The 56315-nt window shown below is 57.4% G+C and carries 58 protein-coding genes (2 of these 58 only partly in view); 34 read left to right on the top strand and 24 right to left on the bottom strand.

Going from position 1 to position 56315, the window contains the following annotated elements; all coding sequences use genetic code 11:
• Nucleotides 1-607 carry the start of a gamma-glutamyltransferase gene (gene ggt / locus OGX93_RS20715; RefSeq protein ID WP_286448931.1) on the bottom strand. Its footprint begins 1139 nt before the window's first position, so only the first 607 of its 1746 coding nucleotides appear in the window; its start codon is at nt 605-607; its stop codon lies beyond the left edge, outside the window.
• 120 nt (nt 608-727) lie between these two features.
• On the opposite strand from ggt, the gene OGX93_RS20720 reads away from it, so the two are divergent.
• Complete coding sequence (locus OGX93_RS20720; RefSeq protein WP_012135554.1) at nt 728-1108, top strand: DUF2756 family protein; 381 nt, start codon at nt 728-730, stop codon at nt 1106-1108.
• Here the strand turns inward: OGX93_RS20720 and ugpQ are convergent.
• The 10 genes from ugpQ to livK form a co-directional block, all read right to left on the bottom strand.
• Nucleotides 1089-1838, bottom strand: coding sequence for a glycerophosphodiester phosphodiesterase (gene ugpQ / locus OGX93_RS20725; RefSeq protein WP_115608745.1), 750 nt, complete (start codon nt 1836-1838; stop codon nt 1089-1091). The genes OGX93_RS20720 and ugpQ overlap by 20 nt on opposite strands.
• Nucleotides 1835-2905 carry a sn-glycerol-3-phosphate import ATP-binding protein UgpC gene (locus OGX93_RS20730; protein WP_012135556.1) on the bottom strand — a complete coding sequence of 357 codons (1071 nt, stop codon included), beginning with the start codon at nt 2903-2905 and terminating at the stop codon, nt 1835-1837. Before OGX93_RS20730 ends, ugpQ begins: the two co-directional genes overlap by 4 nt.
• 8 nt (nt 2906-2913) lie before the next feature.
• Nucleotides 2914-3759: a sn-glycerol-3-phosphate ABC transporter permease UgpE gene (gene ugpE, locus OGX93_RS20735; RefSeq protein WP_047460601.1), complete on the bottom strand. Its 846-nt coding sequence runs from the start codon at nt 3757-3759 to the stop codon at nt 2914-2916.
• Complete coding sequence (gene ugpA, locus OGX93_RS20740) at nt 3756-4643, bottom strand: sn-glycerol-3-phosphate ABC transporter permease UgpA (RefSeq protein WP_024131024.1); 888 nt, start codon at nt 4641-4643, stop codon at nt 3756-3758. The genes ugpE and ugpA overlap by 4 nt, the downstream gene beginning before the upstream one ends.
• A gap of 100 nt (nt 4644-4743) precedes the next feature.
• The gene (gene ugpB / locus OGX93_RS20745) at nt 4744-6060 is read right to left on the bottom strand and encodes a sn-glycerol-3-phosphate ABC transporter substrate-binding protein UgpB (protein WP_024131025.1); all 1317 of its coding nucleotides are present in this window, start codon (nt 6058-6060) and stop codon (nt 4744-4746) included.
• A gap of 260 nt (nt 6061-6320) precedes the next feature.
• Nucleotides 6321-7034, bottom strand: coding sequence for a high-affinity branched-chain amino acid ABC transporter ATP-binding protein LivF (gene livF, locus OGX93_RS20750; protein WP_047463875.1), 714 nt, complete (start codon nt 7032-7034; stop codon nt 6321-6323).
• 17 nt (nt 7035-7051) lie between these two features.
• Nucleotides 7052-7819 carry a high-affinity branched-chain amino acid ABC transporter ATP-binding protein LivG gene (livG, locus tag OGX93_RS20755; protein WP_047460588.1) on the bottom strand — a complete coding sequence of 256 codons (768 nt, stop codon included), beginning with the start codon at nt 7817-7819 and terminating at the stop codon, nt 7052-7054.
• Nucleotides 7816-9093 carry a branched chain amino acid ABC transporter permease LivM gene (livM, locus tag OGX93_RS20760; RefSeq protein WP_012135563.1) on the bottom strand — a complete coding sequence of 426 codons (1278 nt, stop codon included), beginning with the start codon at nt 9091-9093 and terminating at the stop codon, nt 7816-7818. The genes livG and livM overlap by 4 nt, the downstream gene beginning before the upstream one ends.
• Nucleotides 9090-10016, bottom strand: coding sequence for a high-affinity branched-chain amino acid ABC transporter permease LivH (gene livH / locus OGX93_RS20765; RefSeq protein WP_012135564.1), 927 nt, complete (start codon nt 10014-10016; stop codon nt 9090-9092). The genes livM and livH overlap by 4 nt, the downstream gene beginning before the upstream one ends.
• Before the next feature lie 61 nt (nt 10017-10077).
• Complete coding sequence (livK, locus tag OGX93_RS20770; protein ID WP_286448930.1) at nt 10078-11187, bottom strand: high-affinity branched-chain amino acid ABC transporter substrate-binding protein LivK; 1110 nt, start codon at nt 11185-11187, stop codon at nt 10078-10080.
• Between the two features lie 545 nt (nt 11188-11732).
• Between livK and panM the strand changes: the two genes are divergently transcribed.
• Nucleotides 11733-12116, top strand: coding sequence for an aspartate 1-decarboxylase autocleavage activator PanM (panM, locus tag OGX93_RS20775; RefSeq protein ID WP_024131029.1), 384 nt, complete (start codon nt 11733-11735; stop codon nt 12114-12116).
• Nucleotides 12117-12216: 100 nt separating this feature from the next.
• On the opposite strand, the gene livJ is transcribed toward panM, so the two are convergent.
• From livJ to ftsY, 6 genes are all read right to left on the bottom strand, one after another.
• Entirely contained in the window at nt 12217-13320 is a 1104-nt protein-coding gene (livJ, locus tag OGX93_RS20780) for a branched chain amino acid ABC transporter substrate-binding protein LivJ (RefSeq protein WP_024131030.1), read from the bottom strand.
• 206 nt (nt 13321-13526) lie between these two features.
• Nucleotides 13527-14792 carry a 4-aminobutyrate--2-oxoglutarate transaminase gene (locus tag OGX93_RS20785; protein WP_286448929.1) on the bottom strand — a complete coding sequence of 422 codons (1266 nt, stop codon included), beginning with the start codon at nt 14790-14792 and terminating at the stop codon, nt 13527-13529.
• Nucleotides 14793-15016: 224 nt separating this feature from the next.
• The gene (gene rpoH, locus OGX93_RS20790) at nt 15017-15871 is read right to left on the bottom strand and encodes an RNA polymerase sigma factor RpoH (RefSeq protein WP_012135571.1); all 855 of its coding nucleotides are present in this window, start codon (nt 15869-15871) and stop codon (nt 15017-15019) included.
• Between the two features lie 258 nt (nt 15872-16129).
• On the bottom strand, nt 16130-17188 hold the full coding sequence (ftsX, locus tag OGX93_RS20795; RefSeq protein WP_024131031.1) for a permease-like cell division protein FtsX: 1059 nt from the start codon (nt 17186-17188) through the stop codon (nt 16130-16132).
• A complete protein-coding gene (gene ftsE, locus OGX93_RS20800; RefSeq protein WP_012135575.1) occupies nt 17181-17849 on the bottom strand; it encodes a cell division ATP-binding protein FtsE in 669 nt (222 codons plus the stop codon). The genes ftsX and ftsE overlap by 8 nt, the downstream gene beginning before the upstream one ends.
• Nucleotides 17850-17851: 2 nt before the next feature.
• A complete protein-coding gene (ftsY, locus tag OGX93_RS20805) occupies nt 17852-19354 on the bottom strand; it encodes a signal recognition particle-docking protein FtsY (RefSeq protein ID WP_104868087.1) in 1503 nt (500 codons plus the stop codon).
• A gap of 136 nt (nt 19355-19490) precedes the next feature.
• Here ftsY and rsmD point away from each other — a divergent pair, with 136 nt between their 5' ends.
• Nucleotides 19491-20087 (top strand): 16S rRNA (guanine(966)-N(2))-methyltransferase, encoded by a 597-nt coding sequence (rsmD, locus tag OGX93_RS20810; RefSeq protein WP_012135578.1) that lies wholly within the window; start codon nt 19491-19493, stop codon nt 20085-20087.
• Complete coding sequence (locus OGX93_RS20815) at nt 20077-20346, top strand: DUF1145 family protein (protein ID WP_012135579.1); 270 nt, start codon at nt 20077-20079, stop codon at nt 20344-20346. Before rsmD ends, OGX93_RS20815 begins: the two co-directional genes overlap by 11 nt.
• An 88-nt stretch (nt 20347-20434) precedes the next feature.
• On the opposite strand, the gene OGX93_RS20820 is transcribed toward OGX93_RS20815, so the two are convergent.
• Nucleotides 20435-20794 carry a DUF2500 domain-containing protein gene (locus tag OGX93_RS20820; RefSeq protein WP_104868086.1) on the bottom strand — a complete coding sequence of 120 codons (360 nt, stop codon included), beginning with the start codon at nt 20792-20794 and terminating at the stop codon, nt 20435-20437.
• A 141-nt stretch (nt 20795-20935) separates the two neighbouring features.
• Between OGX93_RS20820 and OGX93_RS20825 the strand changes: the two genes are divergently transcribed.
• Nucleotides 20936-21562, top strand: coding sequence for a lysoplasmalogenase (locus OGX93_RS20825; RefSeq protein ID WP_012135582.1), 627 nt, complete (start codon nt 20936-20938; stop codon nt 21560-21562).
• Between the two features lie 76 nt (nt 21563-21638).
• Nucleotides 21639-23837: a Zn(II)/Cd(II)/Pb(II) translocating P-type ATPase ZntA gene (gene zntA / locus OGX93_RS20830; RefSeq protein WP_047460553.1), complete on the top strand. Its 2199-nt coding sequence runs from the start codon at nt 21639-21641 to the stop codon at nt 23835-23837.
• Between the two features lie 90 nt (nt 23838-23927).
• Here the strand turns inward: zntA and OGX93_RS20835 are convergent, their stop codons facing one another.
• Nucleotides 23928-24911, bottom strand: coding sequence for a TRAP transporter substrate-binding protein (locus OGX93_RS20835; RefSeq protein ID WP_012135584.1), 984 nt, complete (start codon nt 24909-24911; stop codon nt 23928-23930).
• Nucleotides 24912-25087: 176 nt separating this feature from the next.
• Nucleotides 25088-25333, bottom strand: coding sequence for a sulfurtransferase TusA (gene tusA, locus OGX93_RS20840; protein ID WP_012135585.1), 246 nt, complete (start codon nt 25331-25333; stop codon nt 25088-25090).
• A gap of 170 nt (nt 25334-25503) precedes the next feature.
• Here tusA and OGX93_RS20845 point away from each other — a divergent pair, with 170 nt between their 5' ends.
• Nucleotides 25504-26169 (top strand): 7-cyano-7-deazaguanine/7-aminomethyl-7-deazaguanine transporter, encoded by a 666-nt coding sequence (locus OGX93_RS20845; RefSeq protein WP_012135586.1) that lies wholly within the window; start codon nt 25504-25506, stop codon nt 26167-26169.
• A gap of 72 nt (nt 26170-26241) precedes the next feature.
• Nucleotides 26242-26799: a DcrB family lipoprotein gene (locus OGX93_RS20850; RefSeq protein WP_024131033.1), complete on the top strand. Its 558-nt coding sequence runs from the start codon at nt 26242-26244 to the stop codon at nt 26797-26799.
• Between the two features lie 3 nt (nt 26800-26802).
• On the opposite strand, the gene OGX93_RS20855 is transcribed toward OGX93_RS20850, so the two are convergent.
• Entirely contained in the window at nt 26803-28020 is a 1218-nt protein-coding gene (locus tag OGX93_RS20855; protein WP_286448927.1) for an MFS transporter, read from the bottom strand.
• Nucleotides 28021-28151: 131 nt separating this feature from the next.
• Between OGX93_RS20855 and OGX93_RS20860 the strand changes: the two genes are divergently transcribed.
• From OGX93_RS20860 to nikR, 26 genes are all read left to right on the top strand, one after another.
• Nucleotides 28152-29201 carry an AI-2E family transporter gene (locus OGX93_RS20860; RefSeq protein WP_047460519.1) on the top strand — a complete coding sequence of 350 codons (1050 nt, stop codon included), beginning with the start codon at nt 28152-28154 and terminating at the stop codon, nt 29199-29201.
• Between the two features lie 324 nt (nt 29202-29525).
• A complete protein-coding gene (locus OGX93_RS20865) occupies nt 29526-29903 on the top strand; it encodes a hypothetical protein (protein ID WP_214143605.1) in 378 nt (125 codons plus the stop codon).
• 151 nt (nt 29904-30054) lie between these two features.
• Nucleotides 30055-31116 carry a class I SAM-dependent methyltransferase gene (locus tag OGX93_RS20870; protein WP_012135593.1) on the top strand — a complete coding sequence of 354 codons (1062 nt, stop codon included), beginning with the start codon at nt 30055-30057 and terminating at the stop codon, nt 31114-31116.
• 57 nt (nt 31117-31173) lie between these two features.
• Complete coding sequence (locus tag OGX93_RS20875) at nt 31174-31896, top strand: beta-ketoacyl synthase chain length factor (protein WP_104868081.1); 723 nt, start codon at nt 31174-31176, stop codon at nt 31894-31896.
• Nucleotides 31897-31937: 41 nt separating this feature from the next.
• Complete coding sequence (locus OGX93_RS20880; RefSeq protein ID WP_228096617.1) at nt 31938-32708, top strand: lysophospholipid acyltransferase family protein; 771 nt, start codon at nt 31938-31940, stop codon at nt 32706-32708.
• Complete coding sequence (locus OGX93_RS20885; RefSeq protein ID WP_024131035.1) at nt 32689-32946, top strand: phosphopantetheine-binding protein; 258 nt, start codon at nt 32689-32691, stop codon at nt 32944-32946. The genes OGX93_RS20880 and OGX93_RS20885 overlap by 20 nt, the downstream gene beginning before the upstream one ends.
• Nucleotides 32947-32958: 12 nt before the next feature.
• Nucleotides 32959-33210 (top strand): acyl carrier protein, encoded by a 252-nt coding sequence (locus OGX93_RS20890; protein ID WP_012135597.1) that lies wholly within the window; start codon nt 32959-32961, stop codon nt 33208-33210.
• A 6-nt stretch (nt 33211-33216) separates the two neighbouring features.
• Nucleotides 33217-33798 (top strand): COG4648 family protein, encoded by a 582-nt coding sequence (locus OGX93_RS20895; RefSeq protein WP_286448925.1) that lies wholly within the window; start codon nt 33217-33219, stop codon nt 33796-33798.
• Entirely contained in the window at nt 33795-35156 is a 1362-nt protein-coding gene (locus OGX93_RS20900; protein WP_286448924.1) for a class I adenylate-forming enzyme family protein, read from the top strand. The genes OGX93_RS20895 and OGX93_RS20900 overlap by 4 nt, the downstream gene beginning before the upstream one ends.
• The gene (locus tag OGX93_RS20905) at nt 35143-35496 is read left to right on the top strand and encodes an ApeI family dehydratase (protein ID WP_049011356.1); all 354 of its coding nucleotides are present in this window, start codon (nt 35143-35145) and stop codon (nt 35494-35496) included. The genes OGX93_RS20900 and OGX93_RS20905 overlap by 14 nt, the downstream gene beginning before the upstream one ends.
• Nucleotides 35487-37178: a glycosyltransferase family 2 protein gene (locus OGX93_RS20910; RefSeq protein ID WP_286448923.1), complete on the top strand. Its 1692-nt coding sequence runs from the start codon at nt 35487-35489 to the stop codon at nt 37176-37178. Before OGX93_RS20905 ends, OGX93_RS20910 begins: the two co-directional genes overlap by 10 nt.
• Nucleotides 37179-37181: 3 nt before the next feature.
• Entirely contained in the window at nt 37182-37604 is a 423-nt protein-coding gene (locus OGX93_RS20915; protein WP_012135602.1) for an acyl-CoA thioesterase, read from the top strand.
• Nucleotides 37601-38206: a LolA family protein gene (locus OGX93_RS20920; RefSeq protein WP_047460500.1), complete on the top strand. Its 606-nt coding sequence runs from the start codon at nt 37601-37603 to the stop codon at nt 38204-38206. Before OGX93_RS20915 ends, OGX93_RS20920 begins: the two co-directional genes overlap by 4 nt.
• Nucleotides 38175-40499, top strand: coding sequence for an MMPL family transporter (locus tag OGX93_RS20925; protein ID WP_130028251.1), 2325 nt, complete (start codon nt 38175-38177; stop codon nt 40497-40499). The genes OGX93_RS20920 and OGX93_RS20925 overlap by 32 nt, the downstream gene beginning before the upstream one ends.
• A 122-nt stretch (nt 40500-40621) precedes the next feature.
• Nucleotides 40622-41173: a DUF3261 domain-containing protein gene (locus OGX93_RS20930; protein ID WP_096753934.1), complete on the top strand. Its 552-nt coding sequence runs from the start codon at nt 40622-40624 to the stop codon at nt 41171-41173.
• A 1-nt stretch (nt 41174) separates the two neighbouring features.
• Nucleotides 41175-42344 carry a beta-ketoacyl-[acyl-carrier-protein] synthase family protein gene (locus OGX93_RS20935; protein WP_286448921.1) on the top strand — a complete coding sequence of 390 codons (1170 nt, stop codon included), beginning with the start codon at nt 41175-41177 and terminating at the stop codon, nt 42342-42344.
• Nucleotides 42341-42817, top strand: a complete 477-nt coding sequence (locus OGX93_RS20940; protein ID WP_286448919.1) for a hotdog family protein — start codon at nt 42341-42343, stop codon at nt 42815-42817. Before OGX93_RS20935 ends, OGX93_RS20940 begins: the two co-directional genes overlap by 4 nt.
• The gene (locus OGX93_RS20945) at nt 42814-43545 is read left to right on the top strand and encodes a 3-ketoacyl-ACP reductase FabG2 (RefSeq protein WP_115626013.1); all 732 of its coding nucleotides are present in this window, start codon (nt 42814-42816) and stop codon (nt 43543-43545) included. The genes OGX93_RS20940 and OGX93_RS20945 overlap by 4 nt, the downstream gene beginning before the upstream one ends.
• Complete coding sequence (locus tag OGX93_RS20950) at nt 43542-44771, top strand: beta-ketoacyl-ACP synthase (protein ID WP_115626014.1); 1230 nt, start codon at nt 43542-43544, stop codon at nt 44769-44771. Before OGX93_RS20945 ends, OGX93_RS20950 begins: the two co-directional genes overlap by 4 nt.
• 1 nt (nt 44772) lies before the next feature.
• Complete coding sequence (gene acpT / locus OGX93_RS20955; protein ID WP_047460480.1) at nt 44773-45360, top strand: 4'-phosphopantetheinyl transferase AcpT; 588 nt, start codon at nt 44773-44775, stop codon at nt 45358-45360.
• 657 nt (nt 45361-46017) lie between these two features.
• A complete protein-coding gene (gene nikA, locus OGX93_RS20960) occupies nt 46018-47592 on the top strand; it encodes a nickel ABC transporter substrate-binding protein (protein WP_286448955.1) in 1575 nt (524 codons plus the stop codon).
• On the top strand, nt 47592-48536 hold the full coding sequence (gene nikB, locus OGX93_RS20965; protein ID WP_286448917.1) for a nickel ABC transporter permease subunit NikB: 945 nt from the start codon (nt 47592-47594) through the stop codon (nt 48534-48536). Before nikA ends, nikB begins: the two co-directional genes overlap by 1 nt.
• Nucleotides 48533-49366, top strand: a complete 834-nt coding sequence (gene nikC, locus OGX93_RS20970; RefSeq protein WP_012135613.1) for a nickel ABC transporter permease subunit NikC — start codon at nt 48533-48535, stop codon at nt 49364-49366. Before nikB ends, nikC begins: the two co-directional genes overlap by 4 nt.
• Nucleotides 49366-50130 carry a nickel import ATP-binding protein NikD gene (gene nikD / locus OGX93_RS20975; RefSeq protein WP_104868071.1) on the top strand — a complete coding sequence of 255 codons (765 nt, stop codon included), beginning with the start codon at nt 49366-49368 and terminating at the stop codon, nt 50128-50130. Before nikC ends, nikD begins: the two co-directional genes overlap by 1 nt.
• Entirely contained in the window at nt 50127-50933 is an 807-nt protein-coding gene (gene nikE / locus OGX93_RS20980) for a nickel import ATP-binding protein NikE (protein ID WP_104868070.1), read from the top strand. Before nikD ends, nikE begins: the two co-directional genes overlap by 4 nt.
• A gap of 5 nt (nt 50934-50938) precedes the next feature.
• On the top strand, nt 50939-51340 hold the full coding sequence (gene nikR, locus OGX93_RS20985; protein ID WP_012135616.1) for a nickel-responsive transcriptional regulator NikR: 402 nt from the start codon (nt 50939-50941) through the stop codon (nt 51338-51340).
• Nucleotides 51341-51444: 104 nt separating this feature from the next.
• Here the strand turns inward: nikR and OGX93_RS20990 are convergent, their stop codons facing one another.
• The 3 genes in view from OGX93_RS20990 to OGX93_RS21000 are tightly spaced (each overlapping or abutting the next) and all read right to left on the bottom strand, a layout consistent with a single transcriptional unit that may run on beyond the window.
• Entirely contained in the window at nt 51445-52569 is a 1125-nt protein-coding gene (locus OGX93_RS20990) for an ABC transporter permease (protein WP_012135619.1), read from the bottom strand.
• Nucleotides 52569-55316 carry a ribosome-associated ATPase/putative transporter RbbA gene (rbbA, locus tag OGX93_RS20995; protein WP_286448916.1) on the bottom strand — a complete coding sequence of 916 codons (2748 nt, stop codon included), beginning with the start codon at nt 55314-55316 and terminating at the stop codon, nt 52569-52571. Before rbbA ends, OGX93_RS20990 begins: the two co-directional genes overlap by 1 nt.
• On the bottom strand, nt 55313-56315 hold the 3' portion of the coding sequence (locus OGX93_RS21000) for an HlyD family secretion protein (RefSeq protein ID WP_012135621.1). Its footprint extends 65 nt past the window's final position; 1003 of the gene's 1068 nt are visible here — the last part of the coding sequence; its start codon lies off the right edge, out of view; it ends in the stop codon at nt 55313-55315. Before OGX93_RS21000 ends, rbbA begins: the two co-directional genes overlap by 4 nt.

The following is a 56315-nucleotide window of genomic DNA, read 5'->3' on the forward strand; positions in this document are numbered from 1 at the left end:
AATTCGGCAGCACCTCACTACCGTAGGTTTTCAGGTCATCCGCCAGCGCATCGTTGACGACGAATCCCTCATCCGCAAGTTTCATCGCCGGGCGTATCACTTTGTTGAGCGGCAGGGTGCCGTATTTCTCCAGCGCCAGCGAGAATCCGGCCACGGTGCCCGGCGTACCGGTCGCCAGGTGCGACGTCAGCGATTTTTTACTGTCAGGATTGCCCTGATCGTCCAGGAACATATCGCGGGTGGCATTGGCTGGCGCCATTTCGCGGAAGTCGATCGCCGTGGTATTCCCGTCTTTGGTGCGCAGCAGCATAAAACCCCCGCCGCCGAGGTTCCCCGCCTGCGGATGCGTCACCGCCAGCGCATAGCCAACGGCAACCGCCGCATCGACGGCATTTCCCCCTTGCTTAAGGATATCGACGCCAACCTGGGTCGCCATCGCATCCACGGATGCCACCATCCCCTGCTTCGCACGAACAGGGTGGAAAACATCCTCTTCAACGCCGTATGACACCGGAGGTGGCGCAGGCGGCGCGGCAACAACACTAAAACAACTTCCTGAGAGCAGAGCAGCAATGGCTACCCGGCGCAAAAACGTCGGTTTCATCATCGTTATTCTCCAGAGATACGGGGTCAGCCCCCCACTAAGCCTGGTGCATAACTCTGAAATAATCATCGTTGCGGCGGGAAAGGAGTAAACTTAATAGATCCCCCCAGAGGAGGAAAGACGATGAAACGACTCTTAATTTTAGCGGCGCTACTGCCGTTTTCCGGCTTTGCGCAGCCCATCAACACCATGAATAACCCGAATCAGCCGGGGTATCAGATCCCGAGTCAACAGCGGATGCAAACCCAAATGCAGACGCAGCAGACCCAGCAGAAAGGAATGCTTAACCAGCAGTTAAAAACGCAGACCCAGCTTCAGCAACAGCATCTGCAAACGCAGATGAACAATAACGCGCAGCGGGTCCAGCAGGGCCAGGTGCGTGAGCAGGTTTTACCAAACAACAATGGCGGGATGTTAAGCGGTGGAACCCGCCAGAGCAGCGGTCAGCAACATCTGCTGCCCCAGCGACAGAGTGGCGATATGCTCAATAACTCGCCGCAGTAAAATCCGGCCCAATCACATCAATGGCATCGGTACAGATGCAGTCCACGCCCCAGCGCAGCAGTTCCGCCGCGCGCTGGGGTTTGTTGACGGTGTAAACCAGAATGCGCAGTCCCGCCGCCTTGAGCACTTTTACCCGCGCTTCATCAAGCAATTTATGGTTGAGATGAACAGAGACGCAGCCCAGCCGGGTCGTCAGCGCATGCCAGTCGTCACGCCAGTCATCCAGCAGTAAACCGCGCGGTAGCTCTGGCGCCGCCTGTTGCGCCGCTTCCAGCGCATCAATTTCAAACGATGAAAGCAAAGGCGCGGTCATTCCAGACCACAGCTCCCGCGCCGCCAGCGCCACCACTCTCCCCGTCAATGGCCCGGTGCCGGTCGTCGGTTTAATTTCAATATTCGCCATCATGCCGTGCTCGCGGCAGCGTTCCGCTACCTGAGACAACAGCGGCAACGGCTCGCCTTTAAACTTGCCGCTAAACCAGCTCCCGGCATCAACGCGCAGCAGATCCTGCCAGTTGACTTCCCCCGCCACGCCCCAGCCGTTACTGGTGCGCTCCAGGTTGTCGTCATGCAGCAGAAAGATCTCGCCGTCTTTCGACAGCTTCACGTCAAACTCAATCATCGTGTGTCCGCACCGCGCCCCCACGTCAATCGCCGCCAGCGTGTTTTCCGGTGCGAGTTTTCCGCCGCCGCGATGCGCGACGATGTGGGGATAAGGCCAGTTACTCATACTCGTTGTCCTGTTTCGCCATCGAAAAGATGCAGATGATTTTCCGGCAAATGCAGCCATAGCGTGCCGCCTGCCGTCGGACGTTGCTGATGCGCCAGCCGCACGACCATTTTTTGATCGCCCCAGCGTCCGTGCGCCAGGTTATCCGCCCCCAGCATCTCCAGCGTGTCCATCACCAGCGGTACGCCGCCTTCTGCCTGCGAGCTTAGCGCAATATGCTCAGGACGGATACCCAGCGTCATTTTCCGCCCGGCATAGCGGCGATAGTTCCAGTTAACGGGCAGCGCCATCCCGCTCTCCAGCTCAAAATGGGTGCCTGCGGCGCTGATGCGCCCCTCCAGCAGATTCATCGCCGGGCTGCCGATAAAGCTCGCCACAAAGCGGCTGGCGGGCTTCTCATACACCTCTACCGGCGTACCGATTTGCTCCGCTACGCCTTTGTTCATCACCATCACCCGCTGGGCGAGCGTCATCGCTTCGACCTGATCGTGCGTCACGTACAGCGAGGTGGTTTTCAGGCGGCGATGCAGATGTTGTAACTCAAGGCGCATCTGGACGCGCAATTTAGCGTCAAGGTTGGACAGCGGCTCGTCAAACAGGAAGACGGCCGGATCGCGCACAATCGCACGTCCCATTGCCACACGCTGGCGCTGGCCGCCGGAAAGCTCGCGTGGACGGCGTTTGAGCAAACCGTCCAGCTCCAGAATCCGCGCCGCCTCTTTCACCCGTTCGGCAATATGCCCTTTGCCCATGCCGCGAATCTTCAGTCCCCACGCCATGTTCTCCTCTACGCTCATGTGTGGGTAGAGCGCGTAGTTCTGGAACACCATCGCAATGCCCCTGTCTTTCGGCTCCATCTCCGTAACGCGCTGGCGGTCAATCCAGATATCGCCGCTCGTTACCCGCTCAAGCCCGGCCACCATACGCAGCAGCGTCGATTTACCGCAGCCGGACGGCCCAACCATCACAATAAACTCGCCATCCGCCACATCCAGCGTTAACGGCTGTATGACCTGGGTTTTGCCGTCCCAGCTTTTGGTTACTGCCTGTAATTTCAAACCAGCCATAAAATTTCCTACTTCTCACTGTCCACCAGGCCGCGTACAAACGCGCGCTGCATGGCTAAAACGATAACGACGGGGGGAATCAGGGTCAGCAGCATCGCCGCCATCACCTGATTCCACTGAGTGGTGCCTTCCCCGGTGGCGATCATGCCTTTAATCCCCGCAACGGCGGTGCCGAGATCAACGTCGGTAATAATCAGCAACGGCCACAGGTACTGGTTCCAGCCGTAGATGAAGGTGATGACGAACAGCGCCGCGAGATTGGTTTTCGACAGCGGCAGCACAATGTCGCGGAAAAAGCGCATCGGTGAAGCACCGTCGATGCGCGCCGCTTCAATCAGCTCGTCCGGCAGCGTCATAAAGAACTGGCGAAACAGAAAGGTGGCGGTCGCTGAGGCCATCAGCGGCAGGGTCAGACCCGCGTAGCTGTCGAGCATTTTCAGATTGGCGATCACTTCCACCGTCGGGAAAATACGCACCTCAACCGGCAGCATCAGGGTGATAAAGATCATCCAGAAAAACAGATTACGCAGCGGAAAACGAAACCAGACAATGGCAAACGCCGACAGCATAGAAACGGTAATTTTCCCCACCGTAATGCCAAAAGCCATGATGAAACTGTTAAGCATCATCAGCCAGAACGGCGCGCTGTTCACGCCCACGCCGTTAACCCAGATCGTTGCCATGTTTTCCAGCAGATGCGTTCCGGGAATGAGCGTCATCGGCGTATCGAACACCGCGCTGTTGTCCAGCGTCGCCGCCACAAAGGCGACATACAAGGGAAACAGGATCACCACAATCCCCAGAATCAACATAGTGTGGCTGAATATCGTCAGCCCGCGACGGTTCTCAATCATTGGTAACGCACCTTACTTTCCACATAGCGGAACTGGATAACCGTCAGAATGATGACGAGGAACATCAGCACCACCGACTGTGCGGCAGAGGCGGAGAGATCCAGTCCGGCAAAGCCTTCGCGGTAAATCTTATAAATCAGCGTGGTCGTCGCCTGTACCGGTCCGCCTGCGGTAGCGGCGTCGATCACCGGGAAGGTGTCGAAGAAGGCATACACCAGATTGACCACCAGCAGGAAGAAACTCACCGGCGCAATCAGCGGTAGCGAAAGTTTAAAGAAGCGCCGAACCGGACCCGCCCCATCAATCGCTGCCGCTTCCGTCAGCGAGCGGGGAATGGATTGCAACGCGGCAAAAAAGAACAGGAAGTTGTAACTAATCTGCTTCCAGACTGAAGCGAACACCACCAGAAACATGGCCTGGCCGCTGTGTTGCGCATGGTTCCAGTCATAGCCGAACCCGGCAAGAAAATGGGTGATTAGCCCGCGCCCAGGGTTGAACAGGAAGATCCACAGTACGGCGGCCACCGCTGGCGCAACGGCGTAAGGCAGCAGCATCAGCGTTTGATACAGGCGGCTTGCGCGTACCACGTAATCCACCAGCGCGGCGAAAAACAGTGAGACCAACAGGCCGCTTACCGTCACCAGCGCACTGAATTTCATCGTCGTCCAGAAGGAGTCGAGGTAGTAGCTGTCATGGAATAAGGCGACAAAGTTATCCAGACCGACAAACTGGCTGGACAGCCCAAACGGATCGACGCTTTGCAGCGAATACCACAGCGCTTCGCCCGCAGGCCAGATAAAGAAAATGACGGTGATCGCCAGTTGCGGCGCAACCAGCAAATACGGCAGCCAACGCGAGCGAAACACCGGACGGGATGATGACATGAAGATTTGATTCCTGAACAGTGCCGGGTGGCGGCTTCGCCTTACCCGGCCTACGGTCTTGTAGGCCCGGTAAGCGCAGCGCCTCCGGGCATATCATGCGTTACGATTTCGTTGACTGCTCAAAGCGACGCAGCAGCTGATTACCACGCTCAACGGCGGCATCCAGCGCCTGCTGCGGGGATTTCTTCCCGGTCCACACGCTTTCCAGCTCCTCATCCACAATGGTGCGGATCTGCGGCATGTTGCCCAGACGCAGACCTTTGGTGAACGGCAACGGCGGCTTGTTCAGCATCTGGCGCGTGGCAATATCCGCGCCGGGGTTCTTATCATAGAATCCCTGCTCGCGGGTCAGGTCGTAAGCCGCTTTGGTGATCGGCAGATAGCCGGTTTTCTGATGCCATTCAGCGGCATTTTCCGGCTTCGCCAGGAAGTCGAGGAATTTCGCCACGCCGGTGTAGGTCTCTTTGTCTTTACCCTGCATCACCCACAGGCTCGCCCCGCCGATAATGGCGTTTTGCGGCGCATCTTTGGCATCCGCGTCATAAGGCATCATGCCTACGCCGTAATTAAATTTGGCATAGTGGCGGATATCCGCCAGAGAACCGGAAGAGGCGGTGGTGATGGCGCAATCGCCGTTGTAGAACTTCTCAGTGGATTCGTCTTTACGCCCGAAGTAGCTGAAATCACCCTTCTTGTTCAGTTCTTCCAGCAGCGCGATATGTTTCACCTGCTCCGGCTTGTTAAATTCCAGCACCGCGTCAGTACCGTCAAAGCCGTTATTTTGGGTGGCGACCGGCAGACCATGCCAGGCGCTGAAGTTTTCAATCTGAATCCAGCCCTGCCAGCCGCTGGCGTAGCCGCACTTCATTCCCGCCGCCTTCAGCTTCGCGGTGTACTCCGCCAGATCCTGCCAGGTTTTCGGCGGCTGCTCTGGATCTAAACCGGCTTTTTTGAAAGCGTCTTTGTTGTAGTACAGCACCGGCGTGGAGCTGTTAAACGGCTGGGACAACAGATGTCCGCTTTTGGAATCGGTGTAGTAACCGGACACCGTCGGTACAAACTGCGACTCATCGAAACTGATGCCCGCGTCGCTGAACACTTCATAGACCGGTTTAATCGCTTTCGACGCCATCATAGTCGCAGTGCCGACTTCATAAACCTGCAACAGCGCCGGAGCGTTACCGGTACGAAACGCGGCGATACCCGCGCTCAGGCTCTGTTCATAGTTGCCCTTATACACCGGCACAATCTTGTAATCAGGATTGGCCGCATTGAAACGTTGCGCCAGAGAATCAACCTCTTTCCCCAGCTCGCCTTCCATAGAATGCCAGAATGGAATGGTGGTAACGGCCATGGCGTTTCCCACGAATGCCAGGCTTAACGCCAGTCCTAACGCTGTATGTCGTAACGATGTCATTCGCTTATCTCTCTTGTTGTGCCGGATGCGCGATATCACGCGTTTTATGCTCGCGAGGTAACATGACATGCGCGAATGACAGAAAAATAACTTTTTAGTTACAAATAAATGACAGCCAAACGTCAGCAGGATGATAAGAAGATGATGGAATGGTGAAGATAATATGGAAGAAACAAAAAGCCGGGTGGCGGCTTCGCCTTACCCGGCCTACAGGATCGAGTAGGCCCGGTAAGCGTAGCGCCACCGGGCACACAGACGGTTTAACCTCCGAGGTATGCGCTGCGCACCGCTTCGTTGGCCAGCAACGCATCGCCGGTATCTTCCAGCACCACATGACCGTTTTCCAGCACATAGCCGCGATCCGCCAGCTTCAGCGCCTGATTCGCGTTCTGCTCGACGAGGAAGATGGTCATTCCCTGCTCGCGCAGCTGTTCGATGGTATCGAAAATCTGCTGGATAATGATCGGCGCCAGACCCAGGGACGGCTCATCCAACAGCAGCAAACGCGGCTGGCTCATCAATGCACGACCAATCGCCAGCATCTGCTGTTCACCGCCGGACATGGTGCCCGCACGCTGGATACGACGCTCATGCAAACGCGGGAACAGCGCGTAAACCCACTTAATGCGCTCCTGAAACTGGTCGCGCTCGGCGAAAAAACCGCCCATCGCCAGGTTCTCTTCTACCGTCATACGGGAAAAGACGCGACGCCCTTCCGGGACAATCGCCACCGCTTCACGCATGATTTTCGCCGTCTGCCAGTCGGTAATGTCTTTACCATCAAACACAATCCGACCACTGGTGGCGCGCGGATCGCCGCATAACGTGCCGAGCAGCGTGGTTTTACCCGCGCCGTTGGCGCCAATCAGGGTGACGATTTCTCCCTGACGAATATGCAGACTCACCTCGTGCAGCGCCTGGATTTTGCCGTAGTGGGCACTGACTTTGTCAAAGGACAACATGACTTTTTCCATCTTATGCGTCACCACCATTATGCTTCACCTAAATAGGCGCGGATCACGTCCGGGTTGTTGCGAACTTCTTCCGGCGTCCCGTTCGCCAGCGGCGTTCCCTGGTTCACCACGTAAATGCGATCGGAAATCCCCATCACCAGCTTCATATCATGCTCAATCAGCAGAATGGTGGTGTTGTGATGATTACGCAGCTCCGCAATTAATTCGTCCAGCTCTTTGGTCTCTTTCGGGTTCAGGCCCGCCGCCGGTTCATCCAGCATCAGGATCTCCGGCTGCGTCACCATGCAGCGGGCGATCTCCAGACGACGCTGGTCGCCGTAGGCCAGGTTGCTGGCCTGGCGGTTGGCGTGCTCCAGCAGGCCGATACGCTCCAGCCAGGTGGCGGCGCGATCGAGCGCTTCACTCTGCGCCCGACGGAACGCCGGAGTCTTCAACAGGCCCGAAAAGACGCCGGTTTTCAACTGCTGATGTTGCGCCACCAGCAGGTTTTCAATCACCGTCATCTCACGGAACAGGCGGACGTGCTGGAAGGTACGCACCACGCCCATACGGGCAATCTGCTGACCCGGCAGCCCTTCCAGATGCTGATCGCGCAGCATAATGGTGCCGCCGGTCGGTTTATAGAAACCGGTCAGGCAGTTAAAGACCGTGGTTTTCCCGGCGCCGTTTGGCCCGATCAATGAGACGATTTCGCGTGGATGCAACTCCAGTTCAACGTTGTTTACCGCCAGCAGACCGCCAAAGCGCATCATCAGGCCGTTAACGGATAATAATGGCTGACTCATGCCTGCTCTCCTTTCGCTTCCCCGTTTTTCAGTTTCAACTGCGGACGGGTCATCGGCAGCAAGCCCTGCGGACGCCAGATCATCATCAGTACCATCAAACCACCGAGCATCAACATGCTGTATTCGTTGAAGTCACGCATCAGCTCGCGCGATACCACCAGCAGAATAGCGGCGAGAATAACCGCAAACTGCGAACCCATGCCGCCAAGCACCACAATCGCCAGTACAAAAGCGGATTCGGCAAAGGTGAACGACTCCGGGCTGACAAAGCCCTGGCGCGCGGCGAACAGCGTTCCGGCGAACCCCGCAAACGCGGCGCTGATGGTAAACGCCGTCAGCTTGATGCGCGTCGGGCTTAAGCCTAATGAACGGCAGGCAATTTCATCTTCACGCAGCGCTTCCCATGCCCGCCCCAGCGGCATACGCAGCAGACGGTTGATCACAAACAGCGAGAAGACGACCAGCAGCAACGCCACCAGGTAAAGCCAAATCACGCGGTCGGATGGATCGTATTTCACGCCGAAGAAGTTGCTGAAGGTATCCCAACCGCCTTCACGGGCGGTACGGCTGAACTCCAGACCAAAGAATGTCGGTTTCGGGATCTGGCTGATACCGTTCGGCCCGCCGGTCACTTCAGTGTTATTGAGCAGCAGGATGCGCACAATCTCGCCAAAGCCTAAGGTCACAATCGCCAGGTAGTCGCCGCGCAGGCGCAATACCGGGAAGCCGAGCAGGAATCCCGCCGCCGCTGCAACCAGCCCCGCCAGCGGCAGGCAGGTCCAGAACCCCAGACCGTAATAGTGGTTCAGCAACGCGAAGGTATACGCGCCAATGGCGTAGAAACCGCCGTAGCCCAGCACCAGCAGACCAGACAACCCCACCACCACGTTCAGCCCAAGACCGAGGATGATATAAATCATGGTCAGCGTGGCGATATCAACGGTGCCGCGCGACACCATAAACGGCCACACAACGGCGATGACCAGCAGCGCAATCAGGAACAGCTTCTGCTTCACGGTTGAGCCATCAATCGCTGGCAGAACAAATTTAGGCCCGGAAATGCCCTTCAGGCTTTTCTGGAAAATCGGTCGCAGCAACTGGAAGAAAAAGACCACGGCAGTACCGATAAACACCCACTGCCAGCGAATATCCGCAGCAGTCCCCACCACCAGTTTGGTGCCATCGAGTTCCAGTTGAACGCCCATAAAGACGCCCGCCAGTACGAAGAACATGGCGGCAGAGAGCAGCGCCATCGCAAAATGCATCGGTTTCATACTTTCTCTACCTCCGGGCGGCCCAGGATACCGGTCGGCATGACCAGCAGCACCAGAATCAGCAGCGCAAACGACACCACATCTTTATATTCGGTACTCAGGTACGCAGAGGAGAGCGCTTCGGCGACGCCCAGAATCAGGCCGCCAATCATCGCGCCAGGAATGCTGCCGATGCCGCCAAGCACCGCGGCGGTGAAGGCCTTCATCCCGGCCATAAAGCCAATATACGGGTTGATAACGCCATAGAACTGACCGAGCAGCACGCCCGCCACCGCCGCCATCGCCGCGCCAATCACAAAGGTCAGCGCAATCACGCGGTCGGTATTAATGCCCAGCAGACTCGCCATTTTCAGGTCTTCCGCACAGGCGCGGCAGGCGCGTCCCATACGGGAGTAACGGATGAACAGCGTCAGCGCCAGCATCGCCAGGAAAGTGACAATCCAGATGACCAACTGCATGGTGGTAATGCTGGCGGCGAAGTTCTCACTGCTGCCGATAATCCACTGGCCGTTAAACAAACTGGGGAGCGCCACGTCACGCGAACCTTCGGTAAGACTGACGTAGTTTTGCAGGAAAATAGACATCCCGATCGCGGAGATGAGCGCAATCAGTCGCTTGGAACTGCGCACTGGCCGATAGGCCACCCGTTCAATACTCCAGCCATAGGCGCTGGCGATAATGATAGCCCCGACGAACCCGGCGGCGACCAGCAGCCAGCTGGTATCAATGCCCATCATCATCAGCGCGGCGATGATCATGAAAGAGACATAGCTGCCGATCATATAGACCTCGCCGTGGGCGAAGTTGATCATGCCGATAATGCCGTAAACCATCGTATAGCCGATAGCGATCAGCGCATAGGTGCTTCCCAGCGTGACGCCGTTAAACATCTGCTGCAAGAAATAGAGAAACTGCTCGGACATAAGGTAACCTTTCTCAACCCGCCCGTTTTGCGCGGGCGGAGGGATAACTTGTCTTCAGGCGTTATTTGGCAACGGTCGATGAGCCGTCGGCATGCCACTGGAAGACACCAAACTCAAATCCCTTCAGATCGCCTTTTTCATCCCAGTTCAGCGGCCCAATCACGGTATCAGCCCCGTGTGCTTTCAGAGCTTTCACCAGATCGAGCGGCGCTTTGCTGCCGGTACGATCCATTGCGGTTGCCAGCGACTGCACCGCAGCGTAGGTGATCCACACGTAAGGGCCGGTAGGATCTTTTTTGTCGGCTTTAAGGGCATCGACAATGCCTTTGTTCGCTGGGTCCTGGTCATAGCGTTTTGGCATCGTCACCAGCATGCCTTCTGCCGCCGCGCCAGCAATGTTGGACAGTGAGGCATTGCCCACGCCCTCTGGCCCCATAAACTGGGTTTTCAGGCCGATAGCTCGCGCCTGGCGCAGCATCTGGCCCATTTCCGGGTAGTAACCGCCGTAATAAACGAAGTCGATATTCTCTTTTTGCAGGCGGGCAATCAGCGCGGAAAAGTCTTTCTCGCCAGCGGTAATCCCGTCAAAGAACACGATATTGGCGTTGCCCGCTTTCAGGCTGTCCTGTACGGAACGCGCCAGACCTTCGCCGTACTGCTGCTTATCATGAATAATGGCGATACGCTGCGGCTTCACTTTCTCAAGAATGTATTTCGCCGCCGTTGGCCCCTGGGAGGAGTCCAGGCCCGCCGTACGCATGATGTGTTCGTAGCCGCGCTGCGTCAGTTCCGGGTTTGTGGCGCCCGGGGAGATCATCAGGATGCCTTCATCTTCATAGATATCAGACGCGGGCTGTGTGGAAGAGGAGCACAGGTGGCCGATAACGTACTGAATGCCGTCGTTGACGATTTTGTTCGCCACCGCGACAGCCTGTTTCGGGTCACAGGCGTCGTCATACTCAACGCCCACCAGCTTATCGCCTTTGATGCCGCCTTTGGCGTTGATGTCTTTAATGGCCTGACGCGCGCCGTTAAATTCCATATCGCCCCACTGCGCTACCGGGCCGGACATCGCCCCGACAACGGCGACTTTAATATCGTCCGCCATTGCCGTATGCGACATCGCCAGTGCAACCACTCCTGCGATGATCGTTTTCGCATTCCGTTTCATTTACTGAATCCCCATTCGTGACGTTATTACACTTCATCCTTCAGGCTGCCCCGGTGTTGGCTACGTGCGTTCACCCCAGTCACTAACTTATGTAAGCACCTGGGGATTCACGCTCTTGCCGCCTTGATGCACCTTGAATGATTTTGTGTATATATTTTGTATTTATGTGGTTAAAAAGCAGACTGTGCTTTTTTTGAACTATGCTATTTTTACCTGTTGCATTAATGGTTTAGCACAGATTTTTATGCAAAATCAGAGCAAATACTCTATTTTTCAGTCGATTAAGAAAAGATAATATTCTGATTTCAGCTATAGATAAACAAAAAAAAGCGCACTTGTCAGCATAAAATAACGGTACAAAGAGCGGAATAAAACACTGCCTCCCAGGGGATTATCCTGCCTGTTTTTCATTCTCTGATGTTTCAAACTGTACTTATCGTTGCCAAAAAACTAATCGCCTGGTAAATGAAATAAAAAAGAGAAAGTGTCGGAACACATTATTTCGGTACACTGGTTCTCTCTTTGGTGATTTGGACATGCTGTCGATGAAGCTGACCATCGTTCGTTTAGAAAACTTTAGCGCCCAGGATCTCATCGATCTGGGTAAAATCTGGCCGGAATACTCCGCCTCGTCTTTAAGCGTAGATGATACTCACCGGATCTACGCAGCGCGTTTCAACGAGCGTCTGTTGGGCGCTGTGCGGGTAACGCTAAGCGGTACGCAAGGCGCGCTGGATTCATTGCGGGTTCGCGAGATCACGCGTCGTCGCGGCGTGGGGCAGTATCTGGTGGAAGAGGTGATCCGCAATAATCCGGGCGTTTCAGCCTGGTGGATGGCAGATGTCGGCGTCGAAGAGCGAGGCGTAATGGCGGCGTTTATGCAGGCATTAGGGTTTACGGCGCAGGCGGACGGCTGGGAAAAACGGTAATAAAAAAGCCGGATGGCGCTGACGCTTATCCGGCCTACGTGTTTTGCAACTCTCACGCAATTTTCCAGGGGGTAAGGCGAAGCCGCCACCCGGCACTCAATTACCTGGCGTCGGTTGCCGTACCGTCGGCATGCCAGGTAAAGACGCCGAACTCAAAGCCTTTCAGATCGCCCTTCTCATCCCAGGACAACGGCCCCATAACGGTTTCCACGGTATTCGCTTTCAGGTATTTGGCGATTTCAGCCGGATCGTCGGACTGATTCAGACCTGCCTGCAATGACTGCAACGCCGCGTAGGTGGTCCACACAAACGCGCCGCTTGGGTCCTGTTTCTTCGCTTTGATCGCGTCTACGATCGGTTTGTTCGCCGGAACCTGATCGTAGTTCTTCGGCTTGGTGACCAGCATCCCCTCGGCAGACTCACCGGCAATGTTAGACAGCGACACGTTCGCTACCCCTTCCGGCCCCATAAACTTCGTTTTCAGGCCAGCAGCGCGAGCCTGGCGCAGGATCTGCCCCATCTCAGGGTGATAGCCGCCATAGTACACAAAGTCGATGTTCTCTTTCTTCAGGCGCGCCACCAGGGTGGAGAAATCTTTCTCGCCGGCGGTAATCCCGTCGAAGAACACCACGTTGGCGTTGCCTTTTTTCAGGCCATCCTGCACCGCGCGCGCCAGGCCTTCACCGTACTGCTGCTTATCGTGAATAATGGCGATGCGCTGCGGCTTCACGCTTTCCAGAATATATTTCGCCGCCGTCGGCCCCTGATCGGAGTCCAGACCGGTGGTGCGCAGGATCAGCTGATAACCGCGCGCGGTCAGTTCCGGTGCGGTCGCAGCCGGAGTAATCATCAGAATGCCTTCGTCTTCATAGATATCGGACGCAGGCTGCGTGGATGAGGAGCACAGGTGGCCGATAACATATTTAATGCCGTCATTGACCACTTTGTTGGCTACGGCTACCGCTTGTTTCGGGTCGCAGGCATCATCATATTTCACGGCAACCAGCTTATCGCCCTTGATGCCGCCTTTCGCGTTGATATCGGCAATCGCCTGCTCCGCGCCGGTAAATTCCTGATCGCCGTACTGCGCTACCGGGCCGGACATCGCGCCGACCACGGCCACTTTGATATCCTTAGCAAACGCCATATTGCTCAAAGACAGGGCGATACATCCTGCCAATAACGCTTTACCCTTCATATTCATCCTGAGAATCCCCATTATTGTGGTTATTACGTATGTTGTGATGTTGTTGTTCAGCACTTTATTTCAATTAATGGTAAGCCACCCGTGCTTTAGCAGCATACTCTGCTAAAACATACCCGATTTTTATGATTTTGGAATAGCTAATTTGACAGTCAGATAACAAGTTGATGACAAAACGGGGCGCCGCCGCAACGGGCGGCGTCGGTTTATCGTGTCAGCGAACGCGTAATGATCTCCAGCGCTTTACGGAACTGCGCATCGGGGATCGTCAGCGGATAGAGGAAGCGGATCACGTTGCCATAAACACCGCAACTGAGCAGCAGCAGACCCTCCTGCAATGCGCGATCCTGCACCTGCCGGGTAAATTCCGGGGACGGCTGGCCGGTTTGCGGATCGGTAAACTCTACCGCCACCATCGAGCCCTGCGCGCGGATCTCGGCAATGGACGTGCAGGCGGCTTTCGCTTTGTTCAACACCTCAACCAGATGCTGACCAAGCTGCGTGGCGCGAGTGCAGAGATCGTCTTCTTCAATCACATCAAGCACCGCATGCGCGGCGGCCACCGCCAGCGGGTTTCCGGCGTAGGTGCCGCCAAGACCGCCCGGCGCAGGCGCATCCATCACCTCGGCGCGACCGGATACCGCCGACAGCGGCATACCGCCGGCCAGACTTTTGGCCATCGTGATGAGATCCGGCTGAACGCCGTGGTGCTCCATCGCAAACAGTTTGCCTGTACGGGCAAAACCGGTCTGCACTTCATCGGCGATCAGCAAGATGCCGTGGGTATCGCATAACGTACGCAGCGCCTGCATGAAATCCGTTGGCGCGACGTTAAAGCCCCCTTCCCCCTGCACCGGTTCCAGGATAATGGCCGCCACCTGGTCCGGCGCAATATCGGCTTTAAAAATCCGTTCGAGACTGTTCAGCGCATCCGCCGTGGTAACGCCATGCAAAGGATTCGGATATTGCGCGTGATAGACCGATCCCGGGAACGGCCCAAAGCCAGTTTTGTAGGGCGCGACCTTACCGGTGAGCGCCATCGTCATAAAGGTTCGCCCGTGAAACGCGCCGCCAAAGGTAATCAGCCCCGGTCGTCGGGTACAGGCGCGCGCAATTTTCACCGCGTTTTCGACCGCCTCCGCGCCGGTGGAGAAGAAAGCCGTTTTCGCCGGGCCGTTGACCGGCACGCGCTCGTTAATACGCTCGGCAAGCGTAACGTAGCTTGCATAAGGCACGATTTGATACGCGGTATGGGTAAATGACTGGAGCTGTTTTTCAATTGCCGCGATGACTTTTGGATGACGGTGCCCGGTGTTCAACACGGCAATTCCGGCGGCGAAATCAATCACCTCATTGCCTTCAATATCCCACAGCGTGGCGTTTTCCGCTCTGTCGGCATAGAAACCGCACATCACCCCAATGCCGCGCGGCGTCGCCTGCAACCGTCTTTCATTCAGTTCGTTATTTTTCACCTTCTCCCCCTAAGATGCGCACAACCCATCGGTAAGTGTTTGCCAGGGGGGAAGAATTCGCCAGAGCGGGGGAGAAAAAAAGCGTTATCCCCGTAGCCCGATAAGCGAAGCGCCATCGGGCATTTATGTTTGCCTGTTTGCCGGATGGCGGCGGTGCCTTATCCGGCCTGTAAAACAAAAAACCCCGGATTCTCATCCAGGGTTTTTCGGGCTCTTCGCGGAAATTACGCTTCGATAGCGGCGCGCAGTTTCTTCATCGCGTTCTTTTCAAGCTGACGTACACGTTCAGCAGAAACGCCATAGCGGTCGGCCAGCTCCTGTAGCGTGGACTTATTGTCTTCGTCCAGCCAACGGGCGCGAATGATGTCCTGGCTACGCTCGTCCAGACCTTCCATTGCGTGGGTCAGTTTGTTTGCCGCCTGATCTTCCCAGTTATCCTCTTCAATGCCGTCGGCAAAGTTAGAGGTTTTATCCTGCAAATACAGCACTGGCGCCATCGGCTGGCTGTCAGACTCGTCGTCCGAAGACATGTCAAACGTCATGTCCTGCGCCGCCATACGGGATTCCATCTCGCGGACGTCTTTGCTGGTTACGCCCAGTTCGCGCGCCACCATTTCCACTTCATCCTGATTAAACCAGCCCAGACGCTGCTTGGTTTTACGCAGGTTAAAGAACAACTTACGCTGTGCTTTGGTGGTTGCGACTTTAACGATACGCCAGTTACGCAATACGTATTCGTGGATCTCCGCTTTGATCCAGTGCACGGCGAAAGAAACCAGGCGCACACCCACTTCCGGGTTAAAACGGCGCACGGCTTTCATCAGGCCGATGTTACCTTCCTGAATCAGATCCGCCTGCGGCAGGCCATAGCCCGCATAGTTACGAGCAACATGAACAACAAAGCGCAGGTGAGACAGAATCAGCGTCTTAGCTGCTTCCAGATCGCCCTGGTAATGCAGCTTTTCAGCCAGTGCCCGTTCTTCGTCAGCCGATAACATCGGCCACGCGTTTGCAGCCCGGATGTAAGATTCCAGGTTACCAACAGGGGCTAAAGCTAAATTTTGCATTTCTTTGGTCATTCAAATCCTCTCAATTTATATCGTCTGGCACTGCAAATGAGCAACAAACGTGCCAGCGTTTATGAGCAACGAGAATAGCACTCACTCTTTTATCAGACAGTGATTTTATCCACAAGTTCAATGCAACGTTGTGAATAAATTACGCACAAAATGTGACACCGCTATGAAAAAACACTGTGGGCAGGGGGATGAGATGTTTTGATGCTCTTTCCCTGCGAACGGGAACTCATTGCAGGGAAAGAGTATACCACGCTTTTATTAATCGGGAGTAAAGTGACGTAAATGTTGCACAGTGGCAAGCCACGCCGCAACCCAGCCGATCATCGAGCACACCAGCAGCAACAACAGGCACTCATCGAACGATAAGCCATTGATATCAAACTTCGTGCCGAAAACCTGCGCCACTTCCGTCACCGCTGACGACAAGCGCATCACCAAAATTTCTGACAAAATCAGTGAAAGAAATGCCCCTGAAAAACCGAGCAGCGCGCCGCCGTACAGGAACGGTCGCAGGATAAATCCATCCGTCGCGCCAATCAGTTTCTGCACGTTGATGGTGTCACGGCGGGCGAAAATGCTCAGGCGCACGCTGTTGCCGATGACGAGGAACACCGCCGCCACCATCAGCACGCCGATCATCGCGGAAACGCGCCCTACCAGCCCGGTCAGCGCCGCCAGACGGGCAAACCAGCTGTCATCCATACGCACTTCATCAATGCCGTTAATCTGCGAGATGCGATCGCGTAGCGTGTTCAGCGACTCCGTTCCCTGGAAATCCAGTTTCGGGATCACCACAGCCACTGCCGGAAGCGGATTCTCTTCCAGCATGTCCAGCGCGCCGCCAAAGCCGGACCAGTTGCGGAACTCGCCCAATGCATCGTCGCGGGAGAGATAGTTAACCTTCTCCACCCCCTGCTCGGCCTGGAGCTGTGCGACCACCCCGGCGGCCGCGTCGTCATCCAGCGTCTTTTGCAGATAAACGGTGATCTGCGGAGACGGATAGTACTGAGTCGCCGCCTGGTTGACGTTCTTATAGACCATGTAGCAGACGCTTGGCAGCGTCAGAGAGATGGCAATCACCATCACCGTCAGAAACGTCGCCAGCGGCTTGCTTTTCAGATCCTGTAACGCACCCTGGAACGCATAGCGCACCTGCTCGTTAAAGACGTTGGTTTTACGCGAGTTCGGCTTTGGCGAGGGTTTTGCGCGTCTCGGCGCATTGCGGCCGCCGTCGCCGGACGAACCACCAGATTTACGAAAACGGTCCAGTCTGCCGCCAAACTGCCTGATTTGGTTGATAGCGTCACGCTTATTCACTGACCAGGCCTCCATGCAAATGACCTTCGCTCAGGGTGAGCATACGGTACGAACGACGGGAGATAAGCCCGATGTCGTGCGTCGCCATCAATACCGTCACCCCAACGCGGTTAAACTCTTCAAACAGACGTAAAATCCCTTCCGATAAGGCATCATCCAGGTTCCCGGTCGGTTCATCCGCCAGCAGCACCGCAGGCTTGTTCACCACCGCACGGGCAATCCCCACGCGCTGCTGCTCACCGCCAGAGAGTTGAATGGGAAAATTCCTCGCTTTGTCCAGCAGCCCGACTTTATCCAGCGCCGCCGACACACGACGACGGATGTCGTCCCCGCTGGCGCCAGCGATAATCAACGGGATCGCCACGTTGTCATAGACCGTACGATCCATCAGCAGGTGGTGATCCTGGAAAATCATTCCGATCTGACGACGCAGAAACGGCACTTCACGGTTTTTCAGGCGCGTAATGTCATGCCCGCTGAAGAAGATTTTCCCGGCGCTCGGCCGTTCAATCCCACAGATAAGCTTCAGCAGGGTACTTTTCCCCGCGCCTGAGTGGCCGGTCAGAAACGCCATCTCGCCTGGCTGCATGTGGAATGTGACTCCTTGCAGCGCTTGTCTCCCACCGAGATAGGCCTTGCTGACATGTTCAAAGCGAATCATTGTTAATCCTCTCGGGCAAAAAGTGCCTCTATAAAATCGTCCGCCTTAAACGGACGTAAATCCTCGATACGTTCGCCCACACCAATATAGCGGATAGGAATGCCAAACTGATCGGCAACCGAGAAGATAACCCCACCCTTCGCCGTGCCATCCAGCTTGGTCAGGGTGATACCGGTCAGGCCAACCGCTTCATGGAACAGTTTGGCCTGGCTTATCGCATTCTGCCCGGTGCTGGCGTCGATGGTCAGCATCACTTCATGCGGCGCATCTTCGTCGAGTTTCTTCATCACGCGAACGATTTTTTTCAGTTCTTCCATCAGGTGCGCTTTGTTCTGCAAGCGACCCGCGGTATCGGCAATCAGCACATCCACATTACGCGCTTTCGCCGCCTGGATGGCGTCAAAGATAACGGAAGCGGAATCCGCGCCGGTATGCTGGGCGATAACCGGAATGTTGTTACGCTGGCCCCAGACCTGCAACTGCTCTACCGCCGCCGCACGGAAGGTATCCCCCGCCGCCAGCATCACGGATTTGCCCTGCTGCTCGAACTGACGCGCCAGCTTACCGATCGTGGTGGTTTTCCCCACGCCGTTAACGCCAACCATCAGAATAACAAATGGCGTTTTGCCTTCAATATTAAGCGGTTCGTCAACTTTTGCGAGGATATCGCCCATCTCGTCTTTCAGCAGGCCATACAGCGCTTCGGCGTCATGCAGCTGTTTGCGGCTGGCGCCCTCTGTCAGGTTAGCGATGATCTTGCGAGTGGTTTCCACGCCCACATCGGCAATCAGTAACTGCTCTTCCAGTTCTTCAAACAGATCATCGTCGATTTTCTTACCACGGAACAGACTGATAAATCCTGAACCGAGATTTTCTTTTGTTTTCAGAAGACTACGTTTCAGGCGCGCAAAGAAACCCTCTTTTGTCGGCTTCTCTTGCTCCTGAATCACCTCCTCAACCGGCGTCTCTTCTTCCGCCGCCGGCACGACAACCACCGCGTCTTCCGCCGCTTCCACCACCAGCGCCTGCGCTTCCCGTTCTTCGTCGGTCAGTTGCGGTTCGTTTTGCGCCTCTTCTTCTACCGCCTCCACGATCTCTACCGTTTCCGCTTCGGCCTGCCACTCTTCAGGCGACGTCTCTTCGACGTTCACCTCTTCCGGCAGCGGCAGTTCTTCATGTTCCACCACCGCCTGCGGCTCAACGATGTCTTCTTCAACCACGGGGTCAACAACAGGCTCTACGACAGGCTCTGGCTCAACCGGCTGCGGTTTTTCGCTTTCCTGAACCTGTTCGGTGACGTTCACCACGGCTTCGGCGAAAGCGTCGGTTTCCGCCTTGCCGTGGGCGTGCGTTTCCGCGTCGGCCTCTGCCGCCGTCTCAACCGGCGTTTCTGGCGCTAACAGTTCTTCAACACGCTGTTGTTCTTCGGTTTTTTGTTCCTGTTCCTGCTCTTTTTCACCAAAGCCCAGCCAGGAAAAGAAGCCACGTTTTTTCTGTTTTGCCATCTGCGACTGTACTCCTCGCGGTTAATATCTGGCGCTATATACATGGAAGCTAAAAAAATGATGAAATAGTCTACCACTTAACTTAATTCACATCACCGCCTGGAATGACACGTCAGCAGCGGATTGAGCAATAGAAATGAAAAAACCGAATCACTCTGGCAGCGGTCAAATCCGCATTATTGGCGGACAATGGCGGGGCCGTAAACTTCCGGTTCCCGACAGCCCAGGGCTGCGCCCGACAACCGACCGGGTTCGCGAGACGCTGTTTAACTGGCTGGCGCCGGTCATGGTAGACGCCCACTGTCTGGATTGTTTCGCCGGAAGCGGCGCGCTGGGGCTGGAAGCGCTTTCCCGCTATGCGGCGGGCGCGACGTTGCTGGAGATGGATCGCGCCGTGTCACAGCAGTTACAAAAGAATCTTGCTACGCTAAAGGCAGGCAACGCCCGCGTGGTCAACGCCAATACGCTGGCCTTTCTGGCGCAGACCGGTACGCCGCACAACGTGGTGTTTGTCGATCCCCCGTTTCGCAAAGGGCTGCTGGAAGAGACGTTAAGCCTGCTGGAAACGCACGGCTGGCTGGCTGATGACGCGTATATTTACGTCGAAAGCGAAGTCGAAAACGGTCTGCCGCCCGTCCCGGCAAACTGGTCGTTGTATCGTGAAAAAGTGGCCGGACAGGTCGCATACCGCCTGTATCAACGGGAAGCACAAGGAGAAAGCGATGCTGATTAATCTGGGTCGATTACTGATGCTGTGCGTCTGGGCATTTTTACTACTGAATATTTTCCAACCCTTTCCACGCCCGCTGAATATTTTCGTCAACGTCGCGCTGGTCTTTATGGTGCTGATGCACGGTATGCAGCTGGCGCTGTTAAAAAGCACCATGCCTAAAGACGGCCCGCAGATGACCACCGGCGAGAAAATCCGTATTTTCCTGTTCGGCGTGTTTGAGCTGCTGGTGTGGCAGAAGAAATTTAACGTTAAAAAATAACCTTTTGCCGGATGGCGGCTGCGCCTTATCCGACCTACAACCCCCTCAGACCGTAGGCCCGATAAGCAACACGCCATCGGGCGAAATCTTATGGCTGGGCGACAAAATCGACAAACCGCGAACCTTTGTAACTCAGCGTACCTTTATCCCCGACCGTTAACGCATGGTACTGTTGGGCATCAAGCCGAAACGTCTGCTCAAGCCCGCCGCGTTGCGGTTTAAAGCTAACCTCATAGCGCATACTGGTGCCCGCTGGCGTCACCTGCTGCTGACGCGAGCGCCGCTCGTTGATCGGCTTTTCGCGCTTATTGCTCACCACTACCTGCTTTTGCTGCAATGGCGCGGCATCGTTATCGGCTTTTTCTCGCCGCTGCGAAACAAAGCGAAACGACGCGGCGATAACAATCAAGCCAATGATAACAATGAAAAAAAGTGGTGGTTTACTCATCATTTTAACCCATCAGAAAATGCGGAAATAAGCATACCCTGCCCGTTATGGTGTTGTCATCTGCCTGCGCCGACCTCTACACTGGACAACAGGGCCGTGAGCATACCGCTCGCGAAAAAATAACGAATTCAAGGAACTAAGATGCTTTGGTCGTTTATCGCTGTCTGTCTTTCCGCATGGCTATTTGTGGACGCATCCTATCGTGGGCCAGCGTGGCAGCGCTGGGTCTTTAAACCTCTCACCCTGATTCTCCTTCTTTTACTCGCCTGGCAAGCGCCGATGTTCGACGCGATCAGCTACCTTGTGCTGGCGGGCCTGTGCGCCTCGTTGCTGGGCGATGCGTTGACGCTGTTGCCGCGCCAACGTCTGCTGTACGCCATTGGCGCATTCTTCCTGTCGCACCTGCTGTACACCCTCTATTTCGCCAGCCAGATGACGCTGTCGTTCTTCTGGCCATTGCCGTTAGTGCTGCTGGTGTTGGGCGGGTTGCTGATTGCGGTGATCTGGACGCGTCTGGAAGAGCTGCGCTGGCCGATATGCACCTTTATCGCCATGACGCTCATGATGGTCTGGCTGGCCGGTGAACTGTGGTTCTTCCGCCCGACCGCCCCGGCGCTCTCTGCTTTTATGGGCGCATCGTTGTTATTCCTCGGCAACATCGTCTGGCTGGGCAGCCATTACCGCTGCCGCTTCCGCGCGGATAACGCTATTTCCGCCGCCTGCTACTTTGCCGGGCACTTCCTGATTGTCCGCTCACTTTATCTTTAATAACGCTTGACTCTGGAGTCGACTCCAGAGTGTATCCTCCGGTTAATGAGAAAATTATCATCAACCGGAGGATGCCATGTTGACACCCGATACTGATGGCAAAAAAGTCCCACAATTTTCATCCTTCAAACTGGCGCCAGCCCCCCGGAAGGTAGATGACTGCTGCTGTGAGGGCGCCTGCGCAACGGAAGCTCTCGTTCCCGACACCATCGAAGGGACGCGTTACACCTGGAAAGTCGCCGGTATGGACTGCGCCGCCTGCGCCCGTAAAGTCGAAAACGCCGTGCGCCAGGTCGGGGGCGTCAATCAGGTACAGGTGCTGTTCGCCACCGAGAAACTGGTGGTGGATGCGAATGCCGATATCCGCCAACACGTTGAACGCGCCGTACAAAAGGCGGGTTATACCCTGCGTGATGAACAGGCCACAGCAGAGGCGCGCGAATCCCGGCTGCAAGAAAACCTGCCGCTGATCACGCTCATCATTATGATGGCGATTAGCTGGGGGCTGGAGCAATTCAACCATCCGTTCGGCCAACTGGCGTTTATCGCCACCACACTGGTCGGCCTGTATCCCATTGCCCGTCAGGCGCTGCGCCTGATGAAAACCGGTAGCTGGTTCGCTATCGAAACGCTGATGAGCGTGGCGGCGATTGGCGCGCTGTTTATTGGCGCGACGGCGGAAGCGGCGATGGTGCTGCTGTTATTTCTGATCGGCGAACGCCTCGAAGGGTGGGCTGCCAGCCGTGCCCGCAAAGGAGTCAGCGCGCTGATGGCCCTCAAACCGGAAACTGCCACGCGCCTGCGCGATGGCGTGCGCGAAGAGGTGGCGATCAACACCCTGCAACCCGGCGACATTATCGAAGTGGCGGCAGGCGGGCGCTTACCCGCCGACGGCAGGCTGGTCTCCGGTTTCGCCAGTTTTGATGAGAGCGCGCTCACCGGCGAGTCGATTCCGGTCGAGCGCTCAACGGGCGAGAAAGTCCCCGCCGGCGCCACCAGCGTGGATCGGCTCGTTACGCTGGAGGTGCTGTCAGAACCGGGCGCCAGCGCGATTGACCGTATCCTGAAGCTGATTGAAGAAGCCGAAGAACGCCGCGCGCCCATTGAGCGTTTTATTGACCGCTTCAGCCGGATTTACACCCCGGTGATTATGGCCGTCGCGCTGCTGGTCACGCTGGTGCCGCCGCTGCTGTTTGCCGCGTCCTGGCAAGAGTGGATTTATAAGGGACTCACGCTGTTGCTGATTGGCTGCCCGTGTGCGCTGGTCATTTCCACTCCGGCGGCCATCACCTCCGGGCTGGCGGCGGCGGCACGTCGCGGGGCGCTGATTAAAGGCGGCGCAGCGCTGGAGCAGCTAGGCAGAGTCACTCAGGTGGCGTTCGATAAAACCGGCACCCTGACCGTAGGGAAACCGCGCGTCACCGCCATCCATCCGGCAAGCGGGATCGGCGAAGCGGAGCTGCTGGCGCTGGCGGCGGCGGTGGAACAAGGCGCGACGCACCCACTGGCGCAGGCCATTGTGCGTGAAGCGCAGACGCGTGAACTGACCATTCCGCCAGCGCTGGAGCAGCGCGCGCTGGTCGGTTCGGGTATCGAAGCTCAGGTTAATGGCGAGCGCATCCTGATTTGCGCCGCAGGCAAACGCCCGGCGGAAGCCTTTGCCGGGCAAATCAGCGAACTGGAAAGCGCCGGACAGACGGTCGTGCTGGTGCTGCGCAACGACGACGTACTCGGCGTGCTCGCCCTACAGGATACGCTGCGCGATGACGCCCGCACCGCGATCGGCGAGCTTAATCAGTTAGGGGTGAAAGGCGTGATCCTGACCGGCGATAACCCACGCGCGGCTGCGGCCATTGCCGGAGAGCTGGGCCTGACGTTTAAAGCGGGCCTGCTGCCGGAAGATAAAGTCCGGGCGGTGACGGCGCTCAATCAGCACGCCCCGCTGGCGATGGTGGGTGACGGCATTAACGACGCCCCCGCAATGAAAGCCGCCGCGATAGGTATTGCGATGGGAAGCGGAACGGATGTCGCGCTGGAAACGGCAGACGCCGCCCTGACGCATAACCGCCTGCGCGGGCTGGTACAGATGATCCAGCTGGCGCGCGCCACCCACGCTAATATTCGTCAGAACATCGCGATTGCCCTGGGGCTGAAAGGGATCTTCCTCATCACCACGCTGCTCGGCATAACCGGTCTGTGGCTGGCCGTGCTGGCGGATACTGGGGCGACGGTGCTGGTGACCGCCAACGCGCTGCGGCTGTTGCGTAAAGGGTAGATTGTCGCCTGATGGCGCCAGGCTTATCAGGCCTACGGGGATCATGGCACGAACCCACGCAGGCCTGCTCATCCGGCGAAGCGAAGGCGCTTACTGCACGTCGGCAATCGCCTTCATCAACGCCTGGTGTTTTTCGCCATACTGCGCGCGGACCGGTTCGGTGGCCTTCACGAAATACGCTTTATCAATTTCGTGGAACTGCACGCCGCCAGCCTTCATCTTCGCTAATGCCTCCTGGTTGTAGGCATCCCACAATTTACGCTGCTCAAACTGCGCTTCGCGCGCCAGCGTCAGGATCTTCTGCTGCTCATCCGCAGTCAGCTTGTCCCACTTCACTTTGGAATAGAGCAGCATTTCCGGGGTGATAAAGTGCCCGCTGAGGGTGTAATTCTTCGCAACCGGCATGTAGTTATGCGCGACAAAAGTCGGCGGGTTGTTTTCCGCACCGTCAATCACGCCGGTCTGCATACCGCTAAACACCTCGCTCACCCCCATCGCCACCGAGTTCGCCCCCATGTCTTTCAGCGTATCCAGCGCCACCGGGCTTCCCTGCACGCGAATCTTCATACCGTGGAGATCTTCCGGCTTTTCCACCGGGTTTTTGGTAATCAGGTTGCGCGTCCCGGAGTCCATCCAGCCAAGAAACACCAGACGTGATTTCGGGTTGTTCGTCAGCTTATCGCCAATGCTTTTCCCGATATCGCCATCAATAATTTTGTGCATGTGGTCTTCGTCGCGGAACACATAGGGCAGCGTAAAGACTTCGATATCCGGCAGAATAGCCGCCACCGGCGCCATCGATACGCGAATCATATCAATCGCGCCGATTTGCGCCTGTTCAATCATCTGTTTCTCATCGCCCAGCACGCCGCCCGGGAACACTTTAATTTCCAACTTACCGTCGGTTTGTTGTTTGAGTTTTTCGCCCATTTTCTGCACGGCGACGACATTCGGATAGCCCTGCGGATGGACATCCGCCGCTTTAATAACCTGCGCGAAAACGGAATGGGAAAACAGTATTGACGCGGTAGCCAGGCACAGGGAAGCCGCGAGCGGCTTGAGAGTCACTTTCATCGGGTCAGCTCCAGAGGTTGAGAGGGTAGCGTTAAAACATTGTTTTAGTTTTTACGCTTAAACCGTAGCCGATGCCCTGAAAGATGAAGGTGAAGTGCTTCACAAAAAAGCAGGAAAAATTGAAACGATGGTTTAAAAATGTCGCAGCGGTCACGCCGGTTTTATCCGGCTGAGACTCAATGCTTTTTACGCAGCAAATAACGATACGGCAGCGAATCCGTCTCTTTCGCCATCAGCTCATGTTCCATAAACGTACAAAAGCCAGGAATATCGCGGGTTGTCGCCGGATCGTCGGCAATAATCAGCAGCGTTTCGCCCGTTTGCATGTTACGCACGGTTTTACGCACCATCATTACCGGTTCCGGGCAGCGTAGCCCCTGGGCATCAAGCGTATGGTCGGGGGAGGAAAACAGATCGGTCATCTTCGTCTCATTCACTAAAAAAACGGCTGTAGTTTACGCCCTGTTTGCCCGTAAGCAAATCAAGTTAACGATTGCGTGAAAAACAACCATTGCAATACGTTTTCAAAGCAGTATGATGCGGCGGTTTTATTGGGTTCCCTCACCCCAAATATCGATCAAAAAGGTACAATATGAACTCCTTTACTCAAATACAGCGCGTAAAAGCGTTGTTCTGGCTATCGCTATTCCACTTACTGGTGATCACCTCCAGTAACTATCTGGTACAGCTTCCGATCTCTGTTTTCGGGTTCCACACGACGTGGGGCGCCTTTAGCTTTCCCTTTATTTTTCTCGCGACCGACCTGACCGTGCGCATTTTTGGCGCGCCGCTGGCACGACGGATAATCTTTGCGGTGATGATCCCGGCACTGCTCATCTCCTATGTCATCTCATCGCTGTTTTATATGGGTTCCTGGCAGGGATTTGGCGCGCTGCTGCACTTCAACCTGTTTGTCGCGCGTATCGCCACCGCCAGCTTTATGGCGTATGCGCTGGGCCAAATTCTGGATGTACACGTCTTTAACCGCCTGCGCCAGAACCGCCGCTGGTGGATGGCCCCCACGGCCTCCACGCTGTTTGGCAACGTCAGCGATACCCTCGCCTTCTTCTTCATCGCTTTCTGGCGCAGCCCCGATGCCTTTATGGCCGAGCACTGGATGGAAATCGCCCTTGTCGATTACTGCTTCAAGGTGCTCATCAGCATTATTTTCTTCCTGCCGATGTATGGCGTATTGCTGAATATGTTGCTGAAAAGGCTGGCAGATAAATCTGAAATCTCGGCATTGCAGACGAGTTAAAGGTTCATTTTCCGAGTTGTGATAAGATGGATGAATGAGCCGTTATGGCCGTTTATCGAAAGGAAGAAGTCAATGCGCAATCTGGTTAAATATGTCGGTATTGGCCTGCTGGTTATGGGGCTTGCGGCCTGTGATAACAACGATACCAATGCTCCGGCAGAGGGAACCTCTACGGAAAGCAACGCAACCGGACAACCTGTCAGCCTGCTGGACGGTAAGCTGACGTTCTCACTGCCAGCGGATATGACCGACCAGAGCGGCAAGCTGGGCACTCAGGCCAATAATATGCACGTCTACTCTGACGCGACAGGCCAGAAAGCGGTGATCGTGATTGTTGGCGATAACACCAATGAAGACCTCGCCGTGCTGGCGAAACGTCTGGAAGACCAACAGCGCAGCCGCGACCCGCAGTTGCAGGTCGTGACCAATAAAGCCATCGAGCTGAAAGGCCACACGCTGCAACAGCTGGACAGCATTATCTCTGCGAAAGGCCAGACCGCGTACTCTTCCGTACTGCTGGGCAAAGTGGATAACCAACTGCTGACCCTGCAAATCACGCTGCCAGCAGACGATCAGCAGAAGGCGCAAACCGCCGCTGAAAACATCATTAACACGCTGGTCATCCAGTAACGGTTAAGACGATGACACGGCCTCCTGCGATACCGCCGGAGGCCGTTTTTTTAACCGCCAGGTCAGCAACAGCGCAATCGCCACCAGACCCGCCGCCGCCAGATAGATAACCGGCACACCCGCCCAGGTCATCAGCAGCCCCGCCAGCGGCCCGGTCACGCCCAACGATAAATCCATAAACACCGTATAGGTCGCCAGCGCCGCCCCCTGATTCTGCTGCGGCACCGCCTTTACCGCCACCACGCCCAGCGCCGGGAAGACCAGCGAGAACCCTGCCCCCGCCAGTAACACGCCAATTTTCGCCATCCACGGCATCAGCGCTACGCCCACCAGCAGCAGCCCGATAATCTCCACGCTAAAGCAGATCATCGCCACGTTTAAGCCGCCTAACCGATTGATGCCATTGGGGAACAATAAACGGGCGCCCACAAACGCACAGCTAAACAGCGTGAGCGCGAAGGCGGCGCCATCCCACCCTTTCGCGTCATAAAACAGCGTGATGAAGGTGGCGATAACGCCGAATCCCGCGGATGCCAGCGCCAGCGCCATTCCATACAGCCAGACGCGCCCAAGCACGGCGCGAAACGGCAGCGGTTTGCCCTTACTGGCTTTCACCGCCGGGCGCGGGAGCGCAAACAGCACGGCCAGCAGCGCCACGCCCATGATCGTCAACGCCAGCCCCTGTAACCTGCCCCAGGCGTAAAACAGCACGCCAAGCGGGGCGCCCATCGCCATCGCGCCATACGTGACAATACCGTTCCACGAAATCACCCGGCCAATATGCAGCGACCCCACCACGCCTACGCCCCAGAGCGTTGATCCGGTTCCGGCGAAGCTTTGTCCAATGCCCAGAATGACACGCCCCAGGCATAACAGCAGCAGGCTTGCAATCGGCCAGCCGCTGGCGAATCCCGCCAGGAGATAGCTCAGGCCGCTCAGAAAGCAGCCGCACAAACCAAAGACGACAACCTTTTTCGGCCCCAGCAGGTCAGCGTAGCGCCCCGCATGAGGGCGGCTCACGAGCGTCGCAAAATATTGTAAGCTTATGACCAGCCCCGCCCAGAAGGCGCTAAACCCCATCACATCATGGACATAGCCCGGCAGGACTGCGAGTGGCAAACCGATCGTCAGATAACTGGCGAAGTTAAAAATCACAACAGAAACGATACGCAGATTGAGGCGCAATCCGCTAAGCGCCGGTTCAGCGACGGGTTCGGGCATGGGAGGTCACCACGTTTTTACAACAGTGTTTCATTTTTATCATGCTGAGTCGCGAAAATCAGTAGCAAGATTAAGAATATTGGTCTCAGGCCAGGCGCTACACTTAGAAAAAATGCAAAAAGGAAGATGACATGACAACCCCTCAACCCGACAAAACGGGGATGCATATTCTGCTCAAACTGGCGTCGTTGGTCGTCATACTGGCAGGGCTCCATGCCGCAGCAGATATTATTGTGCAGCTCTTACTGGCGCTCTTTTTCGCCATTGTCCTCAACCCGCTGGTAACCTGGTTTATTCGTCGCGGCGTTAACCGCCCGGTGGCGATTACCCTCGTGGTGGTCGTGATGCTTATCGTGCTGACGGCGCTGATCGGCGTGCTGGCTGCGTCAATCAATGAATTCGTCGCCATGCTGCCAAAATACAACAAGGAGCTGACGCGTAAGGTTCTGCATTTGCAGGAGATGCTGCCCTTCCTCAACCTGCACATGTCGCCGGAACGCCTGCTGCAACGCATCGACTCCGATAAACTGATGACCTTCACCACCACACTGATGACCGGCCTTTCCGGGGCGATGGCAAGCGTAGTCCTGCTGGTGATGACGGTGGTGTTTATGCTGTTCGAAGTTCGCCACGTTCCCTACAAACTGCGTTTCGCGCTGAACAACCCGCAAATTCACATTGCAGGTTTACACCGGGCGCTCAAAGGCGTGTCGCACTATCTGGCGCTGAAAACGCTGCTGAGCCTGTGGACCGGCGTGATTGTCTGGCTGGGGCTGGCGCTGATGGACATCCAGTTTGCGCTGATGTGGGGCGTGCTGGCGTTTTTACTCAACTATGTCCCTAATATTGGTTCGGTCATTTCAGCAGTGCCGCCGATGATTCAGGCGCTGCTGTTCAACGGTTTCTACGAATGCGTTCTGGTCGGCGCGCTCTTTCTGGTGGTGCATATGATCATCGGCAATATCCTGGAACCGCGCATGATGGGCCACCGCCTGGGAATGTCCACGCTGGTGGTGTTCCTCTCTTTACTGGTGTGGGGATGGTTATTAGGCCCGGTAGGGATGCTGCTTTCCGTTCCGCTTACCAGCGTCTGTAAGATCTGGATGGAGACCACCAAAGGCGGCAGCAAGCTGGCGATTTTACTGGGGCCGGGTCGCCCGAAAAGTCGGTTGCCCGGATAATTAATTTACCTACCAACCAGGGTAGTTTTTATCTACGCACCTGCCCGGTAAACTGTCATGCGTTTTAAATATATGTGGCAGTTTACCTTAAATGAAATATGTCCTGGCGCCCGTTATTTAATAAATAAGAAACAGAATTCACCGGAATAAAGCGACTTAACTCAAACAGATATAACAATACCGCATTCAGTCGGTTTTCGCGTGAAATGAAAAATGCATAAAATAAAAACCGACGCCATTATGGCTGGCGTTCGTTATTAATAAATTAATAAGCACATTATTAGTCAACTAGTTAATTGATAGGGAGTTTTCATGAAACAATTCATTAAATGGTTTGCCGCTATTGCGGTTGTGGGTGCTCTGGCGGGTTGCGCGCGTACTGCGCCTATCGATCAGGTTCACTCCAGCGTGAGCGCGGGCCATACTCAGGAGCAGGTCAAAAACGCCATTTTGAAAGCAGGCGTTCAACGTCAATGGATCATGTCTGAAGTCGGGCCTGGCGTTATCAAAGGACGTCAGCAGACGCGCAACCACGTCGCTGAAGTGCGCATTACCTACTCCGCCACCAGCTACGACATCAAATACGACAGCAGCCTCAATTTGCAGGCTTCCGGCGGCAAAATTCACAAAAACTACAACCGCTGGGTACATAACCTGGACAAAGACATCCAGGTTAACTTGTCCGCAGGCGCGAGTCTGTAATTCAGGCGGTACGCACTTTCATTCAGGCGGCATTGAGCTGAACGTTCACGCGTCAAAAGCGGCGGCCTGAAAGATGACGCGGATTATTAAAGTCGGGTCGAAGACGGCCCGATAACTCGCTTTTACCCCCTCTTAACAGGTTGTCCCCATTATGTACGAACAGGACTCGCTCAGCGCACTGGATGCCATCACGGAAGCACAACGTATCGCCTTCGCCCCCATGCTTTTCCAGGCCGCATTGTGTCTGCGTAACGCGGGTGTGCTGACATATCTGGATCGGCAGGGTAAACGCGGCGCAACGCTCGACGATATCACTGAAAACAGCAGCATCAATGAATATGCCGCCAGCGTACTGCTGGATATGGGATTAAGCGGACGTATTATTACTCACAAAGAGGGGCATTATTATCTCGCGAAGGTGGGACATTTTCTTCTGCATGACGCCATGACCCGCATAAATATGGATTTCACCCAGGATGTTTGCTATCAGGGGCTGTTTTATCTGGAAAATGCGCTAAAGGAAGGCAAACCGTCAGGACTGAAAATATTCGGCGACTGGCCAACGATTTATCCCGCGCTGTCGCAATTACCGCAGGCGGCGCGTGACAGTTGGTTCGCCTTCGATCATTACTATTCCGACGGCGCATTTGACGCCGCGCTGCCTTATGTATTCGCCAGTCGCCCGGCAACCCTGTACGATGTGGGCGGAAATACCGGGAAATGGGCATTACGCTGCTGCCAGTACGATGAAAATATCGCGGTCACTTTATTAGATTTGCCACAACAAATTGCACTTGCCCGTAAAAATATCGAAAATGCAGGATTATCTCATCGCATAGATTTCCATGCAGTGGATATGCTGGGTGATACGCCTTTACCCGGAGAGGCCGATATCTGGTGGATGAGCCAATTTCTGGACTGCTTTTCACCGGAACAGATTATCACCATGCTCAGTAACGTTGCCCGCGTGATGAAACCCGGCGCAAGGCTGTGCATTATGGAGCTGTTCTGGGATGCGCAGAAATTTGAAGCGGCCTCTTTTAGCCTGAATGCGTCTTCGCTTTATTTTACCTGTATGGCAAACGGCAACAGCCGTTTCTACAGCGTAGAGAAGTTTTATCACTACCTGGACATGGCAGGGTTCCAGGTGGATGAACGCCATGACAACCTGGGCGTTGGGCATACTTTATTGATATGCCAAAAGAAAAAATAACAAAGTGACGTTAAAAAAACGTCACTGGTATCACCGGATTACCGCGGACGCGCGTTGATGAAATTTGCACTAAACATAACAGACTGGCAGGCCAGAGCCCCAGGACTTAGCGAAGCGACCCACTGGCAGCAGTGGTCGCGGGAGCCGTACGCCATCGATCCCGCCGCGCCGCAGGCAAAACTGCACGAACTCCCGATGATGACCGCCCGGCGGCTCAGTTCCGGCAGCAAACTGGCGGTGGAGTGCGGGCTGGCCATGCTGCGTCGCCACGATATCGACGCGGTGCTCTATACCAGCCGCCACGGCGAACTGGAGCGTAACTACCGCATCCTGCACGCGCTGGCGATGGAACAGGCGCTCTCTCCCACCGATTTCGCCCTGTCAGTACACAATTCCGCGGTCGGTAATCTGACCATTGCCGCAAAACAGCCGATTGTCTCATCCTCGCTTTCCGCCGGGAGAGACACCTTCCAGCAAGGGTTGTGCGAAGTGATGTGCCTGCTTCAGGCGGGTTATCAGCGGGTATTGATGGTCGATTTCGACGGCTTCCTGCCCGAGTTTTACCATCCGCGATTACCGCCGCAGATGCCGACCTGGCCTTACGCCGTCGCCTTTGTCATTGAAGCGGGGAATGCGCTGTCCTGCGCCACGCGGCCCGGCGCGCCTCAGGATGAAACGCCGCTTCCGCAAAGCCTGCTGTTTTTACAGCGTTACTTACAAAACGCCGACGCCTTTACGCTACCGGGCGAGCGGGTAGAGTGGCAGTGGAGCCGCGCGTGAATACGCTTCTGGCGCGCCTGGATTGGGCATGGCGACTGGTGATGACCGGTTTTTGTTTTGCCCTGTTCGGCATCGGCGGGCTGTTGCTTTCTGTCGTGTGGTTCAACTTATTGTTACTATTGGTATGGAACCCCGTCAGACGCCGCCGCCTGGCCCGTCGCAGCATTGCGGCCAGTTTTCGCGCCTTTTTAACGGTAGCGAAAACGCTTGGCGTTCTGGACTACCGCATTGAGGGGAGCGACGTGCTGCGACAGGAGAAAGGGTGTCTGGTGGTGGCGAACCATCCCACGCTTATCGATTACGTGCTGCTGGCTTCCGTCATGCCCGAAACCGACTGCCTGGTGAAGAGCGCACTGCTGAAAAACCCGTTCGTCAGCGGCGTTATTCGCGCGGCGGATTACCTGATCAACAGCCAGGCCGACGCGCTGTTACCGGCCTGCCAGCAGCGTCTGGATCAGGGCGACACAATATTGATTTTCCCCGAAGGGACGCGAACGCGACCCGGTGAAAAAATGACGCTGCAACGCGGCGCGGCCAATATCGCCGTGCGCTGCGGCAGCGATTTACGCGTAGTGACTATCCACTGTAGCGAGCATCTGCTGGATAAGCAGAGCAAATGGTATGACGTGCCTCCCGCGAAACCTCTGTTTACCGTAGAGGTACGCGAGCGGATCGCGATCGACCCGTTTAACGATGCAAATTTACAAGAACCGGCGCTGGCGGCAAGGCAGTTGAACCGGCATCTTTTGCTTCAATTACAACCAGGTGCTACACCTCTTTCAGGAATTAATGATGCAAGCGCTCTACCTTGAAATTAAAAATCTCATAATAAATACGCTGAATCTGGACGAGCTGTCCGCTGACGATATCGATACCGAGGCGGCGCTCTTTGGTGATGGTTTAGGACTGGATTCGATCGATGCCCTTGAGCTGGGGCTGGCGGTGAAAAACCAGTATGGCGTGGTGCTCTCCGCAGAGAGCGAAGAGATGCGTCAGCACTTCTTTTCCGTCGCCACGCTGGCATCTTTCATTCACGCTCAACGTGCCTGAGGCGAGTCCGTTATGACAGAACAACATGCCATTTATGAAGAAGTCTCCGCGCTTCTGGTCAAACTGTTTGAAATCGACCCTCAGGACATCAAACCTGAGGCGCGCCTGTATGAAGATCTGGAGCTGGACAGCATCGACGCCGTTGACATGATCGTGCATCTGCAAAAGAAAACCGGTAAGAAAATCAAGCCGGAAGAGTTCAAAGCGGTGCGTACCGTGCAGGATGTCGTCGACGCCGTAGAACGCCTGCTGAAAGAAGCGTAATACGCCATGTCAGGCGCTCACGCGCGTATGGGTATTCAGTTGCTGACCGGCCTGATGCTGCTGGCCTGGCCATTTTTGATCTGGTTTGGGCTGACGCATAACAGCCTCCACTGGCTGCTGCCGCTGATGGCGTTGCTGCTCTTTTTACGCTTTCGTCAGACCCGGCGACAGGCGGGGCCGCTGCGCGTCGTCACTCAGGTGGCGGCGGTGGCGGGCATAGCGCTTTGCGTCGCCAGCTATCTGCTTAAAACACATCAACTGCTGCTGTTTTACCCGGTCGTTGTTAACGGCGTCATGCTTGCCGTTTTTGGCGGCTCGCTGTGGACATCCATGCCGATTGTCGAACGTCTGGCGCGACTGCGTGAACCTGCGCTGCCGGAAGCAGCAGTGCGCTACACCCGTCGCGTAACACAAATCTGGTGCACCTTTTTCATCGGCAACGGCGGTATTGCGCTCTTTACCGCGCTACACGGCGACATGGCGCTATGGACCGCCTGGAACGGCATGATTGCCTATCTGCTGATGGGCGCGTTGATGGCGGGCGAGTGGCTGGTGCGCCGCCAGGTGATTAAACGAGAAACACAATGAAGCAGACCCTTCCGCTCTCCCGCTGGCTCACCGCGCCACGCCCGGATGAAACGCCTGTTGCCTGGCTGGGTGAGGACACCTGGACGCTGGGCCACCTGCGCCATGACGTCGCGCAGTTGGTGAAACACCTGCAACAGCAGGAGGGCGAGCGCTGGGCGCTGTGTTTTGAGAACAGCTATCTGTTTATTGTTGCGCTGCTGGCAACGCTGCATAGCGGAAAAACGCCCGTTATTCCGGGGCATAACCGCGTCTCTCTGCTGGATGAGCAGCGCGCGCTGTTCAACGGCGTGCTCAGCGATAAGACGTCTGGCTGGCACGGCCCGCTGCTGGTGGTCAATACATCACGACAGTTCAGCGCAGAAGCCTTCACATTCGACGATATTGCCGCCGATGCCTTCGTTGAATTGTTTACCTCTGGCTCCACCGGTCAGCCCAAGCGCATCATCAAACCCATCGCGCGGCTGGATTGCGAGGCCGAACTGCTGGCGATGCGTTTTGCCGACCGTCTGGCAGGCTGTCGCGTCGTGGCGTCAGTCGTTCCTCAGCATCTGTACGGTCTGACTTTCCGTATTTTCCTGCCGATGGCGCTCGGCCTGCCGCTTCATGCCGCAATGCTCTACTACGCAGAGCAGCTTGCCGCGCTAAGCCACGACCACCGCTATGCGTTTATCAGCAGTCCGGCGTTCCTGAAACGCCTCGACCACCGGCTCACGCCGCCGCCGGTCAACATGATCCTTTCCGCAGGCGGTATGCTGCCCTGGGGCGATGTCACGCAAACCGCCGCCTGGCTCAATATCTGGCCGGATGAAATCTATGGCAGCACCGAAACCGGCATTCTCGCCTGGCGCTACCGCCAGCAGGAGGAGATCGCCTGGCTCCCCTTCCCCGGCGTACATTTCCAGCCGGAGGGCGAAGCATTTCGCGCCTTTTCGCCGCTGATCGTGCAGCAGGACGGCCTGTTGCTCGACGATATCCTCCAGTTTGATGAGAACGGCCAGTTCCACCTGATGGGGCGCCGGGGGCGCGTCGTCAAAATTGAAGAGAAACGGATCTCGCTCAGCGAAGTTGAACAGCGGCTGCTGGAGCTGAAGGGCATCCGCGAGGCGGTCGCGCTACCTGTTTCACGCGGCGGTCGTCAGGGCATTGGCGTTCTGCTGGTGCTGGATGACGAAACCCGCCAACAATGGCAGCGCTGCGGCGGCAAAGCCCAGGAACTGACCTGGCGTCGTTCGCTGCTACCGTGGCTGGAGCCGGTTGCCGTACCTCGCTACTGGCGCGTGATCGACGAGATCCCGGTCAACAGTATGAACAAGCGTGTCTATGCGCAATTACAGGAGTTATTTCATGATACCCCATGAAATTGAGCGCCATCAGGCACAACCCCAACAGCTTGAGATCGTCCTGCATCTCGACCCTTCCCTGTTCTGGTTCAGCGGCCACTTTACCGTGCAACCGCTGTTGCCCGGCGTCGCGCAGCTGGACTGGGTGATGCATTACGCCACCACGCTGCTCACGCCCGGCTGGCGTTTTCACAGCATCCAGAACGTCAAATTCCAGGCGCCGCTGCTGCCTGAAACCACGGTGACGCTGACCCTGAGCTGGCAGGAAACCCGCCAGCTCCTGACGTTTAGCTATCAGCGTCACGATGGCGACGCGCGGCATACCGCCAGCAGCGGGAAGATCCGGTTATGCCGTTGACCTTCACTCCCTGCGTGCTCATCCCCTGCTACAACCACGGCGAGATGATGGCGCGGGTGCTGGCGCGGCTACAGCCGTTTAATCTGCCCTGCATTGTGGTGGATGACGGCAGTGACGAAACAACACGTCAGCGATTAGCACAGCTGGCGGCTCAGGAACCGAACCTGACGCTGATCCGCCTGCCGGAAAACGCGGGCAAAGGCGCTGCGGTGATTCGTGGGCTACAGGCAGCCTCAGACGCGGGATTTACCCACGCGGTGCAGGTGGACGCCGACGGCCAGCATGCCATTGAAGATATTCCGAAGCTGCTCGAACTGGCGCTGGAAAACCCAGCCGCGCTGATCTCCGGGCAGCCGATCTATGACGATTCCATTCCCCGTTCGCGCCTGTACGGTCGCTGGATAACCCACGTCTGGGTATGGATTGAAACGCTTTCGTTCCAGCTGAAAGACAGCATGTGCGGGTTTCGCGTGTATCCGGTCGCCCCTGTGCTGCAACTGGCGCAGCGCGTCACGCTCGGCAAACGGATGGACTTCGACACCGAAGTCATGGTGCGCCTCTACTGGCAGGGCAACACCAGCTATTTTGTCCCGACCCGCGTTACCTATCCGCTGGATGGACTGTCCCATTTTGACGCGCTAAAAGACAACTGCCGAATTTCACTGATGCACACCCGCTTGTTCTTCGGCATGCTGCCGCGCATCCCGTCTTTGCTGTTTCGCCGCTCGTCGCCGCACTGGGCGCGCCAACAGGAAGTTAAAGGGCTGTGGGGAATGCGCCTGATGCTGCTGGTCTGGCGTCTGCTTGGGCGTAAGGCGTTCTCGCTGCTGCTTTATCCGGTGGTCGGCGTCTACTGGCTGACGGCAGCGCACGCCCGCAACGCGTCGCAACACTGGCTGACCCGCGTGCGAACGCAACTGACGTCACACCAGCGCCCCGTTCCGTCCCGGCTGACCAGCTTCCACCACTTTCTGCGTTTTGGCGAGGCGATGCTGGATAAAATCGCCAGCTGGCGCGGGGAGCTACAGTTTGGCCGCGATGTGGTCTTTGCGCCGGGCGCAGAAGCGACGCTCAACATCACGGCGCCAACGGGCAAACTGCTGCTGGCCTCGCATCTGGGCGATGTCGAAGCCTGCCGCGCGCTGGCGCAATTGCAGGGCAGCAAAACCATCAACGCTCTGGTGTTCAGCGACAATGCCCAACGTTTTAAACAGATTATGGACGAGATGGCGCCGCAGGCCGGGCTGAACCTGATGCCCGTCACCGACATCGGCCCGGACACCGCCATCCTGCTGAAAGAGAAGCTGGAACGCGGCGAGTGGATCGCCATTGTTGGCGACCGTATTGCGGTTAACCCACAGCGTGGCGGCGAGTGGCGCGTCTGCTGGAGTCGTTTTATGGGCCAGTCCGCGCCGTTTCCGCAGGGGCCATTTATTCTGGCCTCCATCCTGCGCTGCCCGGTTCAGCTTATTTTCGCTCTGCGCCAGAACGGGAAACGGCATATCCACTGTGAACCGTTCGCCGACCCGCTGCTGTTGCCGCGCGCCGGACGCCAGCAGGCATTACAGCAGGCCATCGACCGCTACGCCGAACGCCTTGAGCACTACGCGCTACAGTCGCCGCTCGACTGGTTTAATTTTTTCGATTTCTGGCAGTTGCCGGATGCCAAAAACAAGGAGTAAAGGGTGCTTAACGATCCCCGTTTTACTGCTGAAGTAGAGCTGACCATTCCGTTCCACGACGTCGATATGATGGGCGTCGCGTGGCACGGCAACTATTTCCGCTACTTCGAGATTGCCCGTGAGGCGCTGCTCAACCAGTTCGACTACGGCTACCGCCAGATGAAAGCGTCCGGCTACCTGTGGCCTGTGGTCGATACCCGCGTGAAGTACCGCAACGCGCTGACATTCGAACAACGCATTCGGGTGCGCGCCCGTCTTGAAGAGTACGAAAACCGCCTGCGCATCGGCTACGAAATTTTTGATGCGCAGACGGGAAAACGCGCCACGACGGGTTACACCATCCAGGTGGCGGTAGAAGAGAAAAGCCGCGAGATGTGCTTCGTCAGCCCGGATATTTTGTTTGAACGTATGGGAGTAACGCCATGAGATTCCTGCCGCTGCTGGCGCTGATCATCAGCCCGTTCGTGAGCGCTCTGACGCTCGACGATCTGCAACAGCGCTTTACCGAACAGCCGGTTGTCCGCGCCCACTTCGATCAAACCCGGACGATTAAGGATCTGCCGCAGCCGCTGCGATCCCAGGGCAGGATGCTGATCGCTCGCGACCAGGGGCTGCTGTGGGATCAAACCGCCCCGTTCCCGATGCAGCTGCTGCTGGACGACAAACGGATGGTACAGGTGATCAACGGCCAGCCGCCGCAGGTCATCACCGCCGAAAACAACCCGCAGATGTTCCAGTTTAACCATCTGCTGCGCGCGCTGTTCCAGGCTGACCGCAGCGTGCTGGAGCAGAACTTCCGCGTCGATTTCGCCGATAAAGGCGAGGGACGCTGGGCGCTGCGACTGACGCCGATCACCACGCCGCTGGACAAGATTTTCGCCACGATTGACCTGGCCGGGCAAACGTATCTGGAGTCAATCCAACTGAATGATAAACAAGGCGATCGCACGGATATCGCACTCACTCAACACCAACTGACGCCCGCTCAACTGACCGATGACGAACGCCAACGTTTTACCGCGCAATAACCGTAAAAGCCTCGCGCTGCTATGGGGTGTCGCCTGCCTGATTATGTTGGGCGCATTGCTGACGCTGCTGCCCCAGTCACGGCTGAACAGCAGCGTGCTGGCAATGCTGCCAAAACAGGCTTTAGGGAACATTCCGCCTGGCCTGAACGACGGTTTCATGCAGCGCCTCGACCAACAGCTGGTCTGGCTGGTAAGCCCGGGTAAACAGGCCGATCCGCAGGTGGCGCGCGACTGGCTCGCGCTGTTGCAAAAATCCCACGCGCTGGCGGACGTCAAAGGCCCGATGGACGCCGACAGCCAGCAGGCATGGGGCGCCTTTTTCTGGCAGCATCGCAACGGCCTGATCGATGAGGCCACCCGCGCTCGTCTGCAAAACGGCGGCGACGCGCAGGCGCAGTGGATTCTGTCTCAGCTGTATTCCGCCTTCTCCGGGGTGAGCGGTAAAGAGCTGCAAAACGATCCGCTGATGCTGATGCGCGGTTCGCAGCTGGCGATGGCGAAAAACGGCCAGCGTCTGCGGCTGATGGACGGCTGGCTGGTCACTCAGGATGAGCAGGGGCACTACTGGTATCTGCTGCACGGCGAGCTGGCCGGTTCGTCGTTTGATATGCAGCAAACGTACCAGCTCGTCACCACGCTCAGCGCGCTGGAAGGTGAACTAAAAACGCGTTATCCGCAGGCGCAGCTGCTGTCGCGCGGTACGGTTTTTTACAGTGATTACGCCAGCCAGCAGGCGAAACAGGATATCTCCACCCTTGGCGTGGCGACGGTTCTGGGCGTGATTCTGCTGATCGTGGCGGTCTTTCGCTCGCTGCGCCCGCTGCTGCTGTGCCTGATATCAATTGGCGTCGGCGCGCTGGCCGGAACCGTCGTCACCCTGTTGATTTTTGGCGAGCTGCACCTGATGACGCTGGTGATGAGCATGAGCATCATCGGTATTTCGGCCGACTATACGCTTTATTACCTGACCGAGCGCATGGTGCACGGCAACGACGCGTCGCCGTGGCAGAGCCTCGCCAAAGTGCGTAACGCCCTGCTGCTGGCGCTGCTGACCACCGTCGCGGCGTATCTGATCATGATGCTCGCCCCTTTCCCCGGCATTCGCCAGATGGCGGTATTTGCCGCCGTGGGATTAAGCGCCTCCTGCCTGACGGTCATTTTCTGGCATCCGTGGCTGTGTCGCGGGCTGCCTGTGCGCCCCGTTCCGGCAATGGTGCTGATGTTGCGCTGGCTGGCGGCGTGGCGGCGCAATAAAAAACTGTCCATCGGCCTGCCCGTGGCGCTGGCGATCTTCTCGCTGGCGGGCATCGCAACGCTGCATGTGGATGACGATATTTCACAGCTACAGGCGCTGCCGCAGCAGATTCTGGCGCAGGAAAAAGCAATCACCGCCCTGACCGGGCAGAGCGTCGATCAGAAATGGTTTGTGGTTTATGGTCAGTCCGCACAGCAAACGCTGGAGCGGCTGGAAGCCTTTACCCCAGCGCTGGAACAGGCAAAGCGCGACGGGCTGCTCAGCGGCTATCGCACGCTTCCGATCAACTCGCTCGCCCGTCAGCAGCAGGATCTGAAGCTACTGAAAAACGCCGCTCCGGCGGTGAGCCGCGCGCTACAGAATGCCGGGCTTTCCACGGTTAACCCGGATCTGAACGCCATGCCGGTAACGGTGGACGCCTGGCTTGCCAGCCCGGCCAGCGAAGGCTGGCGGCTGCTGTGGTTGACGCGGGAGAATGGCGAAAGCGGCGTGCTGGTGCCGGTAGACGGCGTGAAGCGGAGCGCCGCGCTGAACGCCCTCGCCACGCAATATTCCGGCGTGGCGTGGGTTGACCGAAAAAGCACCTTCGACACGCTGTTCGCCCTCTATCGCAATGTGCTGACGGGACTGCTGTTTGTGGCGCTGGCGGTCATTGCCTGCGGCGCGATGATCAGGCTTGGCTGGCGCAAAGGACTGGTAAGCCTGGTGCCGTCAGTGCTGTCGCTGGGCTGCGGTCTGGCGGCGCTGACATTGAGCGGCCATGCGGTCAATCTGTTCTCGCTATTGGCGCTGGTGCTGGTGCTGGGGATTGGCATCAACTATACGCTGTTTTTCAGCAACCCACGCGGAACGCCGCTGACCTCACTACTGGCGATTACGCTGGCGATGATGACCACGCTGCTGACCCTCGGCATGTTGGTCTTTAGCGCCACCCAGGCCATCAGCAGTTTCGGTATCGTACTGGTCAGCGGGATTTTCACCGCATTTCTGTTATCGCCTCTGGCAATGCCCGGTAAAAAAGAGAAAAAAAGAAGATGATCAAACAAACAGCGCGCTGGTTGAGACACCTTTTGCCGGATGGCGGCTTTGCCTTATCCGGCCTGCGCCAGCGCACAAACCGCAGGCCGGATAAGCGTAGTGCCATCCGGCAGTTTCTGCTGATGACCGCGGCGCTCATTCTGACCGGATGCAGCCACTCGCAGAAAGCGCCGGAAGGCCGCCCGCAGGCGTGGCTGGAACCCGGCGCGCGCGTCACGCTGCCTGCGCCGGGCATCTCTCCGGCGGTCAGTTCGCAACAACTGCTCACCGGCAGCTTTAACGGCAAAACCCAGTCGCTGCTGGTGATGCTCAATGCCGACGAGCAAAAAATCACCCTTGCCGGACTGTCGTCGGTTGGCATCCGCCTGTTCCTGGTCACCTATGATGAGAAAGGGTTGCACACCGAGCAGTCCATCGTGGTGCCGCAGTTGCCGCCCGCCAGCCAGGTTCTGGCCGACGTAATGCTCAGCCACTGGCCGATTAGCGCCTGGCAGCCGCAGTTGCCGACGGGCTGGACGCTCACCGACAACGGCGACAAACGCGAGCTGCGCAATGCCAGCGGTAAGCTGGTGACGGAAATTATCTATCTGAACCGCAAAGGCAAACGCGAGCCAATCAGCATTGAGCAGCATGTGTTCAAATACCACATCACCATTCAATATCTGGGTGACTGATATGATCTATATTTCTGCGATCGGTATGATCAACGCGCTGGGCAACGATACGGATGAGATCGCCACGAACCTGACACGCGGCGTGGCGCCTGGTATGCGCCCTCGCCCCGGCTGGCTACAGGGGCATCCACAGGCGGTGCTCGCCGGTGTTGACGGCGAACTGCCCGCCATCCCCGATGACTTTGCCGCTCACCGTTCGCGCAACAATCAGCTGCTGCTGGCCGCGCTCGCGCAGATCCAGCCCCGGGTGGATGAAGCCATCGCGCAGTATGGCCGCGATCGCGTCGCCGTGGTGCTCGGCACCAGCACCTCCGGCCTCGACGAGGGTGATGCCCATGTCAACCTGACGCTAAACGGCCAGGAAAGCCTCTCCTGGCAGTACCCGCAGCAGGAGCTGGGCGATCCGTCGCGCTTTCTCAGCCACTGGCTGGCGCTTGATGGCCCGGCGTTCACCCTTTCCACCGCCTGTTCCTCCAGCGCCAGAGCGATCATCAGCGGACGCCGACTGATCGAAGCCGGTCTGGCGGACGTGGCGATTGTCGGCGGCGCGGACACCTTAAGCCGGATGCCGATTAACGGCTTCCACAGCCTGGAGTCGCTCTCTCCAACGCGATGCCTGCCGTTCGGCCGGGATCGCAGCGGCATTACCATCGGCGAAGGGGCCGCGCTGATGCTGCTGACCCGCGAACCGCAGCCTGTCGCGCTGCTGGGCGTCGGCGAGTCCAGCGACGCGTACCATATTTCCGCACCGCATCCGCAAGGTGAAGGCGCGATTCGCGCGATTACCCAGGCGCTCAATGACGCAGGCATCACGCCGACGCAGGTGGGTTATATCAACCTGCACGGCACCGCCACGCCGCTCAACGACCAGATCGAATCGAAAGTCGTGAGTGAACTGTTTGGCGAGAATGTGCCCTGTAGCTCCACCAAACATCTGACCGGGCACACACTGGGCGCTGCGGGAATCACCGAAGCCGCCCTCAGCATGTTGATTCTGCAACACGACTTGCCGCTGCCGCCGCAGGATTTCAGTGATTCGCCGCGTGACCCGGCGTTGCCGCGCTGCGGCATCATCGAACAACCGCGCGCGCTTGAACGCCCGGTGATCTTATCTAACTCGTTCGCCTTTGGCGGCAACAACGCCAGCATTCTGCTCGGGAGGGTTTCATGAGTCGCTATTTATCACCCGGCGAGTATCTGCCGCATGACGCCCCCATGTTGCTGCTCGAAGACGTCGAGTGCGTCACGGACGAGTCCGCCGCCTGCCGCGTCACCGTGGCGCCAGGCGGCGTGCTGGCCCCGTTTCTTGACCCGCAGGGCAATCTGCCCGGCTGGTTCGCGCTGGAACTGATGGCGCAAACCATCGGCGTCTGGTCAGGCTGGCATCGTCATCAACAGGGTCAGAGCGCCATCTCTTTGGGCATGGTGCTCGGCGCGCGTGAACTCGTCTGCGTCGCAGGCGCCCTCCCCGCCGGGGAAACGCTGACCATCAGGGCCACATTACTCATGCAGGATGAGCGTTTCGGCAGCTTTGAATGCACAATCGACGTGGGGGATGACACGCTGGCGACAGGCCGCGTAAATACGTTCCAGCCCACGCAGGAAGAACTCACCACGCTATTTCAACAGGGAGCTGCAACATGAGTCGTTCCGTTCTGGTTACCGGGGCCAGCAAAGGCATCGGTCGCGCCATCGCCCGTCAACTGGCGGCTGACGGCTTTGTTGTCGGGGTTCACTATCACCGTGACGCACAGGGCGCGCAAGAAACGCTGGATACCATTCTCGCCGTCGGCGGCGCAGGCCGTCTGCTCAGTTTTGACGTCGCCAGTCGCGAGCAGTGCCGCGAGGTGCTGGAGCAGGATATCGACGCGCATGGCCCGTGGTATGGCGTGGTCAGCAACGCCGGGATCACCCGCGACGCCGCCTTTCCGGCGCTGAGCGACGACGACTGGGATGCCGTGATCCACACCAATCTCGACAGCTTTTACAATGTGATTCAGCCGTGCATCATGCCGATGATTAGCGCACGTCAGGGTGGACGGATCATTACCCTGTCATCCGTTTCCGGCGTGATGGGCAACCGTGGTCAGGTTAACTACAGCGCCGCAAAAGCGGGCATTATCGGTGCGACAAAAGCGCTGGCGATTGAGCTGGCAAAACGTAAAATCACCGTCAACTGCATCGCGCCTGGGCTGATTGACACCGGCATGATCGCAATGGAAGAGGCCGCGCTGAAAGAGGCGATGTCCATCATCCCAATGAAACGTATGGGCCAGGCAGATGAAGTGGCAGGGCTGGCCAGTTATTTAATGTCGGATATTGCGGGTTACGTTACCCGCCAGGTCATATCCATCAATGGAGGGATGTTATGACGCGTCGCGTTGTGATTACAGGCATGGGCGGCGTCACCGCGTTTGGCGAGAACTGGCAGGACGTTTCCACCAGACTGAACGCTTACGAAAACGCCGTGCGCCAGATGCCGGAATGGCAGGTTTATGACGGACTGCATACGCTGCTTGGCGCGCCAGTCGATGATTTCACCCTACCGGCACACTATACCCGCAAGCGTATTCGGGCGATGGGCCGCGTGTCGCTCATGTCCACCCGCGCCACCGAACTGGCGCTGGAACAGGCAGGGCTTATCGACGATGCGGTGCTGACCAACGGCGAAACCGGAATTGCCTATGGTTCTTCTACCGGCAGTACCGGCCCGGTGAGCGAATTCGCCACCATGCTGACGGAAAAACACACCAACAACATCACCGGCACCACTTACGTGCAGATGATGCCGCACACCACCGCCGTCAACACCGGGCTGTTCTTTGGCCTGCGGGGTCGCGTGATCCCGACGTCCAGCGCCTGCACCTCCGGCAGTCAGGCGATTGGTTATGCCTGGGAAGCGATTCGTCACGGCTACCAGACGGTGATGGTCGCCGGCGGCGCAGAAGAGTTATGCCCGTCTGAAGCGGCGGTTTTTGACACGCTGTTTGCCACCAGCCAGCGCAATGACGAACCGAAAACGACGCCTTCGCCGTTCGATGAAAAGCGCGATGGGCTGGTGATTGGCGAAGGCGCAGGAACGCTGATTCTCGAAGAGCTGGAACATGCCAAAGCCCGAGGGGCGACCATTTACGGCGAAATCATCGGCTTTGCCACTAACTGCGACGCCGCGCATATCACCCAGCCACAGCGTGAAACCATGCAGATTTGCATGGAACAATCGCTGAAAATAGCAGGCTTAAGCGCACAGGATATAGGGTACATTTCCGCCCACGGTACGGCGACCGATCGGGGCGATATCGCAGAAAGTCAGGCAACGGCCGCAATTTATAGCGATAATGTGCCGATCTCCTCGCTAAAAAGCTACTTTGGGCATACCCTTGGCGCCTGCGGGGCACTGGAAGCCTGGATGAGTCTGCAAATGATGCGTGAAGGTTGGTTTGCACCTACGCTAAACTTGAGTCAGCCGGATACCCAATGTGGCGCGCTGGATTACATCATGGGTGAAGCCCGCAAGATTGATTGTGAGTTTTTGCAAAGCAACAACTTTGCGTTTGGCGGCATCAATACTTCTATCATTATTAAACGTTGGCCCTGATATGTACCGGATTGTTCTGGGAAAAGTTTCGACACTGAGCACAGGCACGCTGCCGTCGCCACTGTACGCACAGGCGCCGCAGGGCGCTCGCCGCGCGCGCTGGCTGGCCGGTCGCGTGCTGCTTTCCCACGCCCTTTCGCCATTGCCGGAGATTGTGTATGGCGAACAGGGAAAACCTGCTTTTTCTCCTGACACCCGGCTCTGGTTTAACCTGAGTCATAGCGGGGACGATATCGCCCTGCTGCTGAGCGACGAGGGCGAAGTCGGCTGCGACATTGAAGTGATCCGCCCGCGAGATAACTGGCGGTCGCTGGCCAACGCGGTGTTCAGCCTTGGCGAACATGCGGAAGTAGAAGCCGAACATCCCGAACAACAGCTGACGGCGTTCTGGCGCATCTGGACGCGCAAAGAGGCTATCGTAAAACAGCGCGGCGGCAGCGCCTGGCAAATCGTCAGCGTGGACAGCACGCTCAACTCGGCGTTGTCGGTCAGCCAGTGCCAGCTCGATACCCTGAGTCTGGCGGTCTGCACGCCGACACCGTTCACGCTGACCGCCGATTGCGTGCAGCGCCTGGAATCCATCGCGTAAATTTGTATGTCATGCCTGCCGTTAAATCTTTACGGAGAACATTTCATTCTGACGCGTGATTCCGTTCACTTTAGGTTCAGCATTTCTCTGGAATTTCATCACCCGTGAACGCGTTAAGGGGGCTATCGCTGCCCCCTTAACAATCCCCGCTCCCGGCAGACCATTTCTGCGGTTTGTTTTTTAACAGCAAAACCGGTGCGGCTGAAAATCAGAGCATTGCAGCAATGCCCCTGTTCCGGCTGAAAATCGATGAGACGTTGACGGCTGACCGGGTCCGCACGCAGGGACGCGGGCGGAGGGGACGGCCTGCCGGGACGCAGGCTCGACCCCGACCCGAAAGGCAGACGGAATAAGGCGAATAAACCGCGCAGCGGCGATTTTCCTTGCCGGAGAGCCAGGGTTGCAAGGGAGGCGGCGGCGAGCCTCCCTTGCACGTTCACAGGTGACGAGGCTCCAGATAAATGCTGAACCTAAAGTGAACGGAACAATATTTCAGAGTGAAATAATCTCCTCATAGAAAACATCCGCTACCATATGATTTTCGTATACCTTCCCCCTTTGACCGCCCAACTATTGATCCAGAACACGTCAAAAGTATGATGAATCTTTAGAATCGTCATACTCATTTAGTCGTACCTCTTTTTAATCGGGGCCACCATTTTGTCCAGACTACGCCGCACACTTTTTGCGCTGCTGGCCTGTGCGTCATTCCTCGCGCATGCCGCCGCACCTGACGAGATCACCACCGCATGGCCGGTAAACGTAGGGCCGCTAAACCCGCACCTTTATACGCCTAACCAGATGTTCGCCCAGAGCATGGTGTATGAACCGCTGGTGAAGTATCAGGCGGATGGTTCAGTAAAACCCTGGCTGGCAAAAAGCTGGACCCACTCGGCAGATGGCAAAACCTGGGTGTTTACGCTGCGCGATGACGTAACCTTCTCTAACGGCGAAGCGTTTGACGCCCAGGCCGCAGCAGAGAACTTCCGCGCGGTGCTTGATAACCGCCAGCGCCATGCCTGGCTGGAGCTGACGAACCAAATCACCGACGTCAAAGCGCTGAGTAAAACCGAACTGCAAATCACCCTGAAAAGCGCCTATTATCCTTTCCTGCAAGAACTCGCCCTGCCGCGCCCTTTCCGCTTTATCGCCCCGTCCCAGTTTAAAAACAACGAAACGATGAACGGCATTAAAGCGCCTGTCGGAACCGGGCCGTGGGTTCTGAAAGCGTCGAAGCTCAACCAGTACGACGTGCTGGTACGCAATGACCACTACTGGGGCGAAAAACCTGCGATCCGCCAGATAACGATTAAAGTGATCCCGGACCCGACGACCCGCGCGGTGGCCTTTGAGACCGGCGATATTGACCTGCTGTATGGCAATGAAGGACTGCTGCCGCTCGATACCTTCGCCCGTTTCAGCCAGACGCCGAAATACCGTACCCAGCTTTCCGCGCCGGTTGAGACCGTCATGCTGGCGCTGAACTCCGCCAAAGCGCCAACCAACGAGCTGGCGGTGCGTGAAGCGCTGAACTATGCGGTAAATAAAAAATCGCTGATCGATAATGCCCTGTACGGCACCCAGCAGATCGCCGATACGCTGTTTGCCCCCTCCGTGCCTTACGCCGACATTGGCCTGAAACCACGCCAGTACGATCCCCAACAGGCTAACGCGCTGCTGGAAAAAGCGGGCTGGAGATTGCCTGCCGGGAAAACCATTCGTGAAAAAGCCGGTCAGCCACTGCACGTTGAGCTGGCCTATATCGGCACCGACGCGCTGAGCAAATCAATGGCGGAAATCATCCAGGCCGATATGCGCAAAGTGGGCGTCGATGTGTCGCTGATAGGCGAGGAAGAGAGCAGTATTTATGCCCGTATGCGCGATGGCCGTTTTGGGATGATTTTCTCCCGCACCTGGGGCGCGCCGTACGATCCGCATGCGTTTATGAGCTCAATGCGCGTACCGTCCCACGCCGATTATCAGGCGCAGCTTGGGCTGCCGGACAAAGCGCAAATTGATAAAGAAATTGGCGAGGTGCTCACCACCACCGATGAGGCGCAGCGTAAGTCTCTGTATCGCGACATCCTGACGCGTCTGCATAACGATGCGGTGTATCTGCCCATCAGCTATATGTCGATGATGGTGGTGGCGAAACCCGGGCTGGGGAAAATTCCTTATGCGCCCATTACCTCCGAGATCCCATTTGAACAGATCAACCCGGTGAAACCCTGATGCTGCGTTATATTGTGCGGCGCATTTTGCTGCTGATCCCGATGATTTTCGCCGCGTCGGTAATTATCTTTTTAATGCTGCGCATGGGCACCGGCGACCCGGCGCTCGACTATCTGCGGCTCTCTAACTTACCGCCAACGCCAGAGATGGTCGCCTCCACGCGGGTTATGCTGGGGTTGGATCAACCGCTGGTCGTGCAGTACGGCTCCTGGCTGTGGAAAGCGCTGCATCTGGATTTTGGCATCTCTTTCGCCACTCAGCGCCCGGTGCTGGAGGACGTACTGAACTTTCTGCCCGCCACGCTACAGCTGGCGGGCGCGGCGCTGGTGCTGATCCTGCTCACGTCTGTACCGCTGGGGATCTGGGCGGCGCGCCATCGTGACCGTCTGCCGGACTTCATCGTGCGGCTGATCGCGTTTCTCGGCGTATCAATGCCCAACTTCTGGCTCGCCTTCCTGCTGGTGATGTTCTTCTCGGTGTATTTAAAGTGGCTACCGGCAATGGGCTACGGCGGCTGGCAGCACATCATTCTGCCTGCGGTGTCGATTGCGTTTATGTCGCTGGCGATTAACGCCCGCCTGCTGCGCGCCAGCATGCTGGAAGTCGCCAGTCAGCGCCACGTCACATGGGCGCGTCTGCGCGGCCTGAACGCGAAACAAACCGAGCGCCGCCATATTCTGCGTAACGCGTCGCTACCCATGATTACCGCCGTCGGGATGCACATTGGCGAACTGATTGGCGGCACGATGATTATCGAAAACATCTTCGCCTGGCCGGGCGTCGGGCGCTATGCGGTGTCAGCCATTTTTAACCGCGACTACCCGGTCATTCAGTGCTTTACCCTCATTATGGTGGTGGTTTTCGTGGTCTGTAATCTGATTGTTGACCTGCTGAACGCCGCGCTGGACCCGCGCATTCGTCGCCATGAAGGAGCGCATTCGTGAATTTTTTTCTCTCTGCACGCTGGCCGGTGCGCCTGGCGCTCCTCATTATCGCTTTGCTGGCGATCATCGCGCTCACCAGCCAGTGGTGGTTGCCGTACGATCCGCAGGCGATTGATTTACCGTCACGTTTACTGTCGCCGGACAGCCAGCACTGGCTGGGCACCGACCATCTGGGGCGCGATATTTTCTCCCGCCTGCTGGCGGCAACCCGCGTCTCGCTCGGTTCCGTAATCGCCTGTTTGTTGCTGGTGTTAGCGCTGGGGCTGATCGTCGGCGGCAGCGCCGGACTGATGGGCGGTCGCGTCGATCAGTTCACCATGCGCGTCGCGGATATCTTTATGACGTTCCCGACCTCCATCCTCTCTTTTTTCCTCGTGGGCGTGTTGGGGACGGGGTTGACCAACGTCATCATCGCAATCGCCCTGTCGCACTGGGCCTGGTATGCGCGGATGGTGCGCAGCCTGGTGATCTCCCTGCGCCAGCGTGAATTTGTGCTCGCCTCGCGCCTTTCCGGCGCCGGGCATGTGCGCGTGTTTATCGACCACCTGGCCGGGGCGGTGATCCCCTCCCTGCTCGTGCTGGCGACGCTGGATATCGGCCATATGATGCTGCACGTCGCCGGGATGTCATTCCTCGGCCTCGGCGTCACTGCGCCAACGCCGGAATGGGGCGTAATGATTAACGATGCGCGCCAGTATATCTGGACTCAGCCGCTACAGATGTTCTGGCCGGGACTGGCGCTGTTTATCAGCGTGATGGCCTTTAACATGGTGGGTGACGCCCTGCGCGATCACCTCGACCCTCATCTGGTGACGGAGCATGCCCACTGATGCCACAACAAATTGAATTACAAAACATTGTGTTGCAAGCAGACAGACCGTTGGTGCACGGCGTGTCGTTAGCGCTCAGGCGCGGGCGCGTACTGGCGCTGGTAGGCGGCAGCGGCAGCGGTAAATCGCTGACCTGCGCGGCGACGCTGGGCATCCTGCCCGCAGGCGTGCGTCAGACAGCGGGCGCCATTCTGGCCGATGGTCAGCCGATTTCCCCCTGCAAGCTGCGTGGAATTAAGGTCGCGACCATCATGCAGAACCCGCGCAGCGCCTTTAATCCGCTGCACACAATGGCGGCCCACGCAAAAGAAACCTGCCTGGCGTCAGGTAAACCGGCGGATGACGCCACGCTTATCGCGGCGCTGGAGGCGGTAGGTCTGGAAAATGCCGCGCGGGTGCTGAAGCTTTACCCGTTCGAGATGAGCGGCGGCATGCTGCAACGCATGATGATTGCGATGGCGCTGCTGTGTGACGCGCCGTTCATCATCGCGGACGAACCAACAACCGACCTGGACGTGGTCGCCCAGGCACGAATCCTCGATCTCCTGGAAAGCATTATGCGCAGCCGCGCGCCCGGTATGCTGCTGGTCACTCATGATATGGGCGTCGTCGCGCGACTGGCGGACGATGTGGCAGTAATGGACAACGGCAAGATCGTAGAACTGGGTGACGTGGAAACGTTATTCCGCACCCCGCAGCATAGCGTGACGCGTAATCTGGTTTCGGCGCATCTCGCGCTGTACGGTATGGAGTTAGCCTCATGACGTTACTGACGGTAAGCGGTATTTCCCATCAATACGCGCACGCTAACCTCAGCGGCAAACATCAGCATCACACGGTGCTGAAAGAGGTGTCATTAAGCCTGAAAAGCGGCGAAACCGTGGCGTTATTGGGGCGTAGCGGCTGCGGGAAAAGCACGCTTGCCCGCCTGTTGGTCGGGCTGGAATCGCCGACGCAGGGCCGCGTCTGCTGGCAGGGCGAGCCGCTCTCCACGCTTAACCGGGCCAGACAAAAAGCGTTTCGCCGTGATATCCAGATGGTGTTTCAGGACTCAATCAGCGCGGTAAACCCGCGTAAAACCGTACGCGAGATCCTGCGTGAACCGATGCGCCATTTGCTGTCGCTTTCCAGAGCCGAACAAATCGCGCGCGCCAGCGAGATGCTGCGGGCGGTGGATCTGGACGACACGCTTCTGGATAAACGTCCGCCACAGCTGAGCGGCGGGCAATTACAGCGCGTCTGCCTGGCGCGGGCGCTGGCGGTCGAACCCAAATTACTGATTCTGGATGAAGCGGTCTCCAACCTCGATCTGGTATTGCAGGCGGGCGTCATTCGTCTGCTCAAAAAGCTGCAACAGCAGTTCGGCACCGCCTGTCTGTTTATCACCCACGATTTACGTCTGGTGGAACGTTTTTGCCACCGGGTAATGGTGATGGATGAAGGGCAGATTGTTGAGACGCGAACCGTAGGTGACACATTAACCTTTTCCTCTGACGCCGGGCGTGTGTTACAAAATGCGGTACTTCCCGCATTTCCCGTGCGCCGTCGCGCGACAGAAAAGGTTTAATTCAGATGCAACGTGTCACTATTACTCTCGATGACGATTTACTCGAAACGCTGGATAGCCTGAGCCAGCGCCGGGGTTACAACAACCGCTCCGAAGCGATTCGTGACATTCTGCGCGGCGCGCTGGCGCAGGAGGCCACGCAGGAGCACGGCACCCAGGGCTTCGCGGTGCTCTCGTATGTTTATGAGCATGAGAAACGCGATTTAGCCAGCCGCATCGTTTCCACTCAGCATCATCACCATGATTTGTCGGTGGCGACGCTGCATGTACACATTAATCACGACGACTGTCTGGAGATCGCCGTACTGAAAGGCGATATGGGCGACGTTCAGCATTTTGCCGATGACGTCATCGCCCAGCGCGGCGTGCGCCACGGTCATTTGCAGTGTTTGCCGAAGGAAGAGTGATTGCTCGTTTCGTTGCCGGGGGCGCTTCGCTTGCCCGGCCTACGTCCGTTTCCGTTGGTAGTTCACAGGCCGGATAAGGCGTAGCCGCCATCCGGCAATAATGTTTACGCCATCGTGCCAATCGTCTTTCTGAAACGCAGCAGTGCTATCAGGAAGAAAGCGCTGCCGATCGCCAGCAGCGTCAGAAACTGCGGCCAGACGATGCCAAACCCGGCGCCGCGATAAAGTATCGCCTGCGCGAGGCTGACAAAGTGAGTGGTCGGCATCGTCAGCATGATGTCCTGCACCATCTGCGGCATACTTTCACGCGGCGTGGAACCGCCGGAGAGCATCTGCAACGGCAGCAGCACCAGAATCATCAGCAGCCCCAGTTGCGGCATCGAACGCGCCAGGGTGCCCATAAAAATCCCGATAGACGTGGTGGCGAACAGGCTTAACGCGACACCCAGCATAAACAGCGGAATGGAGCCCTCAATCGGCACGCCGAGTACCCCCTTCACCATCAGCATCAGCGACAGCCCGGAAACCACCAGCACCACCAGCCCCATCGACCAGACCTTCGCCATCATGATCTCAAACGGGGTGATCGGCATCACCAGCAGGTGTTCAATCGTCCCGTGCTCCCGCTCGCGGATCAGCGCCGAGCCGGTCAGCACAATCGCCAGCATGGTGATGTTATTAATAATCGCCATTACGCCGCCGAACCATGCCGGGTCCAGATTCGGGTTGAAGCGCATCCGGGTTTCCAGTGAGACCAGCGGCTCGCTATTGTCGCGGTAACGCGCCACAAAGCTGTTCACCTCGCCGCTGATAATGTTCTGGATATAGCTGTTGCCGGTAAACGCCTGACTCATGCGCGTCGCATCGACGTTCACCTGAATATCCGGCTGCCGCCCCGCCAGCACATCCCGTTGGAAATTGGGCGGGATATTGACGGCAAAGGTGTAACGTCCGGCATCCAGTCCGGCGTCCATCTCATCGGCGGTGATCATCTCCGGCGGCAGGAACCACGGGCGATAGAAGCTGTTCACAATGCGATTCGACAGCTGAGACTGGTCCATATCGGCAATCGCGATTGGCGCAAGGTGCAGCGAACCCGGCAGAACGGTGGCAGAGGAGTACACCGAAATCGTGAAGGCAAAGACAATCAGCGTCAGCATTGCCTTATCCCCCAGCAGGCTGCGTAACTCTTTGATGCCGAGGTTATAAATATTGCGTAATCGGCGCATCACCCCTCCTGTTTTTTCAGCAGCAATACGCTCAGGCCAATCACCAGCGGAATGGCGATCGCCAACGGCACGAACAGCGGCCAGAGATCCATCAGATCCAGCGCTTTCGAGAACGTACCGCGCGCGATCGTCAGAAAATGGCTGGTCGGGTAGATCTCGCCGATCCATCTCCCCGGCCCTTCCAGCGACGCCACCGGGTCGATCATCCCGGAGAACTGCGTCGCCGGGATCAGCGTAATGATCGAGGTGCCGAAAATCGCGGCGATCTGGCTTTTCATAAACGTCGAAATCAGCAGCCCCATCCCGGTGGCGATGGTGACGTAAAGCAGCGCCGCCAGGGTGAGCGTCAGGAAGCTGCCCTTATGCGGCACGCCAAAAACAAACACCGACAGCGCGCAGAGCAACAGGAAGTTCAGCATCCCCAGCGCGATGTACGGCAACTGTTTACCGAGTAAAAATTCGCTGCGGGTGGTCGGCGTCACATACAAGTTGATAATCGATCCCAGCTCTTTTTCACGCACCACGCTCAGGGCGCTGAGCATCGACGGGATCATCATCAACAGCAGCGGGATCACCGCCGGCACAATCGCTGGCAGGCTTTTCACATCCGGGTTGTAGCGATAGCGCGTTTCAATAGTCATCAGCCCGCCCTGGCTGCTGGCGTTCGGCTGACGGCTCGCCACATCCTGTAGCCAGCTCTGGTGCATCGCCTGTACGTATCCCCTTACCGTTTCCGCGCGGCTGGGCATTGCGCCATCTACCCACACGCCAATCTGCACCGGCGTGCCGCGGGCGATATCCCGTCCAAAATTGGGCGGAAGTTCTATCGCGACCGCCACCTCGCCCGAGCGCATGCGTCGGTCAAGATCGTCATAGCTGGTGAGCGGCGACTGCTCGATAAAATAGCGAGACCCCGCCAGGTTCAACGACCAGGCCTGACTGCTGACGGTCCGATCGCGATCGAGCACGGCAAAGCGCAGGTTTTCCACATCCATGCTGATACCGTAGCCCATGATCAGCATCAAAATGACCGTCCCCAGCAAGGCCAGCGTTGATCGTACCGGATCGCGGCGCAGCTCCAGCGCTTCACGGCGGCTGTAGCTGAACAGGCGTCGCAGACTAAAGCCCTGGCGCGGCGGTTTACTCGTTTTATGCGCGTCTGGCGCGTCCGCTGGCGGCAGCGGTGATACTGGCGCTGGCCCTGCGGCTTCCTGTAACCAGGAGATAAACGCCTCTTCAAGACTGGCAGCGCCCCGCCGCTCTACCAGTTCCTGCGGCGTGCCGCTGGCAAGCACCTTTCCGGCGTGCATCAGCGACATGCGGTCACAGCGTTCCGCTTCGTTCATAAAGTGGGTGGAGATAAAAATGGTCACCTTATCCCGGCGCGACAGATCCACCATCAACTGCCAGAACATATCCCTGGCGACCGGGTCCACGCCGGAGGTCGGCTCATCCAGAATCAGCATTTCCGGGCGATGGATCACCGCCACCGCCAGCGACAAGCGCTGGCGAATACCGAGCGGCAGCGCTTCCGGCAGCATATCTTCGACGTCAGAGAGCATAAAACGCTCGCTCATCTGCGCTACGCGCTGCGGAATCTCTGCGTCCGGGATGTGGAACAGGCGGGCATGTAGCTCCAGGTTTTGCCGCACGGTCAGCTCGCTGTAGAGTGAAAACGCCTGCGACATGTAACCCACCCGGCGGCGGGTTTCGATATCCTTCGGGTCAACCGATTGTCCGAACAGCCAGGCTTCCCCTTCACTGGCAGGCAGCAGCCCGGTGAGCATTTTCATGGTGGTGGACTTGCCGCAGCCGTTCGAGCCCAGAAAACCAAAAATCTCTCCGCGCGGGATGCGGAAATTGACGTGATCGACGGCGACGAAATTGCCAAACCGCATGGTCAGATCTTTCGCCTCAATGGCGATCTCTTCCTGCGTCGCATCATAAGGCGGGATAACAACGGGTTTGTGCGCCTGGCGCTGCGCCTCTGGCAACAGGGCGATAAACGCCTGCTCCAGCGTGGCGCTGCCGGTTTTGTCCCGCAGTTCTTGCGCACTGCCCGTCGCCATCACTTCACCTGCGTTCATCGCCACCAGCCAGTCGAAACGCTCGGCTTCTTCCATATAGGCCGTGGCGACCAGCACGCTCATGTTAGTCTGCCGCTGACGAATGCTGTCGATCAACGCCCAGAACTGGGCGCGGGAAAGCGGGTCAACCCCGGTGGTAGGCTCATCAAGAATCAGCAGTTCCGGGTCATGGATCAGCGCGCAGCACAGCCCCAGTTTTTGTTTCATGCCGCCCGAGAGCTTCCCCGCCGGGCGATCGCGAAACGGCGCCAGCCCGGTGCTGTTCAGCAGATCGGTAATTCGCGCTTCACGCTCCGCTTTATCATGCCCGAAGAGACGCGCGAAGAAATCGACGTTCTCATACACCGACAGCGTATGGTAGAGGTTCTTTCCCAGCCCCTGCGGCATCCAGGCTATCCGTGGGCAGACATCGCGGCGGTGCGTCGCATCGCGCATGTCGCCGCCCAGCACCCGCACATTGCCTTGCTCGATAACGCGCGCGCCGGAGATAAGCGACAGCAGGCTCGACTTACCGACGCCATCCGGGCCAATCAGCCCCACCATACAGCGAGCGGGGATATCCAGCGTGATGTTGTTCAGCGCCACCGTTGCCCCGTAATGCTGACTCACGCCGTCAAGGTGCGCCACGGGAGGAATGGGAAGACGCGCCAGGTTCGTCATTGCGGTAGCCTCACCGCCAGATCGTCAGGCCAGGGACGCTGTTCATCCAGCCGCACCCATGCCATACCCGGCAAACCGGTTTTAACGTATTCCAGATGCTGCTGTAACAGCGCTGGCGGGATACGCGCCTTCACGCGGAACATCAGCTTCAGCCGTTCATCGCTGGTTTCGACGGTTTTCGGCGTGAACTGCGCGACGCTGGCGACAAAACTGATGGTGGCCGGAATGCGCAGGCTGGGCGCGGCATCCAGCACCAGGCGCGCTTCTCCGCCAATTTTCAGCAGGCCGGCCTGCTCGGTCGGCAGGAAGAAGGTCATGTAGACATCGCTGAGATCGACCATATTCAGCACCCGACCACCCGCAGACAGCACCTCTCCCGGTTCGGCAACGCGGTACTGGACGCGGCCATCTCGCGGCGCTTTTAATTCACTGTCATCGATGTCCGCCACAATGCGTCGCTCGGTAGCCTGCGCCGCGTCTACGCGGGTCTGCGCCTGAATAATGCTGGTGCGGGCCGCTTCAATCGCCGCTTTCGTCGCAGAGACCTGGGCTTTGGCGGATTCCAGCGCGGCGCGAGCGCTTTCGGCAGCGGCGCGATCGTCATCCAGCTGTTGAGCGGAAACCGCACCGCGCTGCGACAGCGAGCGGGAACGCACATGACGTTTGGAGACCGAATCCAGCTCTGCTTCACGCTGCTTCACCACCGACTGGGCGGCGCGCGTTTCGCTCTGGCGTTGCTCCAGCAGGGCGCGCGCGGCGGCAACCGCGCTTTCAGCCTCTTTGATTTGCGCGATGGCTTCCAGCCGCTGTTCCTGCAACACGCGGGTGTCCATCTTCGCCAGCACCTCGCCCTGGCGCACAAACTGCCCTTCCGACACCAGAATGGTGTCAATTCGACCGGCGATTTTGGTGGCAATATCGACTTCTGTTGCCTCAATTCTGCCGTTGCTGGCGGCAAAGCCATCCGGTACGCCAGCAGGACGTAGCATCCACCACGCT

Source organism: Citrobacter sp. CK195 (assembly GCF_030333365.1).
Taxonomy (GTDB): Bacteria; Pseudomonadota; Gammaproteobacteria; order Enterobacterales; family Enterobacteriaceae; genus Citrobacter_B; species Citrobacter_B koseri.

What these genes read in the sequence shown, in the direction of transcription:
- OGX93_RS20720 (WP_012135554.1), top strand. Translation starts at nt 728, where the DNA reads ATGAAACGACTCTTAATTTTAGCGGCGCTACTGCCGTTTTCCGGCTTT.
- ugpQ (WP_115608745.1), bottom strand. Translation starts at nt 1,838, where the DNA reads ATGAGTAACTGGCCTTATCCCCACATCGTCGCGCATCGCGGCGGCGGA.
- OGX93_RS20730 (WP_012135556.1), bottom strand. Translation starts at nt 2,905, where the DNA reads ATGGCTGGTTTGAAATTACAGGCAGTAACCAAAAGCTGGGACGGCAAA.
- ugpE (WP_047460601.1), bottom strand. Translation starts at nt 3,759, where the DNA reads ATGATTGAGAACCGTCGCGGGCTGACGATATTCAGCCACACTATGTTG.
- ugpA (WP_024131024.1), bottom strand. Translation starts at nt 4,643, where the DNA reads ATGTCATCATCCCGTCCGGTGTTTCGCTCGCGTTGGCTGCCGTATTTG.
- ugpB (WP_024131025.1), bottom strand. Translation starts at nt 6,060, where the DNA reads ATGACATCGTTACGACATACAGCGTTAGGACTGGCGTTAAGCCTGGCA.
- livF (WP_047463875.1), bottom strand. Translation starts at nt 7,034, where the DNA reads ATGGAAAAAGTCATGTTGTCCTTTGACAAAGTCAGTGCCCACTACGGC.
- livG (WP_047460588.1), bottom strand. Translation starts at nt 7,819, where the DNA reads ATGAGTCAGCCATTATTATCCGTTAACGGCCTGATGATGCGCTTTGGC.
- livM (WP_012135563.1), bottom strand. Translation starts at nt 9,093, where the DNA reads ATGAAACCGATGCATTTTGCGATGGCGCTGCTCTCTGCCGCCATGTTC.
- livH (WP_012135564.1), bottom strand. Translation starts at nt 10,016, where the DNA reads ATGTCCGAGCAGTTTCTCTATTTCTTGCAGCAGATGTTTAACGGCGTC.
- livK (WP_286448930.1), bottom strand. Translation starts at nt 11,187, where the DNA reads ATGAAACGGAATGCGAAAACGATCATCGCAGGAGTGGTTGCACTGGCG.
- panM (WP_024131029.1), top strand. Translation starts at nt 11,733, where the DNA reads ATGAAGCTGACCATCGTTCGTTTAGAAAACTTTAGCGCCCAGGATCTC.
- livJ (WP_024131030.1), bottom strand. Translation starts at nt 13,320, where the DNA reads ATGAATATGAAGGGTAAAGCGTTATTGGCAGGATGTATCGCCCTGTCT.
- rpoH (WP_012135571.1), bottom strand. Translation starts at nt 15,871, where the DNA reads ATGACCAAAGAAATGCAAAATTTAGCTTTAGCCCCTGTTGGTAACCTG.
- ftsE (WP_012135575.1), bottom strand. Translation starts at nt 17,849, where the DNA reads ATGATTCGCTTTGAACATGTCAGCAAGGCCTATCTCGGTGGGAGACAA.
- ftsY (WP_104868087.1), bottom strand. Translation starts at nt 19,354, where the DNA reads ATGGCAAAACAGAAAAAACGTGGCTTCTTTTCCTGGCTGGGCTTTGGT.
- rsmD (WP_012135578.1), top strand. Translation starts at nt 19,491, where the DNA reads ATGAAAAAACCGAATCACTCTGGCAGCGGTCAAATCCGCATTATTGGC.
- OGX93_RS20815 (WP_012135579.1), top strand. Translation starts at nt 20,077, where the DNA reads ATGCTGATTAATCTGGGTCGATTACTGATGCTGTGCGTCTGGGCATTT.
- OGX93_RS20820 (WP_104868086.1), bottom strand. Translation starts at nt 20,794, where the DNA reads ATGAGTAAACCACCACTTTTTTTCATTGTTATCATTGGCTTGATTGTT.
- OGX93_RS20825 (WP_012135582.1), top strand. Translation starts at nt 20,936, where the DNA reads ATGCTTTGGTCGTTTATCGCTGTCTGTCTTTCCGCATGGCTATTTGTG.
- zntA (WP_047460553.1), top strand. Translation starts at nt 21,639, where the DNA reads ATGTTGACACCCGATACTGATGGCAAAAAAGTCCCACAATTTTCATCC.
- OGX93_RS20835 (WP_012135584.1), bottom strand. Translation starts at nt 24,911, where the DNA reads ATGAAAGTGACTCTCAAGCCGCTCGCGGCTTCCCTGTGCCTGGCTACC.
- tusA (WP_012135585.1), bottom strand. Translation starts at nt 25,333, where the DNA reads ATGACCGATCTGTTTTCCTCCCCCGACCATACGCTTGATGCCCAGGGG.
- OGX93_RS20845 (WP_012135586.1), top strand. Translation starts at nt 25,504, where the DNA reads ATGAACTCCTTTACTCAAATACAGCGCGTAAAAGCGTTGTTCTGGCTA.
- OGX93_RS20850 (WP_024131033.1), top strand. Translation starts at nt 26,242, where the DNA reads ATGCGCAATCTGGTTAAATATGTCGGTATTGGCCTGCTGGTTATGGGG.
- OGX93_RS20855 (WP_286448927.1), bottom strand. Translation starts at nt 28,020, where the DNA reads ATGCCCGAACCCGTCGCTGAACCGGCGCTTAGCGGATTGCGCCTCAAT.
- OGX93_RS20860 (WP_047460519.1), top strand. Translation starts at nt 28,152, where the DNA reads ATGACAACCCCTCAACCCGACAAAACGGGGATGCATATTCTGCTCAAA.
- OGX93_RS20870 (WP_012135593.1), top strand. Translation starts at nt 30,055, where the DNA reads ATGTACGAACAGGACTCGCTCAGCGCACTGGATGCCATCACGGAAGCA.
- OGX93_RS20875 (WP_104868081.1), top strand. Translation starts at nt 31,174, where the DNA reads ATGAAATTTGCACTAAACATAACAGACTGGCAGGCCAGAGCCCCAGGA.
- OGX93_RS20880 (WP_228096617.1), top strand. Translation starts at nt 31,938, where the DNA reads ATGACCGGTTTTTGTTTTGCCCTGTTCGGCATCGGCGGGCTGTTGCTT.
- OGX93_RS20885 (WP_024131035.1), top strand. Translation starts at nt 32,689, where the DNA reads ATGCAAGCGCTCTACCTTGAAATTAAAAATCTCATAATAAATACGCTG.
- OGX93_RS20890 (WP_012135597.1), top strand. Translation starts at nt 32,959, where the DNA reads ATGACAGAACAACATGCCATTTATGAAGAAGTCTCCGCGCTTCTGGTC.
- OGX93_RS20895 (WP_286448925.1), top strand. Translation starts at nt 33,217, where the DNA reads ATGTCAGGCGCTCACGCGCGTATGGGTATTCAGTTGCTGACCGGCCTG.
- OGX93_RS20900 (WP_286448924.1), top strand. Translation starts at nt 33,795, where the DNA reads ATGAAGCAGACCCTTCCGCTCTCCCGCTGGCTCACCGCGCCACGCCCG.
- OGX93_RS20905 (WP_049011356.1), top strand. Translation starts at nt 35,143, where the DNA reads ATGATACCCCATGAAATTGAGCGCCATCAGGCACAACCCCAACAGCTT.
- OGX93_RS20910 (WP_286448923.1), top strand. Translation starts at nt 35,487, where the DNA reads ATGCCGTTGACCTTCACTCCCTGCGTGCTCATCCCCTGCTACAACCAC.
- OGX93_RS20920 (WP_047460500.1), top strand. Translation starts at nt 37,601, where the DNA reads ATGAGATTCCTGCCGCTGCTGGCGCTGATCATCAGCCCGTTCGTGAGC.
- OGX93_RS20925 (WP_130028251.1), top strand. Translation starts at nt 38,175, where the DNA reads ATGACGAACGCCAACGTTTTACCGCGCAATAACCGTAAAAGCCTCGCG.
- OGX93_RS20930 (WP_096753934.1), top strand. Translation starts at nt 40,622, where the DNA reads ATGACCGCGGCGCTCATTCTGACCGGATGCAGCCACTCGCAGAAAGCG.
- OGX93_RS20935 (WP_286448921.1), top strand. Translation starts at nt 41,175, where the DNA reads ATGATCTATATTTCTGCGATCGGTATGATCAACGCGCTGGGCAACGAT.
- OGX93_RS20940 (WP_286448919.1), top strand. Translation starts at nt 42,341, where the DNA reads ATGAGTCGCTATTTATCACCCGGCGAGTATCTGCCGCATGACGCCCCC.
- OGX93_RS20945 (WP_115626013.1), top strand. Translation starts at nt 42,814, where the DNA reads ATGAGTCGTTCCGTTCTGGTTACCGGGGCCAGCAAAGGCATCGGTCGC.
- OGX93_RS20950 (WP_115626014.1), top strand. Translation starts at nt 43,542, where the DNA reads ATGACGCGTCGCGTTGTGATTACAGGCATGGGCGGCGTCACCGCGTTT.
- acpT (WP_047460480.1), top strand. Translation starts at nt 44,773, where the DNA reads ATGTACCGGATTGTTCTGGGAAAAGTTTCGACACTGAGCACAGGCACG.
- nikB (WP_286448917.1), top strand. Translation starts at nt 47,592, where the DNA reads ATGCTGCGTTATATTGTGCGGCGCATTTTGCTGCTGATCCCGATGATT.
- nikD (WP_104868071.1), top strand. Translation starts at nt 49,366, where the DNA reads ATGCCACAACAAATTGAATTACAAAACATTGTGTTGCAAGCAGACAGA.
- nikE (WP_104868070.1), top strand. Translation starts at nt 50,127, where the DNA reads ATGACGTTACTGACGGTAAGCGGTATTTCCCATCAATACGCGCACGCT.
- nikR (WP_012135616.1), top strand. Translation starts at nt 50,939, where the DNA reads ATGCAACGTGTCACTATTACTCTCGATGACGATTTACTCGAAACGCTG.
- OGX93_RS20990 (WP_012135619.1), bottom strand. Translation starts at nt 52,569, where the DNA reads ATGCGCCGATTACGCAATATTTATAACCTCGGCATCAAAGAGTTACGC.
- rbbA (WP_286448916.1), bottom strand. Translation starts at nt 55,316, where the DNA reads ATGACGAACCTGGCGCGTCTTCCCATTCCTCCCGTGGCGCACCTTGAC.